Raw genomic sequence first — 55,113 nt, 5'->3', positions numbered from 1 at the left:
GGTGATACGCGAGATGTCGTTGCGCAGGAGATCGACGATCATGCGGTTTTCAGCCTGGGTCTTTTCGTCAGCGCGCATCGCCGCGATGATCTCGGCGTCTTCAGCCGCAGAGACGCCGCGCTTGGCCGTACCCTTCATCGGGTGCGTCTCGATCCAGCCGTCGGCATCGACGCGGAAGAAGAGTTCCGGCGAACGCGACAGGAGGACCGGCCCGTCGAGCGCGACGAGCGCGCCATATTTCACCGGCTGGCGGTCGATCAGAGACCAGAAGGCGGCGCGCGGATCACCGGACCAGCGGGCGCGGATCGGCATCGTCAGATTGGCCTGGTAGCAGTCGCCCTTTCGCAGATGCTGGTGCAGACGATCGAAGCGCTCGCGGTAGGTGTCGAAGTTCCAGCCGGCGCGCGGCTCGGCGAGGAAGGGTTCGTTCTCGGTCCTGCGCTGCGGCTCGGCGAGGGGATGGTCTTCCGCGGGCGCATCGAAGATGCCGAAGGACATCAGCGGCGTCTCGCGGCCCTCCTCGGCGAACCTTGCGAGTTTCTGCTCGAAGAGGTGACCGGCCTCGTAGGCCATGAAGCCGGCGAGCCACTTGCCCGCCTTGTGGGCGCGCTCGAGCTCGGCAAGACCACGGGTAAATTCGGCTTTCGTACGGGCGGTGACGATGCGCGAAGGCTCAGCGAAAACCGTGGTGCGGTTTTCGCTGTCGTCCCGGAACAGCACATAGGGTGCGGTGTCGCTCATAAAGTCGTCTTGTCGATCGCGCCGTGATCCGGACCTGTGTCCGGATCAGGCCTTATCAAGCGCCTCGAGTTCGTCGATGAGCCCTTCGATCATCGACAGTCCCTGTGCCCAGAACGACGGATCGGTGGCATCGAGGCCGAAGGGCGCGAGCAACTCGGAATGGTGCTTGGTGCCGCCGGCCTTCAACAGTTCGAAGTACTTCTCCTGGAAGCCTTTTTCGGCGTTCTGGTAGACGGCGTAGAGCGAGTTCACCAGGCAGTCGCCGAAGGCATAGGCGTAGACGTAGAAAGGCGAATGGATGAAGTGGGGAATATAGGCCCAGTAGGTCTCGTAGCCTTCGGAGATGCGGATCGCCGGTCCGAAGCTCTCGTTCTGCACCGACAGCCACAGCTTGCCGATGTCGTCAGCCGTCAGTTCGCCTTCCTTGCGGGCGGTGTGGACCTTGCGCTCGAACTCATAGAAGGCGATCTGGCGCACGACCGTGTTGATCATGTCCTCCACCTTCTGGGAAAGCATGGCCTTGCGCTCGCGTTTGTCCTTCGTCTGGTCGAGCAGGGCGCGGAAGGTCAGCATCTCGCCGAACACGGAAGCGGTTTCGGCCAGGGTCAACGGAGTAGACGCCATCAGCGCGCCCTGTCCGCCGGCCAGCACCTGGTGCACGCCGTGGCCGAGTTCGTGTGCAAGCGTCATCACGTCGCGCGGCTTGCCCATGTAATTGACGAGCACATAGGGGTGCGCAGATGGTACCGTCGGATGGGCGAAGGCGCCCGGTGCCTTGCCCGGCCGCACCGGCGCGTCGATCCAGCTCTCGTCGAAGAAGCGGCGGGCGATCGCGGCCATTTCCGGATCGAAGGCGTTGTATGCAGAGAGCACCGTGTCCTTGGCCTCGTTCCAGGAAATCAGCGCGTTCGGCGTTTCCGGCAACGGCGCATTGCGATCCCAGAAATCCATCTCCTGCATGCCGAGCCACCTTGCCTTCATCGTGTAGTAGCGATGCGACAGGCGCGGATAGGCGGATTTGACGGCTTCGGCCAGCGCATCGACGACTTCGCGCTCGACGCGGTTCGCCAGATGGCGGCTGTCGGCGATGTCCTGAAAACCGCGCCAGCGGTCGGAGATTTCCTTGTCTTTGGCCAGCGTGTTGGTGATCAGCGTGAAGGTGCGGATATTGGCCTTGAAGGTTTCGGCAAGCGCCATCGCCGCCTTCTTGCGGACCTCTGTCGCCGGATCCTGCAACAGGTTCAGGGCGACTTCCAGCGGCAGCGCTTCGCCATCGACGCTGAAGGTGAGGCTCGCCATCGTCTCGTCGAACAGCCGGTTGAAGGCGGCAGCACCCGTCATCGATTTTTCCAGGAAAAGCTGCTCCAGCTTGTCGTCGAGCTGATAGGGCTTGTCCATGCGCAGGTCGGTCAGCCAGGGCTTGTAGTGCGCGGCAAGCGCATCGTTTTCGAGCGCCTTGTCGAGGATCGCGTCATCGATCCGATTGAGCTCCAGCGAGAAGAACAGCAGATGCGCCGACATGTCGGTGAGCTTCGACTGCACGTCGCCGTAGAGCTTGCCGTTCTCGGGCTTGGACGTGTCCGAGAAGTAGGTGAGACCGGCAAAGGAAGCGATACGGCCCATGACATCTTCGAGCGCTTCGAACTCCCGGACGGCGGCGCCGATGCCGTCGTCACCATGCTTCGTCGCGGCCTCGGCCAGCTTGCCCTTCCACTTGGTTTCGAAGGCGGTCGCGTCGGTCTCGGCCTTCTTCAGGTCGTTGCGAAAGGCATCCGAAGTGGCCGACGTATAGAGATCTTCGAGCCGCCAGGAGGGCAGGTCGCCGAGATCCGCGGTAGCGGCATGGGACTGCCCGGCGGCTGCGCGGACAGCGGATTGCTCGGGAGCGAAGGGGCGGAAGGTCATCGTCGGATTTCTCTCGTTCGTGACAGGAAGAAGGCAAGCGATATGGGTTCCATTGCTATCGCCGGCAATGGATAAAATGCAAGCATTTCTCAAAACATGATGTTCAGCCCTTTATGGCACAGATGCCTGACGTCATTTGGCACATGAGGTTGGCCAAATAGTACCGCGTGTCCAAAGCAGGAGGCTTCCGTGACATCACATATTCTGGTCATCGATGACGATCCGGTGCAGCGCCGTTTGCTGACGAACATGATCGAGCGTCTCGGCCATGTGGCGCATCTCGCCGACAATGGCCGCAGCGGTCTGGAACTGCTGGAGCGCAAGGGCGGCATGATCAATGTCATCCTGCTCGACCTGTTGATGCCGGAGATGAACGGGCACGGCTTCCTTGAAGCGCTCGCCGAGCGCGGCGTCGATATGCCTGTCATCGTACAGACCGGCCAGGGCGGCATCGAAACCGTGGTTCACGCGATGCAGGCGGGCGCCTTCGACTTCCTGGTGAAGCCCGTCTCTCCGGAGCGGCTGTCGGTCGCGATCAGCAATGCGCTGAAGATGGCGAGCCGCGACGGCAAGGTCAAAACCTCGCGCCGTCCGCGCGGCGGCGCCGTCGGCTTCGAAGACATCGTTTCGGCAAGCCCGGCGATGATCCGGGTGATCGACCTGGCGCGCCGTGCCGCCCAGTCCAACATTCCGATCGTGCTCGAAGGCGAGTCCGGCGTCGGCAAGGAAATGGTGGCCCGCGCCATCCAGTCGGCGAGCGACCGTGTCGGCAAACCCTTCGTCACCGTTAATTGTGGCGCGATCCCGCACAACCTGGTCGAGAGCATTCTCTTCGGCCACGAAAAGGGCGCCTTTACCGGCGCGACGGAAAAACACACCGGCAAGTTCGTCGATGCCGACGGCGGTACCCTGTTCCTCGACGAGATCGGCGACCTGCCCCTCGAAGTCCAGGTCAAGCTCCTGCGTGCCGTGCAGCAGGGCGAGATCGAGACGATCGGCGCGCGCCATCCGCAGAGGGTCAATGTGCGGTTGATCTCGGCGACCAACAAGGACCTGATCAACGAAGTGCGCGAGGGGCGGTTCCGCGAGGACCTCTATTACCGTCTCAACGTCTTCCCGATCACCATCCCGGCGCTGCGTCGGCGCAAGGAAGACATCCCAGTTCTGGTGCGTTCCTTCGTCGAGCGTTTTGCCGCCGAGCAGCGCCTGCACACACCGCTCACCATTTCGAGCGGCGCCTTGGCGCTGCTGACCGCCTACGACTGGCCGGGCAACATCCGACAACTCGAAAACGCGATCTTCCGGGCCGTGGTTCTTGCCGAAGGCAACGAACTGACGGTGAAGGATTTCCCGCAGATTGCCACCCAGATCCCGGGCTACGTCGTTTCCGACCGCTCCGGTTTCTCCTGGGGCGAAGCCGGTCCGGAACGGGAAAGCGGGCCTGCGGAACAGGTGCCGAATGTCTATCCGGACTTCGCGAGTGCGGCGAAGTCGATGGAAGGCGATGCCGGGCACGACCCGCGCATGGAGAACGCGATCGCCAGCGTCGACGAGGGCGGGGACGTGCGCAAGCTCGCCGAAGTGGAAGAGGAACTGATTCGTTTTGCGCTGAAATTCTACCGCGGACAGATGAGCCAGGTGGCTCGCAAGCTCGGCATCGGCCGGTCTACTCTCTACCGCAAGCTGAAGGATTATGGCATCGATCCCGAGAACCCATTGAGGGAGGCGGCATAAAATCGACGCATTCACAATTCATTAGCCCTGCTATTCAGTCACCGCCGTTTAGACCTTGTTAGTGAAGTGTTCACTATATTATAAGGGGCGGTGACGACTGTGGCATATTTGCCATGCTGTCACCTTATTTGACAGTCATCTGAGACAGCGAAGCACGGTTGTCCGTCGGACGGGGATTGAATGCCAAATTTGTTCGGTTTTAAGAAGCCGCTCGGCTCCTTAGCGAGAGTCTGCGCGGCCTTTACCCGTAAGGTGCCGCAGGTTCTCACATCCGTTGCTATTGCGGCTTCCCTCGTGACTCCAGGTTTCGCGCCTCCCGTAGAGGCCGCGGGCCAGACCCGGACACTGAAACTCTATTTCATTCATACCCAGGAAAAGGCGCAGATCACCTTCAAGCGCAATGGCCGTTACGACACCAAGGGCCTGCAGGAGATCAACCGATTCCTTCGCGACTGGCGTCGCAACGAACCGACCAAGATGGACCCGCGCCTGCTCGACCTCGTCTGGGAAGTCTACCAGAAGAGCGGTTCGCGCGATTACATCCACGTCGTCTCGGCCTATCGTTCGCCGGCAACCAACGGCATGCTGCGTTCGCGCTCGAAAGGCGTCGCCAAGAAGAGCCAGCACATGCTCGGCAAGGCGATGGACTTCTACCTTCCCGACGTGAAGCTGAAGACGCTGCGCGAAATCGGCGTGAAGTTCCAGGTGGGTGGTGTCGGCTATTACCCGACTTCGGGCTCGCCTTTCGTTCACATGGATGTTGGCGGCGTTCGCGCCTGGCCGCGCATGAGCCGCGCCGAACTCGCGCGCCTCTTCCCTGATGGCAAGACCATGCATCTGCCGTCCGACGGCAAGCCGCTTCCGGGCTATGACCAGGCGGTCGCCGACTACAAACGTCGCGTCGGTGCCTCGGCGATCGAGGTGGCCGGTGGCGGCGCAACCGGTCCTGGCGATAGCGCAAGCGGCAAGCGTCGTGGCAACCTGTTCGCCATGCTCTTTGGCGGTGGCGGCGACGAGGATGAAGAACCCTCGGCGATCGCGGCCGGTCCGGGCACTGACGATGAAGGCGGCGCTGCGCCGGCCAAGGTACAGACGGCTTCCGCTCCTGCTGCCCAGGAAGCGCTGCCAGGTGTTGCCGGCTCGGTTGCTGCCGAACCGACAGCTGCTGCCACTGCAACAGCCGAACAGAACATCAACGCGCCGGTCCCGGCCGTTCGTCCTGCCTTCAAGGATGCGCCTGCCGATGGCGGCGTAGCCGTTGCGCTGGTGGCGCCGCAGAAGAACGCGGCCCAGGACGCGCTTGCTGCTGCCCTGCCGCAGACCTCGGAAATGCCGAGCGAATTCGCCGACCTCGGCTCGATGAAGGTGCCGGTGCCGCAGATGCTTGACCGTCGCGACATGAATACGCTTGTCGCTTCGGCCGATCCTTCCGCGGATGTGCAGGCGCTTGGTTTCGTGCCGGTTCCGGCCATGCGACCTGCGGGTGACGCGGCCCTTGCCGCCGTTGCCGATGCTCAGGTCGTGGTTCCATCCTTCGCGGAGCGCCCGGCCGTTGCGTCCGCAGAGCCGCCGCGCGACGTTTCCGCCGAGGCTGCGACCCGTGTGGCGCTTGCTGCTCCGACGCCGGCCCAGCGCGAGCCGGTATCGCAACAGCCGATCGAAATGGCGGCCTATGCGCCGCAGTCGAACACCAACACCCGTGCGGCCGTCTTCGACAACGCCTTCGACACGCAGGCCGAAGCGCCGGCAAAAGGCGGTCGACCGAAGAAGAACGACGCCGACGCAGCGACCCGCTCGTCGGTCCGCACCGAGCCGAAGCTGACCCAGAAGATCATTTCCGAATGGGCGCTGACAACGGGTCGTGTGGCGACGCTCTCCAAGCCGGTCAAGGCGCCGCGCTTCGTCAGCAAGTCGCTCCGCACCGCACCGACCACGGTCTATGCTGTCGGCTTCTCGAACGGCGCTGGCACGGTGGACACGGCCCGCTTCAGTGGCAATGCTGTCAACTTCATGGAAGTGAAGAAGTTCAGCACGAACTGAGCGTCAATCAAACAACAGACACGAAAAAGCCCGCCGATCCGGCGGGCTTTTTGATTCTGCATCGTGCTTTCGGGTGCGTCGTCTCTGGTCGGGTCGGGGGCGGTTGCTCCCCATTGCTGTCCGGACGAAGGCCGCCTGTCGGCCGCCCTGCAAGCCTGCTTATTCTTGGTCGGCTGCCGGCACCATGCCAAGCGCCTGGAGGTAGGTGTCGAGGATCGCTTCCTGTTCCATGCGCTCGTCGTGGTCCTGCTTGCGGATCGAGATGACCTTGCGCAGGATCTTGGTGTCGAAGCCCATGGACTTGGCTTCGCCGTAGACGTCCTTGATGTCGTCCGCGATGGTCTTCTTTTCTTCTTCCAGGCGTTCGATCCGCTCGATGAAAGCGCGAAGCTGATCGCGTGCGACGCCGTGAGCATCCGACATGGTCTTCTCCTTGATACGGGGAATTGAATTTCGTGGGTGCCGTGACGTGCCGAAAACAGCCGCCAAGGTCAAGGGTCAATGCGCAACAACGCGGTCAATTCCGTGGCAAGCGCCGGCGAAACGCCCTTATTCCTTCGGCCTGTTGATCTCGAAGGCTGCCTTCTGCTCGGTGGTCGCTTCCCTTTGATGGAGTTCGCGCCATTCCTCATAGGGCATGCCGTAGATGATCTCGCGCGATTCATCCTTGGCGAGAGCAACGCCCGCCTCTTCGGCGGCTTCGCGGTACCAGTTGGAAAGACAATTGCGGCAGAAGCCGGCGAGGTTCATCAGGTCGATGTTCTGGACATCGGTGCGTTCGCGCAGATGGGTGACGAGACGGCGAAAGGCGGCCGCCTCGAATGCGGTCTGCTGCTCCGGGGTCAGTTCGGTCATGGACGTTGATCCTCTTCAGTTACTGCGTACTTCCGGACCCAAGCTCTAATAGGCGCCGGTGCGGGAGGCGTGGCGCTCGTAGCGATGCAATTCGGGCATGGCGTTGAGACCCGCAAGGATTGGCGCCAGCCGCTCGGCCCAGCCAGCAACGCCGGTCTCGTCGGCGATCAGGTCCTGGCGCACCTCGATCAGAGCGTGGGGAATACCCGGCATCATGCAGTGCCGGAACATGGTATCCCCGCGCAGTGCGCCGTCATAGGGTTCGTTGTTGCCGACGACGATATCGCCGGATGCCTCGAGTTTTTCGATCAGAGGCAGGACGGCACGCGGATCGTTGTCCCAGAGGACGGCGGCGTGCCAGGGGCGGGCCACACCCTTCCAGGCCGGTGTGTAGGAGTGGATCGAAATGACCAGCGGTGCCGCGCCATGCGCCTCGGCGCTTCGGGCGATCGTCTCGGAAACGGCGCGATGATAGGGGCGGTGGAACCGGTTCAGCCGGTTCTCCCATTCCTCTGCGCTGATCGGGTGGTTGCCGGGCACGATCGCGCCGTCGGAGATCTTCATGACCAGCGTCGGGTCGTCCTCGCCGCGATTGGGATCGATCAGCAGGCGGGAGAAGCAACCGAGCACGGCCGGCGCATCGAGCATTCGCGACAGCTGCCGCACCAGTGCCTCTACGCCGATGTCATAGGCGATATGTCGCTCGAACGCCGAGGCGGGCAGGCCGAGACTGCCGTATTCCGGCGGCAACCGGTTCATCGCGTGGTCGGCAAGCAGAACGAGCCCGGTTGCAGGCTTGGCTTCGATAATCTCATAGGGAGAATAGTGTTGCATGCCGGTCCAGTCTGTTGTCTAGCCTCGTCCTCGCTGATCGCACGCGCGCGCGTCAATCGCAAGAAACACGCAACTGTTTAGCGCAATTCGAAAGCAATTTGCCGATTGTAATCGATTAGAGTTACGTTGACTTTCGGGGCTGGCCGTCGCAAGAAAGTGCCACGCAAATCAAAACGGAGTTCCATCGGAAACCGTGTCCAGAAATCCTTTTTCCAAAGCGAAGCCGGGGCTGACGACACTAGGAGGTATCCTCCTGTTTTTCCTGGCAACCTCAAGCTCATTTCTCTTTGCCGATGAAGCGCGCGCCGATTTTCGCGTCTGCAACGGCACGCAAAATCTCGTCGGCGTGGCGATCGGTTACCGGGCCAAGGAAGGCTGGGTAACGGAGGGCTGGTGGCAGGTTCCGGCCACCACCTGCGCGACCCTGATCGAGGGCGAGCTTCAGTCACGATACTACTATCTCTACGCGGAAGATGCGGCCCGCGGCGGCCGCTGGACCGGTGACGTCAACATGTGCGTCGCCGAGAACGAGTTCAAGATTGCGGGCGTTCAGGACTGCTTCGCCCGCGGCTTCCAGCGCATGGGATTCAAGGAATACGACACGGGGCGGCAAGGGAGCTGGATGGTTCAGCTCTCCGAAACGCCCGGCACGCAGGAAAGCCAGAATTGATGAAGCGGAACAGAAAAGTCAAAATCCTCGCCACGCTCGGACCGGCGTCTTCCGATGAGCAGATGATCCAGAAGCTGCACGAGGCCGGGGCTGATCTGTTCCGTATCAACATGAGCCATGCGAGCCACGACGTGATGCGCACGCTGGTTCAGCGCATACGTGCGGTTGAAGCCCGCTGCGGCCGACCGATCGGCATTCTCGGCGACCTGCAGGGACCGAAGCTGCGCGTCGGCAAGTTTGCCGAAGGCAAGGTCGACCTGAAGGTGGGCCAGACCTTCACGCTCGACAACAGGGACGAGCCTGGCGACAGCACCCGCGTCTTCCTGCCGCATCCCGAGATCCTCGAAGCAGTCAAACCCGGCCATCGCCTGCTGATCGACGACGGCAAGCTACACCTCAAGGCTGAAAAGACCGACGGCAAGAGCATCGTCACGACGGTTGTCGCCGGCACCAGGATTTCCGACCGCAAGGGCGTCAGCTTGCCCGACACGCTGCTCGCCGTCGGCGTTCTGACCGACAAGGACCGCGCCGACCTCGACGCAGTTCTCGCCACCGGCGAGTTCGATTGGGTGGCGCTCTCCTTCGTGCAGCGACCGGAGGATCTGGCCGAGGTCCGCAAGATCGCCCGCGGCCGCGTCGGCCTGATGTCGAAGATCGAGAAGCCGCAGGCGCTCGACCGGATCGACGAGATCATCGAGCTTTCGGACGCGCTGATGGTCGCGCGTGGCGACCTCGGTGTCGAAATGCCGCTGGAATCGGTGCCGGGCCTGCAGAAGCAGCTGACGCGCGCATGTCGCCGCGCCGGCAAGCCGGTGGTGGTTGCCACGCAGATGCTAGAATCGATGATCTCCGCACCCGTTCCGACGCGCGCCGAAGTCTCCGACGTCGCGACGGCCGTCTTCGAAGGCGCCGATGCCGTCATGCTTTCGGCAGAATCGGCCTCGGGCGAGTATCCGGTGGAAGCCGTGTCGACCATGGCGTCGATCGCCAGCAACGTCGAGCGCGACCCGCACTATTCCAGCATCATCTACGCACAGCGCACGCCGCCGGAGGCAACCGGTGCCGACGCGATTTCGCTTGCTGCCCACCAGATCGCCGAGACCCTCCGTCTTGCCGCGATCGTCTGCTACACCTCGTCCGGCACCACCGGTCTTCGCGCCGCCCGCGAACGGCCGCAGGTTCCGATCATCGCCCTCTCGCCGATCGTCCAGACCGCACGCCGCCTCTCGGTCGTCTGGGGGCTGCATTGCGTCGTCACCGAGGATGCGACGGACCTCGACGATATGGTCAACCGCGCCTGCCGCATCGTTGCGGCCGAAGGCTTCGGCAAGCCCGGCGAGCGCGTCATCATCTCTGCCGGCGTGCCCCTGGGTACGCCGGGCGCCACCAACATGCTGCGCATCGCCTACATCGGCTCCGACGGCATGAGCGGCGTCTGATGCAGCCTTGGCAAAGTGCGAAGCGGATCAGACTTGACCGATGGCTTCGGACGACGTGATCAGGCGGGCTTCGGCCCGCCTTTTTATTTGCTCCAGATCGGTCGGCTGACCCGCCATCTTTTCGAGCGCAGCCACGACGACATCCGTGACCACATAGTCAGGCTTGTGGCCGAGATTGCCGATCCACAGCAGTTCAGCGCCGGGGATATCGCGCGCCAGCCCGCGGGAATGGATGTCAGCCAGCACGATGCCATCGCTGTCGCCGGTGATGATCACGGTCTGTGCGGTAATCTCGCGGTAGCGCGGCGCGGTCGCGGTCAGATAGGCATGGAGATTGGCTATGTCGCGCGCATTGTTGCGGAAGGTCGCGGGACGCAGCACCAGATGCGGGCCGGTCTTGTCGATGTAGTCGGCGGGTCGCGGATTGGGTGAAAAGATCGAGTGCGTGCCGCCTTCGATGCGCCGCTGTCCGAGGGGCGTTGCCAGCGTATGGGCGAAGAGCCAGCCGACGAGGGGCAGTGCCGTGAGGCGGTAATACCAGTCGATGCCGCCGGGCCAGGGATGCGTCGCTGGCGCCAGCAGGATGAGGCCGGCCGTCTTCTCCGGATGATGCAGGGCGAAGCTCGCGGCGATGGCGCCGCCGAAGGAATGGCCGACGATGACGGCGCGACGGATGCCGCGCTTTTCCATCAGCTTTGCGATCGCCGCCGCCTGGCCGTCCGGAAGGTCGTTTTCCGCACCGCCTCGCTCGGAGTAGCCGTGACCCGGACGATCGACGAACAGCATCTCGGCGCGGCAATCAAGGGCTGGGGCGAAGGCGTGCAACTGATCGAGCAGGTTGCCGCTGGCGCCATGGATGAAGACGACGGGCAGGAGATCGGCCTGCTCGCCTGCCGGCAGGTGCACGCTGTTCATGCGATAACCGCCGATGTCGATCAGTTCGCCGGCATTCGGAAACCGCCGGGTGAAGGCTCGCGCGTGCCAGAGGCTGTAGGCAATGCCGACGAGCGCTAGTCCAATGAACAGGAAAGTGGCTGGTACCATTGTCTCGATCTGTCTTCCGGCGTCCGTAGGCCCGTCAAGGCGTCTGCGTTAGAGAGGCTTCAGGGGCAGGGGAGCCCATCGACTGCCATCGTGGCCAGATGGCGTCAACGGCGCGCTGGCGGGCAAGCACGAACTCAGGCAGCGCGGTATCCCGGTCGCCCTTGTTGTAGCGGGTGTCCGTGCGGCCGACAACGAGGATCGGAGGGGCGCCGAATTGATCGGCGGTGATGTCGACAATGTAATCGCCGCATTCGACCCAGGCATGGCTTTGCCAGCTGCCATCGTGGAAGAAGCCGAATGGACCGATGTCAGGCCCGGAAGGCGCGCTCCGCGGCGTTCCAGAGACCCAATGGGCATCGAGGCCTTGGGCATTCAAGACACGTATCAGGAACAGACTTGAGCGGCCGCAGGTCCATTGCGCGGCGATCGCAGGAAGATCGCCGCCCCAGGCTCGATGCCAATCCAGCCAGATGGGTTCGATGAAACGGCGCGCCGCCGTCGCTATTTCAAGGAGCGCGGTCTCATCGGCGGGGAAGGGTATCGACGGCCTCTGCAATCGACTGTGCCGCGTTTGCTCAGGTCTTGCTGCCAGCGAGCTTCTCGGCGAGCTCGCCTAGCTGCTCCTGCGCCTTACGATCGGCGGGGTAGATGTCCAGGAACTGCTCCCAGGCCCGCATGGCGAGCTCGTCCTTGCCGGAGGCGCCAAGGATCGCTGCCATGCCGGCAAGCGCGCCGAAATGACGAGGCTCGATCGTCAGCACGCGGTTGATGTCCGACATCGATTTCCGGTAGTTGCCCATCGCGTAATGCAATGTCGCGCGACGGTTCCAGCCTTCGACATAGTTGGGCGCAAGGGTGATCACCTGGTCGAGGATGTCGAGCGCCGCCGCCTGCTTGTTGTCGGTGATGGCCTTGTCGGCCCACTGCATCAGGAGATTCACGGTGGCGCTGCCGGAATCCTGCCATTCCACACGAATCTGGTTGGCGAGCTCACGCGCCTTGTCGGCGTCGCGTTCCTTCTTGAGGTCCGCGAACAGGCCGTCCAGTCGTTGCTTGGGTGTGGTGAGGCTGGCGGATTCCGTCTGGGCCGATGCTTCCGCCGCGAAGGAGAAACTGCCAGCTCCGATGGAGGTGGCGAGCAGGGCGGAACACGCCAGAATCAGGGGTACAAAAACTCGCATGGCGAGCATGTTAGCTCGCCATGGATCAACTTCATAATCAATTTTGGGACATCGCCGAAGCGATGTCTGCCACCCGGCTTAGATCAGCCCTGACGAGCCTTGAAGCGCGGGTTCGACTTGTTGATGATGTAGATGCGGCCCTTGCGACGAACCAGACGGTTTTCGCGGTGACGGGTCTTCAGCGACTTGAGCGAATTCTTGATCTTCATTTTCCTGATCCGCAGGTTTCGGGGAACGAAAATTCGCCCGGTATCTTCTAACAATCAAAAGCGCGCCGTTCAGCGCGCTCCTTTAAGGTGGGATGGCACATACCGTGTCCCCCCTAAGGTGTCAACCACAAGACGCCCCATTTTGGCGTCTTGCCCCGCATTTCTGCGGTCTTCAGCCGCGGACGAGCCGCGTGACGTGGCCCATTTTGCGGCCGGCCCGCGCTTCGGTCTTGCCATAGAGGTGGACCAGAACATCGTCCTTGGCAAGCCATGCCGGGACATCGTTGAGGTCGTCGCCGATCAGGTTCTGCATGACGCAGTCGGAATGGCGGCGGGGATTGCCGAGCGGCAATCCCGAAACGGCACGAATATGCTGCTCGAACTGCGAGACTACGCAGGCCGCCTCCGTCCAATGGCCGGAGTTGTGCACGCGCGGCGCCATCTCGTTGGCAATCAGGCTGCCGTCGGCAAGTACGAAGAATTCGACGCCGACGACGCCGACATAACCGAGCGCGTCGAGGATCGCCTTGGCGGCCTTCCGCGCGGCCTCCGCCGTTGCGGCACTGACGGCAGCAGGCACCGTCGAGGTGTGGAGGATGCCGTTGCGATGTACGTTCTCGGCCGGATCGAAGCAGGCGACCGCCCCGTCGGTGGAGCGGGCTGCGATGATCGAGACCTCCCGTTCGAAGGGCACAAAGCTCTCCAGGATCAGGGGCACGCCGCCCAGCTCCGCGAAGGCACCGGCAGGACTATCGGCTGCAGAGCGGAACACGCGCTGTCCCTTGCCGTCATAGCCAAGGCGACGGGTCTTGAGCACGCCCGATCCGCCGAAATCGGCGAGTGCTGCTTCGAGATCGGCCTGGCTGTCGACGGAGTGAAAGCGCGCCGTCGCAATGCCGCAGTCATTGATGAAGCGTTTTTCGACGAGGCGGTCCTGTGCGACTTCCAGCGCTTGCGGAGGCGGGAAGACAGGTCGTTTCGCGGCGAGCCGTTCGGCGGCCGCGACCGGCACATTCTCGAATTCGTAGGTGATAATGTCGCTGACGGTCGCGAGCTGGCTGAGCGCGGCTTCGTCGTCATAGGCAGCAATGATCTGGTCGTTGGCGACCTGTGCCGCCGGACAATCGACCTGCGGTTCGAGGATGACGGTGCGGAAGTTCAATCGGGCAGCTGCCATCGCCAGCATGCGGCCGAGCTGGCCGCCGCCGATAATGCCGATGGTGGTCATGCCTCGTCCACCGGGTATTCGGCGACCGAAATCGTCTGCTGTTCGCGCCAGTCGTCGAGCCTGTCGGCGAGGTCGTCGTCGCTGAGCGCCAGCACGGCTGCAGCAAGCAACGCGGCATTGACGGCGCCGGCGCGGCCGATCGCGAGCGTCCCGACGGGGATGCCGGCGGGCATCTGGACGATCGAGAGCAGGCTGTCCTGGCCGGACAGCGCCTTCGACTGCACCGGTACGCCGAAGACCGGCAGCGGCGTCATCGAGGCGCACATGCCCGGCAAATGCGCAGCGCCCCCGGCGCCGGCGATGATTACCTTGAAGCCCTCGTCGCGGGCGCCCTTGGCGAAGTTGACGAGCCGATCGGGCGTACGATGGGCGGAAACGATGCGAGCCTCATAGGCAATGTCGAGCGCGTCGAGCGTATCGGCGGCGTTCTTCATCGTCTCCCAGTCCGACTGGCTTCCCATGATGATGGCGACGGGTGGGGTCGTGGTGTCGATCACGTCTGTCCTGTTCCGCGTTCAGGCGATGATGTCGGGGATGATCTGGTCTTCGATCTTGCTGATCTTGTCCTTGATCGCCAGCTTCTTCTTTTTCATGCGCTGGATTCTCAGCGCGTCGCAGCCCGTCTCGATCATAGCGTTGATGGCAGCGTCGTAGTCTTCATGTTCCTGCCTCAGCCGCGCGGCGGTCAGTCTGAGTTCGGCCTGGTCCTGGTCCGGCATGCAAAGCGATCCCCATCAGCCCGGTTGCGAAGTCCTCCTCGAACCGGAATTCCATGCGTCGCTCTATCACATCTTGGGCGGTAACGGGAAGTTATCCGTCGTCATCATTTCGCCTTCGACAAATGAAAAATGGCATGGCACAGTAGTAAGGTTACAAACCATGGAACATCCGGCATTCGCGTGCCGGGTGCAAGCAAAAGGAAGGGACTGCCAAATGACTGTTGAGGCTCATCTTGCAACGCTTGAGAAAAAACATGGCGTCCTGGAGCAGGAGCTCCATGCGGCATTGAATCAGCCTTCGGTGGAAGACGAGCTGATTACCGACATCAAGCGGAGGAAGCTGCGCATCAAGGACGAAATCGAAAGGCTTCGTTCCTCGACTCACTGATTATCAACGGTATTTCCCAGGACTATCGGGAGGCGCCATCTCCCCTCTGAGTAGGCGCAACAAGGTTTAGAACCAATCCCCCACGACGGAAGATACGAAATGCTGGACCGGGCTTGACGCCCGGTCTGTTTCTTTCGGGCGCAGCGATCGCGCCGCCGGGCTCAGGACCAGAACTGGTCGAGCCACAGATTGAGACGGTCGAATCCCGGCCGGTTGATCGCGTAGATCCGCCGGGTGCCACTCGCCGATACCGAGACCAGATTGCAATCCAGCAAGGCCTTCAGGTGCTGCGATACGGCCGGGCGGCTGATCGGTAGCCCCTCCGCCAGTTCGTTCACGGTTTTCGGCGCGCGCCGCAGTTCCTCCAGCAGGTGGCGCCGGTTCGGGTCCGCAATGGCATCGAAAGGGTCCGCGATCGTCATGGGCGGACGTTAGGCGAAATTTTGCAAAGCAGCAAGAAATTTGTGCGATGCGGAATGCTGATTTTGCTTTGCAATATTTCCGTAATACTTGGGTCCGCGGCTCAGCCGCCTGCGACCATGCTGTTGATACCGTCCCAAAGCAGTTTGGAGCCCGCGATGAAGGCCATGGTATACATGAAGGGGTAGAAGATCTGCGGCTTCATGCGGCGAACGATCCAGGCGCCGCACATGGTTGCGACGATGGCGAGCGGAAAGAGCGTCGCCGAGATTTTCAGGTTGCTCAGATCCAGTTGCCCCAGCGCGAAATAGGGGATGAGCTTCACCGCATTCAGGATCGCGAAGAAGCGCACGATGGTGCCGGTATATTCGCGCGGATCGAGCTGCAACGGCAGCGCGTAGATCTGGAAAGGCGGCCCCCCGGCATGGGCGACGAAGCTGCCATAACCGGCAAAGGAACCCCAGAGTGCTGCCGGACCGGCCCGCTGCCTCTTCGGCGCAATGGTGATGCCAAGGCGCATGCGCCAGACATTATAGACGTATCGGAGTACGAAGAGCACGGTGATCAGGCCGATGATCAGGCGAAGGAGGTCCCGCGAGACGTAGGCCGAGGTCGCCCAGCCGATGAAGATGCCGGCGATGGCGCCGGGCAACAGCATGAAGAGGGTGGTGCGATCGCCGTGCTTGCGCCACATCCAAAGCGAGACGAGATCCATCGCGATCAGGATCGGGAGGAGGAGGGCGGCCGCCTGGACGGGTGACACCGCCATCGACAGGATCGGAACGCCCATCAGCGATAGCGCTTCCCCCATGCCACCCTTGCTGAGGCCAACGAGCAGAACTGCCGGAATGGCGATAAGATAGAAGTCGAGATCAGGAAGCATGGGTGGCGGTTGATCCTTTTGCAGTCTCCGTCTATCGGTTTTCCCAAATGAAATCGAGCGCTGGTTTCGCCACCCTGGCGGATGCAGCCGGAAATGGATGTCTTGATATGACGACAGAACGTTGCCGCCTGGTGCTGATCGCGCCCGACATGCCCGATGCGGCGGAACGCGCAAAGGTGCTCGCCGATGCACTGAAGGGCGGCGACGTCGCCTCCGTGATCGTGCCGCAATACGCACTTGACGATACCGAGTTCCAGAAGCACGCCGAGCGTCTGGTGCCGGTCATCCAGGAGGCCGGTGCCGCCGCGCTCATCGAGGGCGACTCCCGCGTGGCCGGGCGCGCCAAGGCCGACGGACTGCACGTTGCCGGCAATGCGGAAGCGCTTGGTGAGGCGGTCGAGAAGCACACGCCGAAGCTGATTGTCGGCGGGGGCAACGCAGCCGACCGTCACCACGCGCTGGAAATCGGCGAAGTGCGCCCGGACTACGTGTTCTTCGGCAAGACCGATGGCGATATCAAGCCGGAGGCGCATCCGAAGAACCTGGCGCTGGCCGAATGGTGGGCGTCGATGATCGAGATTCCCTGCATCGTCATGGGCGGTACGGACCCGCAATCGGCGCTGGCGGTGGCGGAGACCGGTGCTGAGTTCGTGGCGCTTCGCCTTGCCGTCTTCGGCGAACCCGGCCAGGCGCCTTCCGTCGTTGCTGCGGTCAACGCACTTCTTGACGAAAAAGCGCCACGGTTTGAAGATTAAGACGTTTCGATGTTGAGCCGTCTGCCTTCCAGATTAAGTCGAGGTCTTTCCCTTGTTGCCATGGCCGTTGCCCTGGCACTGCCGGCGCATGCGCAGGAGCAGAAGGGTGGTGGCGAGGACGCCGGCGTCGAGAAGCGCGGCCGCATCACGCCATTCAACGGGGCGGCGATGCCGGAGGGCGCGACGCCGACCGACCAGAAAGATGACAAGTCCGCTGTCGGCCCCAACAAAAAGCCGGCCGATGGCTCTGTCCCATCGTCCGGCGTCAATGTTTTCGATCGCATGGGCGCCGAATTGCCGGCACTACCAGCGGAAAAGCCCTTCACCGGCAAGGTTGACGACGCCTATGGCGCGTTCCAGCGCGGCTACTACCTGACCGCGATGGATCTGGCGCTGCCGCGGGCGCAGCTTGGCGACCCGGCGGCGCAGACGCTGATCGCCGAGATCCTGCAGCAGGGACTGGGTGTCGTGCGCGATCCCAAGCAGGCTGCCTTCTGGTACGGCCAAGCCGCGGAAAAAGGCGATCCCGCCGCGATGTTCAAATACGCGCTGATCCTGATGGAGGGCCGTTACGCCAAGCGCGACCGGAAGAAATCCGAAGAGTTGATGAAGAAGGCGGCCGATCTCGGCAATGGCTCGGCGCAATTCAACTACGGCCAGACGCTCGTCGCCGACAATCCCGGACCCAAGGGGTTGAAACTGGCGATGCCCTATTATGAAAAGTCGGCCGAACAGGGCATCGCGGATGCGCAATATGCGCTGTCGCAGATCCTGGTCAATGTCGATGGCATCGAGGAAAGCAAGCGGACGCGGGCGCGCGAGTGGCTGATCCGCGCGGCGCGAGCGGGCTACGACACCGCTCAACTCGACATCGCGATCTGGATGATCGAGGGCATTGCCGGCGACCGTAATCTGGAAGATGGCTTCGGCTGGATGCGGCGGGCAGCCGAGGGCGGCAACGTGGTTGCGCAGAACCGGCTTTCGCATCTCTACGTCAACGCCATCGGCACCAGACCCAATCCGGTCGAGGCGGCGAAATGGTATGTGCTTTCGCGTCGGGCCGGCCTCAAGGACGACGCGCTCGAAGACTTCTATCTCGGTCTCAATGAAGAGCAGCAGAAGCAGGCACTCAGCGCCGCCAACAAGTATCGCCGGAGCTGAACGGCTCCGGTCGCGGTCGAATCTTTGGCGGTCGTTCGGCGGAAATGCTATTTCGCTTGAATTTGCGGGCCATTTGTGGTTCTGAGGCCGCGGTTTTGCTCGCGGTGCCGCGACAGTTGGCGGCGACGGCGAGCGGAGTGAGAATTCACTCGGTTTTTTGACGACGGAGCTCAATCTGCGGCTTGCCCTGCGTCCTTGGATCGGTTCCGATCGAGGAAATTCGCAGTAGGGCCGGCAATGCGGCCGTGTTCCGTCAAGCAGGTTCAACGTCCGATCGTTGCTTTCGATCGGCCTTCGTTTTCAAGGGATCGCCAGATGGCCCGTTCAGCACTTCTCAATGTCATGGTTCAGGCCGCCTTCAAGGCTGGCAAGTCGTTGGCCCGCGATTTCGGCGAAGTCCAGAACCTGCAGGTCTCGCTCAAGGGACCGGGCGACTATGTTTCGCAGGCCGACCGCAAGGCCGAAAAGCTCATCCGCGAGGAACTCCTGAAGGCCCGTCCGACCTACGGCTTCCTTGGCGAGGAAGGCGAAGAGATCGTCGGTACCGACGGCGCGCATCGCTGGATCGTTGACCCGCTCGACGGCACCACCAACTTCCTGCACGGTATCCCGCACTTCGCCGTTTCGATCGCGCTCGAGCGTCAGGGCGAGATCGTCGGCGCGGTCATCTTCAACCCGGCGACCGATGAACTCTACACCGCCGAGCGCGGTGGTGGCGCCTTCCTCAACGACCGCCGCCTGCGCGTCGCCTCGCGCAAGCATCTTTCCGATGCCGTGATCGCCACCGGCACGCCGCATCTCGGTCGCGGCAACCACGGCAAGTACCTGATCGAACTGCGCCACGTGATGGGCGAAGTGGCCGGTATCCGCCGCATGGGTGCCGCGTCGCTGGATCTCGCCTATGTGGCCGCCGGCCGTTACGACGGCTACTGGGAACGCGACCTCGCCGCCTGGGACATCGCAGCCGGCGTGCTTCTCATCCGGGAAGCCGGCGGCTGGGCGCACGATATCAACGGCGGCGCCAAGCCAGTCGACGACGGTTCGGTCGTCTGCGGCAACGAGTATATCGTCAAGGCGCTGAACGACGTCGTGCACCGCCCGGTGCCGACGAAGTAACCAGCGATCCTATTCCTATGCTCGGCCTCCGGCGCTCACCCCGTCGGAGGTTTTGTTTTTCCGCTTGATCTGGAATGGGGCAACACGACAGTGCCACATGCCTGTGCCTATCTACGCGCGTCGCGGCCGTCGCCTCACTTTGGGAACGGCTTAATTTCATCCTTGAATCGATTTCGGTTTCGGGAATTATGCAGTAGTCTCCGGGCCGGCGCTGCGCCGTTCCGACAAGTGAAAACCGGGAGATACTTATACCCATGACGAAACTGCATCTGTCCGGATGGAACGGTCGGGAAGGCATGGAAGAAGGCTATAATCCGCACAAGCTTTCGAGCCCCATGCACTATTTCTGGACCATGGTGGTCTTCCTGATCATCGTCGGTTTCGTGGGCGCAATCCTCTTTCGGCAGGCACACAACGCCTTTCTGGCCAACCCCGGCCTTAACGGCTTGATCCTCGGGGTGCTGCTGATCGGCATCCTGCTCGTCTTCACCCACGTGCTGGGCTTGCGTCCCGAAGTGCGCTGGTTCAACTCCTTTCGCGCCGCCGGCAGTGCCGACAAGGTGGGCCGCGATCCGGTGCTGCTGGCGCCGATGCGGGCGCTGATCGGTGCCCGTCAGACGGCGATCTCGACGACGGCGCTGCGCTCCATTCTGGATTCGATCGCGACCCGCCTCGATGAATCCCGCGACATCTCGCGCTACCTGACCGGTCTTCTCGTGTTTCTCGGTCTGCTCGGCACCTTCTGGGGGCTCTTGGGCACCATCGGTTCGATCAACACGGTCATCCAGTCGCTGGATGCCGGTTCGGGAACCACCGAAGACATTCTGGCGACCTTGAAGAGCGGCCTGTCGGCGCCGCTGACCGGCATGGGTACGGCGTTCTCGACATCGCTGTTCGGCCTTTCCGGTTCGCTGATCCTCGGCTTCCTCGACCTGCAGGCTGGCCGCGCCCAGAACCGTTTCTATACCGAGCTTGAAAACTGGCTTTCTTCTGTGACCGATGTCGGCTCCGAGCTGACTTCGGCGCTCGATGCGCCTTCGGGCGCGCCGGTCGAGGAGCTGAAAAAGCTCACGGATCAGCTGGTCCGCCTCAACCAGGAGGGCGGTTCGAGCCAGCGCACGACCGCCGCCATGGCAAGCCTTGCAGAGGGTATCCAAGGCCTGGTGAAAAACATGCGCGGCGAGCAGCAGATGCTCCGGGACTGGATCGAAGCACAGCAGGAAGAGGCCAAGGCGATGCGCAGGACGCTCGACAAATTGTCGTCGCGCATCGGCCACGAGCGGATCGCCGTGACGGGCGAGAGGTCGTCATTGCCGGCCAAGCTCGGACAGTTGGACGAGACCGGAGGAGAGTAATCCATGGCGCTCGCCCGCAAAGGCCGCACGCAGCGCACGATCGATTACTGGCCAGGCTTCGTCGACGCGCTGTCGACGCTCCTGCTTTCGATCATGTTCCTGCTCACCGTCTTCGTTCTTGGACAGTTTCTGCTGAGCCGCGAAATCAGCGGCAAGGACGAAGTGCTGACCCGGCTGAACAGCCAGATCAACGAGCTCACGCAGCTCCTGGCGCTCGAAAAGAGCGGCAAGCAGGATCTCGAGGATTCGCTCGCCAACCTCCAGGCTTCCCTGTCCCAGTCGGAAGGCGAGCGCTCGCGGCTGCAGGCGCTGCTCGACCAGGGCGCCGGCAGCACCGATGTCGCCAACCAGAAGATCGGGCGCCTCGGCTCGGAGCTTGAGAACGAGCGTGAGATCAGCGCCCGGGCGATGAGCCAGATCGAGCTCCTGAACCAGCAGATCGCCGCGCTGCGCAACCAGATCGCCGCCATCGAGGTGGCGCTTCAGGCCTCGGAGGCGAAGGACCAGGCGTCGCAGACGAAGATCGCCGACCTTGGCCGCCGCCTGAACGTCGCGCTTGCCCAGCGCGTGCAGGAGCTCAACCGCTACCGCTCCGATTTCTTCGGACGCTTGAGGGAAATCCTCTCCGACCGCGAAAACATCCGCATCGTCGGCGACCGCTTCGTGTTCCAGTCGGAAGTGCTGTTCCCGTCCGGTGGCAGCGAACTCAATCCCGAGGGCCAGGCGGAGATGGCGAAGCTCGCCTCGGCGCTGCTTGATCTCGCCAAGGAAATCCCTGCGGAGATCAACTGGGTGCTGCGCGTCGACGGCCATACCGACAATGTCCAGCTTTCCGGGACCGGCCACTATGCCGACAACTGGGAACTTTCCTCGGCGCGTGCCACCTCGGTGGTCAAGTTCCTGATCTCGAGGGGGGTTCCTGCCGATCGCCTGGTCGCGGCCGGCTTCGGCGAGTATCAGCCGATTGCGCCGGGCGAGACCCCGGAGGCTCGAGGCCAGAACCGCCGCATCGAGCTCAAGCTGACCGAAAAATAGGCCGCGGTCGCGAAACGCACCGCGGCCAACGCCCGACCCTTGAATTGACTTTGACGTACGCGTAACAGTGGCTGCCGCCATTCGTTTGACGGCGCTGTATGGGGTGCAGGGGAGGGCATTTCATGGATTGCGATGTATTGGTCATCGGCGCGGGCCTTGCCGGCCTGGTTGCCGCTTCGGAAGTGGCCGCCCTTGGCCGCAAAGTCATCGTTCTCGATCAGGAAGGCGAACAAAACCTTGGCGGTCAGGCTTTCTGGTCGCTGGGTGGTCTGTTCTTCGTCGATAGCCCCGAGCAGCGGCGCATGGGCATTCGTGACACGCGCGAGCTTGCCTGGCAGGACTGGCTGGGATCTTCGCAGTTCGACCGTCCGGAAGACCACTGGCCGCGGCTTTGGGCGGAAGCCTATCTCGACTTTGCCGCAGGCGAAAAACGCCGCTGGCTGCATTCCCTCGGCATGCGCTGGTTTCCGGTCGTCGGCTGGGCCGAGCGCGGTGGCGGCCTTGCCCATGGTCACGGCAATTCGGTGCCGCGCTTCCACGTCACCTGGGGCACCGGGCCAGCGGTACTCGATCCGTTCGTGCGGCTGACGCGGGAGGCGGAAAGCCGCGGTCTGGTGCGCTTCCGATTCCGCCACCGGGTCGATGAACTCGTCATCACGGATGGAAAGGTAACGGGCGCCCGCGGTGCCTTGCTGAAGGAGGACCCGGTCGGGCGGGGCGAGCGCAGTTCACGCGACGTCTCCGGCGATTTCGAGATATCGGGGGGCGCGGTCGTCGTCACCTCGGGCGGTATCGGCGGCAACCATGATCTCGTTCGCCGCAATTGGCCGCGCAAGCGGCTCGGCCAGCCGCCGGCAACCATGGTCTCGGGCGTGCCGCATCACGTCGACGGACGCATGCTGGAGATCACCAGCCGGGCGCGCGGCTCGGTCATCAACTCGGACCGCATGTGGCACTACACCGAGGGGCTCAGGAACTTCGATCCGATCTGGCCGGATCATGGCATCCGCATCCTGCCCGGCCCATCGTCCTTCTGGTGCGACGCCGACGGCAACCGTTTTTCCGCACCAGCGATGCCGGGCTTCGATACGCTCGGCACGTTGCAGGCGATCCGCGACAGCGGTCACGACTACAGCTGGTTCATCCTGACGCGGGCGATCATCAAGAAGGAATTCGCGCTTTCCGGTTCGGAACAGAACCCGGATCTGACCGGCAAGAGCATCTCTCTGCTCCTGAAGCGGCTCGGCAAGAACCCGCCAGGGCCGGTCCAGGCGTTCATGGACAAGGGTGAGGATTTCATCGTCCGGGACCGGCTCGAGGACCTGGTGCCGGCGATGAATGCACTGACGGGCGAGAACCGGCTGTCACTCGACCATCTTCGCCAGCAGATCGAGGCGCGCGATCGCGAGATCACCAACCCGTTCTCCAAGGACGCGCAGGTCACCGCGATCCGCGGCGCCCGCGCCTATCGCGGCGACCGGCTGCTGCGTACTGCCAAACCGCACCGGCTGCTCGATCCCAAGGCCGGGCCGCTGATTGCCGTTCGCCTGCATATCCTGACCCGCAAGACGCTCGGCGGCCTGCAGACCAACCTCTCGGGCCAGGTGCTCGAACAATCGGGTGAGCCGGTGCTAGGCCTCTATGCCGCCGGCGAAGTCGCCGGTTTCGGCGGCGGCGGCATGCATGGCTACAATGCGCTCGAAGGCACGTTTCTCGGCGGTTGCATCTTCTCCGGCCGGGTGGCGGGGCGGGGCGCTGCTGGGGTGTGATCGCTTCCCGCCGCTCGCTCTTGGGCTGCCCCTCACTCTAGCCCTCTAGCCCTCTCCCCGCGGGCGGGGAGAGGGTGGGGACAGCCGGATGAGGGGCGGTTCTCACCGCCCCGTGCCGATCAATCCATCTGCACGTTGGCGTCGCGCACGACCGGCGTCCATTTCGCTAGTTCCGCCGTCACATGCGCACCGAGCTCTTCCGGCGTCGAGCCGACGATCTTGGCGCTGAATTCCTTCATGCGTTCGATGACGGCGGGATCCTTCAGGGCCTTGTTTGCCGCCTCGTTGAGGCGGGCGACCACCGGTTGTGGCGTGTTCGCCGGGGCGAAGAGCGCGTTCCAGGTATAGGTCTCATAGCCCGGGATGCCGGATTCAGCGACCGTCGGAACATCGGGGAAGGAGGGCGCGCGTTCCGCCGTGGTGACGGCAAGTGCCCTGAGCGTTCCGGCCTTGATGTGGCCGGAGGACGAGGGGAGATTGTCGAACATGATCGGCACCTGGTTGCCGATGACGTCGTTCAACGCCGGACCGGCGCCCTTGTAGGGGATGTGCTGCATGCTGACGCCGGCCATTTTCTTGAAAAGCTCGCCGGAGAGGTGCAGCGGCGTGCCGTTGCCGGAGGAGGCATAGCTGTATTCGTCCGGCTTGGCTTTCAAGAGCGCCAGCAGTTCCTCGACGTTCTTGGCGGGAAGCTCCGGATTGACGACGAGCACGTTGGGCACGATGACCAGCAGCGAGATCGGAGCGAAGTCCTTCTCCGGATCGTAGGGCTTGGTCTTGAGGATCAGCGGGTTGAGCGCGTGGGTGGCGACGGTTCCCATCAGGATCGTGTAGCCGTCCGCATCGGCGCGCGCGACATTGGCCGCGCCGAGATTGCCGCCGGCGCCGGCGACGTTCTGGACGATCACCTGCTCGCCGAGGTCTTCCGACATTTTCTGCGCGACGATGCGGGCGACCACGTCGGTCGAGCCGCCGGCGGCGAAGGGAACGACCAGGGTTATCGGTCGGTCCGGGAAGCCCTGGGCGAGGGCCGGGGTGCTAAAGGGCAGCGCCGATAGCGCCATCAGGCCCAGCGTCAGCGTTGCGCGCCGGGTCAGTTGCGAAAATGCCATGCGAATTTCCTCCCGATCATATCTGCGAACCGCAGAGAACGGCCCTTGGCAGGCCGGCCCCATAACAATAGGGCTCGCTTCTCAGCCGGCAACTGCCAGATGTGAAATCGGGAAGCCGGACCCGCTCAGTTTTTCGTGGCGACGAACAGGGCCTCGGCGCCGTGGTCGAACTGCAGCCGTGCGAGTTTGGCGTAGAGGCCACCCTGGCGGATGAGGGAGACGTGCGTTCCTTCCTCGACGATCCGGCCATGATCCATGACAAGGATGCGGTCCGCCTTCAGCACGGTCGCAAGCCGGTGGGCGATAATGATCGTCGTGCGCTCGCGCAGCAGGCCATCGAGGGCTTTCTGCACCAGCGTCTCGCTTTCGGCGTCGAGCGCCGAGGTGGCCTCGTCGAGAAGCAGGATCGGTGCGTTCTTGAGGATCGCGCGGGCAATGGCGATGCGCTGGCGCTGGCCGCCGGATAGCGTGATGCCGCGTTCGCCGACTGATGTGTCGTAGCCGTTGTCGAGGCGGTTGATGAACTCGTCTGCCTGTGCTGCGACGGCGGCAGCGCGCACCGCCTCACGGGTCGCGCCAGGCACGCCGAAGGCGATGTTGTCATGGACTGAGGAGGCGAAGATGGTGACATCCTGCGGCACGATCGCCAGCCGGTCGCGCAGCTCCTTCGGATCGACCGTGCGGACGTCGAGCCCGTCGACGGTTACCGCGCCCTTGGCGGGATCGTAGAAGCGGAGGAGTAGGGAGAAGACCGTGCTCTTGCCGGCGCCGGAAGGGCCGACGATGGCGACAGTCTCGCCGGGCTTGATCGCAAAGCTGAGGCCGTTCAGGCTCTTGTAATCGGGCCGCGCCGGATAGGCGAAATAGACGTCCTCGAAGGCGATGGCGCCGGCGGCCGGTACGGGCATGGCGACGGGGTTTGTCGGCGCCTGGATCTCTGGGATCTCCGTCAGAAGTTCGTTGAGCCGCTCGGCGGCCCCGGCGGCCTGCGAGAGCTCGCCCCAGACTTCGGAGAGCGAGCCGAGGCTGCCTGCGGCAAAGACCGAGTAGAGCAGGAACTGGCTGAGGGTGCCGGCGGAAAGATTGCCCGACAGCACATCATGCGCGCCGAACCACAGCACTGCGACGACGCTGCCGAAGACCATGGTGATGGCGAAGGCGGTGAGCACCGAGCGTGCCTTGATCGCGGCGCGCGCAGCGCCATAGGCGTCCTCGACGGCGGCTCCGAAATGGTTGTTGGCGAGTGCCTCGCCGTTGAAAGCCTGCACGGTGCGGGATGCGGCGATTGCCTCGCCGGCATAGGCGGACGCCTTGGCGAGCGTGTCCTGCGCCTCGCGCGAGCGGCGGCGGACGGAACGGCCGAAACCGACAAGCGGGAAGACGATGATCGGGATCGCGATCAGCACCAGGCTCGAGAGCTTCGGGCTGGTATAGACCATCATGCCGATGGCGCCGAGACACAGGATCAGGTTGCGCAGCGCCACCGAGGCGGTGGCGCCGACTGCCGACTTGACCTGGGTCGTATCGGCCGTCAGCCGCGAGACGATCTCACCGGACTGGTTGACGTCGAAGAAGGAGGCGGAAAGCCGGGTGACGCGATCGAAGACGTTGCGCCTGAGGTCGGCAACGATGCGCTCACCGAGCGTGATGACGAAGTAGTAGCGCGCCGCACTTGCCAGCGCGAGCACGATGGCGAGCATCATCAACATGGAGAAGTAGGTGTTGATGAAACCGGAATCGGGACTGGAGAAGCCATTGTCGACCATGCGCCTGACGGCGAGCGGCAGCGCCAGCGTCGTGACCGCGGCGAGGATCAGCGAAATGCCTGCGCCGACGACCAGATGGCGGTAGCGGGCGAGATAAGGTAGGAGCGTGGCCAGCGGGCGGATGGATTTACGCGCTGGCGCCTGGATTTCTCGTTCGGACACTTGACCCCTTTCGCCAACCACGGAGGAAAGGCATTGCCCATGAGTCTTCCGCGCGGCACTTGTTATCCCGCAGACCTTGATGTATAGGCACGGCATCGAATTGGGAAGCCGTGGCCCTTCAGCCGGTCCGCGGCTTCATTTACGTGTTCGGTCTCGAAGTCGCAATGCCTTGCGACAATTGGACCCTGGAACTCTAGGAAGATCGTTATGAAGGCAGATATCCATCCCGATTACCACGTCATCAAGGTAGTCATGACCGACGGCACCGAATACGAAACCCGCTCGACCTGGGGTTCTGAAGGCGCCACCATGAACCTGGAAATCGACCCGAAGTCGCACCCGGCCTGGACGGGCGGCAACCAGCAGCTCATGGACCGCGGCGGTCGCGTCTCCAAGTTCAAGAAGCGCTTCGAAGGCCTCGGCCTCTAATCGAACGCCTCTCGGCATTCTTAAAGCCCGGCCATCGTGCCGGGCTTTTTGTTGGCCATGCGGGGTGGCGGCGCCTGAGTATCACTCGGGAAGCCCGGCCTTGCGAAAGCCGTCGACGAAATGTGCACGCGTGGCGTCGTCTCGGAGCGGCTCGGTCGCGGCCCAGTGGCGGATCGTGAAGCCCGGGTTGGCGACGAGAAACAGGTCCGCTTCCGTACGCGCCTCGTCGAGGCGTCCGAGTTGGGCGAGGCTTGCCGCCAGGAACCGGCGTGAGCTCGTGCGATAGGTCTCGTCCCTGCGCAGCGTCTCGACAGCGGCTTCGTAGTCGCCGGCCGCATATTGCGCCTGGCCGAGCGTCAGGTAGTACCAGCTTACCGGAAACGGGTTCAGCCGGAATGCCTTGCGGATATGCGCGATGCCCTCTTCGACCCGCCCGGCGAGAACGTCGATGTCGGACAACGCCGCCCAGGTGTCGGCCTCGTTCGGGTCGAGTTCGATCGCCTTGGCGAATTCCGCCTCCGCCTCGGTAAAGCTGCGCTCATAGGCAAGCAGGTAGGCCAGGATCCAGCGGCTGCCGGCATCGTTTGGATCGATCGTGACCGCTTTGCGCGCGAGCTCCAGGGCAAGGCTGCGGGCGGCTTCCGTCGGGCCGCCGGAATGCACCCGTCCCATCCAGTGGTTCATCGCCAGCCAGCGGTAGGCCTCCGCATAATCGGGGTCGAGCGAAACCGCGCGCGTCAGCATCAGGTGCGCTTCCTGGGCGGCCTGCGGCGTATCATCCATCAACCTGCGGGCGCGCACGCAGAGATCGTAGGCCTCGATGTTGCTGGGCCGTTTGCGTGGCAGAGGCGGTGGGCGCAATTGTCCGAGCAACGCTTCCACGATCTTGGCCGTAACCTCGTCCTGAACGGCGAAGATGTCTTCCAGGCTGCGATCGAAGCGCTCCGCCCAGAGATGCTCGCCGCTCAGCGCGTCGACCAGTTGGGCATTGATGCGCACGCGTCCCGCTGCGCGCCTGGCACTGCCTTCCAGCAGGTAGCGCACGCCAAGGTCATCCGCGATCGCGCGTACATCCACCGCCTTGCCCTTGTAGACGAAGGATGAGTTGCGCGCGATGACGAACAGGCCGGCGATTCTGGACAGGTCGGTAATCAGGTCCTCGGTGAGCCCATCCGTGAAGGGCTCCTGCTCGGGATCGTTGCTGACGTTGACGAAGGGCAGAACGGCGACCGACGGCTTGTCCGGCAGGGGGAGGCGCCGCTTTGCCGCACCGAGCGTCCTCGTACTCCCGGTGAAGCGATAGCCGACGCGCGGAATCGTCGAGATCCACTCGCGACCATCGGCGGCGGGGCCAAGCAGCTTTCTGAGCTGCGCGATCTGGACGGTGAGATTGCCTTCCTCGACGGCCGTTTCCGGCCAGGCCGCATCCATCAGTTCGGCTTTGCTGAGGATTTCGCCAGACCGCCCGACGAGCGCGGCAAGCAGCCTCAGTCCGCGATAGCCGATGGCAACAGGATCATCGTCCCGGAGGAGCGTTCCCGCACCCGGATCAAGCACGAAGGGACCAAAGGCGAAGCGCGTTTCCTGCATGGGGCGCATCTATAGTTCGTTTGGACGTTTTTGAGAACTTTTTGGAAGCGCTTAATTACGCCCCGGTTCGTGTCCTGCAGAATTCGTCGGTCTTTCGGGCCGATTATGGAGGCTGCCATGAACCACATTCCCATTCCGGTATCCCGGCATCGAGCGGCACGCGTGCGCGAAGAAAACCCGATGCCTTTGCGTGCCGGTCTTGCAACGCTCAGAGGCGTTATCGCGACCTGGGACTGGAGGGTTCGCTTTCGCCGGGACCTCGAACACGTCTCGAGGAGCGACCCGCATTTGATCGACGATATCGGCCTCACAAGGCGGCAGGTCGAGATCGAAATCGCCAAACGTTTCTGGCAGGCATGAGGCGTGTGTCGGAATGATATCGGACCAACAGTCTTCGCCTGTCGCGCCGCCGCGTCGTCATCTACGCGAGACGACCGTGCCGCGCGAACAACCAATCCTTTGGGCGGCGATCGCTGGCACCATCGCAACGGTCACGGTGTTCGCGGTCGCCCAGGGGCTGACCTATCCGCTGCTCAGCTTCATTCTGGAGCGGCAGGGAACGACACCGGGACTGATCGGCCTGTCGGCGGCGATGACGCCGCTGGGTTTCATCCTTTCCGCTCCCCTCATTCCGGGGCTGGTTCGGCGCTTCGGCGCGGCGTGGCTTGCTATTCTTTGCTCGTTGTTCGCCGCACTCACCCTGATCGCGATCGCCTGGACGCAGGACCTCTGGGCCTGGATGCCGCTGCGTTTCCTGCTCGGCTTCTTTGCCAATCCGCTTTCCGTGATCAGCGAAACCTGGCTGATCACGATCACGCCTCCGTCGCGCCGGGGCCGCATCATGGGGCTCTATTCTTCGATCGTTTCGGGCGGTTTCGCCATCGGTCCGCTGTCGCTCGGCCTCGTCGGCACGGAGGGCTGGCCGCCCTTCCTGATCGGCATCGTGGCCTTCCTTCTCTGCGGCATGATCTTGCTCGCAGTCGTGCCGCGCCTGCCTGATATGCCGCAGGATGGCGAGGCAACGTCCGTCGGTGGTTTCCTGGCGCTGGCGCCTCTCCTTCTGTTTGCGGTTTTCACCGCTGCCGCTTTCGAACAGATCCTGCTTTCGATGTTTGCCACCTATGGCGCCACGCTCGGAAGTGCCGAGGAGCGGATCGCCTCTCTCATTACCTGTTTCATCGCCGGCAATGCGCTGCTGCAGATATTTCTCGGGCGCATGGCCGAGCAGATCGGCTCGATGCGGACGATGTTGTTCTGTGTGCTGGTCTCGCTGGCCGGGTGCCTGCTGCTGCCATGGGTCTTCAATTCCTGGCTCGTCTGGCCACTCGTCTTCCTCTGGGGCGGGGTCTCATTCGGTATCTACACGATGTCGCTGATCCAGCTCGGCGAGCGCTTCACCGGCCAGGCGCTGATCGCCGGCAATGCGGCCTTCGCGGTTGCGTGGGGTCTCGGCGGCATCGTCGGGTCGCCCGCGACGGGACTAGCCATGCAGTGGCTCGGCCATCGGGGACTGCCGCTGGCTCTTGGCTTCCTTAGTTGCGTGCTGGCGCTGTTTCTGCTGGCGAAGATGCGGCGCGTACGTTCGTGACACAAGCGACGCGAAACAAAAAACCCGGCGATGGCCGGGTTCTGTTTTCCGCATGTTGAAGCGAAGGGCTATCAGTTGGTGCCGAAGGCCGTCTGTAGCAGCTTGATCTGCGCCTTGACGCCGTTCTGGTTGTCCGGAACGATGGCCGCAGCCTCGTTCGGGCGGTAGATCTCGCGGTCGAGCAGGGCGACGCGGTTCTGTAGGCGAAGCGAGCGCTCGATGAGATCGCGGAAGGATTCCGGCAGTTCGGCCCAGCCGGGAGCGGACTTGTCGACGTTGAAGCTGTCGAGGCGCACCTTGCTCTTTTCCGACATCACCTGGTCGCGGCTCATCTCACCGTTGTTGACGGCGCGCTGTAGGAGCAGCCACGAGGCCATCTGCATCAGGCGGGTGGTAAGCCGCATGGACTCGGCTGCATAGAGGACCGATGCCATGCGCGGCAGAACTTTCGAGGCGGTGCGGCCGGGACCATCGAGATAGGTCGCCGTTTCCTCGACCAGACCCATGCCTTCCGAATAGAGCGTCTTGAATTGTGCCGAGGACGCTGCGTGTCCTGCGAAACTGACCGTATTCAATCCTCTCTCGGACATGACCTGTTTTCCCTGGTTCAAACGCATCACGACAGTCAGGTAGTGGACGGTTATAGGAAATAAATCCTTGCCCGTTTCTATGCTCGAAGAATGATCCGATAGCGCATTTCGCGCAAGGGTATTCTTAAGAAAGGGTTAATCTCCACAGTTCTTTAGCGAAAGCTATGCCAAAACAAAAAAAGAGCCGCGAAAAGCGGCTCTCAAGGTAAAACAGGGAGAAAAATCAGACCCATTCGCCAGTCGGAGAAATTGTCTGAAACCGGAAAGCTCCGGATGCCCTGACAATCGCAGATAATGCTTAATTTGCCGTTAAACGCGCCTCGTTTTGCTGCGCTGCGGCCGCTCCCGCAAGGTCTCAGCGAAACAGGCTTTCGGCGGCTGAGCGGCTCGCGGATTTGCGCGTCCGCTCGGCTTCGAGCCGGGCGATTTCTTCCGTCAACCGGGCGATGCGCTGGGTAAGTTCATCGACTGAAAGCAGTGAAAGATCGCTGCCGATTTCGTGCACCAGCTTCTTTTGTGGTCGGTCGTCGTCAAACAGGCTCATCCGTCTGATCCTCCCATTTCTGGTTGTTGTCCGGTTCGCTACGCGCCTCCTCGAACGGGGCAGCGCGCGGCGAAAGCTGCAGGCTTTCCGGTGTCGTCGGCGCGCCGGCATTGACCGGCGAGAAGGCGTCGCGGTCGGAGACCGGCACGGGCGCGCGCATCCGGCTGCGGATGATGGCATAGGCTGTGATCAAAATGTGGGCGCAGGCGGTAATCATGAACAAACCGTACGGACCGGTTGCCGTCATGACCGGACCGCCGATCGTCGGGCCGATGATCGTGCCGATGCCATAGAGCAGCAGCAGGCCACCGGAGACCTTCACGAAGTCTTCGGCGGTTGCGAAGTCGTTGGCGTGGGAAACGGCGATCGGATAGAGCGCGTTGGCGGCGGCGCCATAGATTGCGATCAGCGTCAGCACGATCCAGACCTGGCTCGGCTCGATCAGGAAGATGAGCAGGCCGGCGACGGCGCCGACACCGGCAAGGGCGGCCAGGACATAGCGACGGTCGATGCGGTCGGAGAGGCGGCCTGCCGGAAGCTGCATCACCGCGCCCGCGAAGATCGCCACGCTCATCATTGCCGCAACCGTGCTGTCGGAAAGCCCGGCCTGCCGGCCGAAAACGGCGCCAAGCGTGCCGAAGGCGCCGTTGGCGATGCCGACGAGCAGGATGCCGAGGAAGGAAACCGGCGAGTTGCGATAGAGGCCGCGCAGGTCGAGGCTGACCTTCTTCAGCGGCTGCGGCGAGGCGGCCTTGGACATCAAGGTCGGCAGCATGGCGACACAATAGAGGATGCCGCAGATCATGAAGAAGATGCTGGTCGAGGTGTCGCCAAAGGGGATCATCATCTGGCCGCCGACGACGCCGAAAAGCGTGATGGCGATATAGAGCGAGAAGATGACGCCGCGGCTCTCATTGGTGGCGCGCTCGTTCAGCCAGCTTTCGATGATCATCGACGTGCCGGCGGTGGCAAAGCCGGTGAGCGCGCGCAGGATCAGCCACCAGGTCGGATCGATCATGATGCCGGTCAACAGCGCGACGATGGCGATGAGAGCAGCAAAGACGCTGAAGGCGCGCACATGGCCGATGCGCTTGACGACATTCGGGGCGAAGAAACACCCGAGGACGAAGCCGGCCGCCCAGGACGTACCGATCAGACCGAGGATGGTGGTCGGGTATCCCTCAGCAGTACCGCGAACGGGAAGAAGCAGTCCCTGAAGACCATTGCCCAGAAAGAGAAACAAGGTGCCGAGCAGGAGGGCGGCGACCGGGAGCAGGTTATTTCTCATCATCCATCCGAAATTCGTTCTGCCGTCAGCAAGTTAGGGCGGTGCCTTGTGAATTGCCAGCCGGTTTCTCTCTACAGCGCTTTGATTACAGTGCCTTGATTTGCCGCTTGTTTCCCTCGACCGGAGACGATTGAAGGAAACAAGCGGTCGCCGGTCATTGCAAATCGTCCGCGAAAACACTAGCCCTTTTTGCCAAGCGCAGCGTATCGCTAGTCCTTGGGGGAAACGGTGCTCCGTGCGACGAAGAGTGCCGGCGTTGCGAATGCTTTGCCGGTTGAGGCAGCCTCCCGGAAGACGAGGGCAATATGCAGAAGGCGCTCGCCCTTATCCTGCTCCTGGCAATGGTGATCCAGCTTCTGTGGCCGCTCGGTATCCCGGGTCTGCGCCGCCGCCGCGACTTTTGGAAGATCGCGGTTTTCGCCATCGTCATGATGATGGTGACCGTGCTGATCCGGCCTTGACCGGGCCATCTTGCCTCTAAGTACCCGTTTCCTTGGAAACTCCGGAGCCGATCGCCCGATGCTATTGGGTTGTACGTATATTCGCTACAACTACAAAAGGGCGCAGGACAGATGGGGAATAACGCGCTAGATTACCTCCTTCACTCGGGAAGTGAATTCGAGGGTTTCTTGGAACGCCGTCTCGCTGCCATTCTCGCTGCCGATGTCGTGGGATACAGCCGCCTGATCGGCGCTGACGAGACCGGCACGCTCGCCGCAATGAAGCGACACAAGAACGAACTCGTCGATCCGAAGATCCACCGCCACAAGGGCCGCATCGTCAAGCTGACCGGCGACGGGATTCTCGTCGAGTTTGCGAGCGTCGTGAATGCGGTGGCCTGTGCCGTCGATATTCAGCGCGGCATGCTGATCCGCAATGAAAGCGTGCCGCAGCTAAAGCGCATCGAGTTGCGCATCGGCGTGCATCTCGGCGATATCATCGTCGAGGATGGAGATATCTTCGGCGACGGCGTCAATGTCGCCGCCCGTCTCGAAGGGCTGGCGGAGCCATCCGGCGTTGCCGTTTCCGCCACGGTGCGCGACCACGTCGGTACGCGCCTGGATATCGGCTTCATCGACAAGGGTGAGCACACGCTGAAGAACATTGCCGCCTGCGTGCATGTCTATTCGGTGGCGCTCGGTGCGCCGACGAAAGTTGCGGCGGCGCCAAGCGGGGTCGGCCCAATCGTGCTCGATGACGGCTACGGGCTCTCGGTCGGCGTGCTTCCGTTCACCAACATGAGCCATGATCCCGAGCAGGAATATTTCTCCGACGGCATCACCGAAGACATCATCACGGATCTGTCGAAGATCTCGAAGCTGCATGTCGTCGCCCGCAACACCGTGTTCACCTACAAGGGGCGGTCGGTGAAGGTGAAGCAGGTGGCCCAGGAATTGGGCGTCCGCTACATCCTCGAGGGCAGCGTGCGCAAGGCGGGTTCGCGGGTGCGCATCACCGGCCAACTGATCGATGCCCTGACCGGTACCCACCTCTGGGCCGACCGCTACGACCGCGACCTGACCGATATCTTCGCCATTCAGGACGAGATCACCCACGCCATCGTCGATCAACTCAAGATCAAGCTTTTGCCGGCCGAGCGGCAAGCAATCGAGAACGACCCGACCACGAGCGTGGAGGCCTATACCTACTACCTGCGCGGCCGGCAGTTCTCGCATGCCTGGACCCGGTCCTATTTGCTCTTGGCCCGGCGTATGTTCCTGAAGGCGGTGGAACTCGACCCCGACTTTGCCCGCGCCTATGCCGGCATCGCCGATTGCGAGTCGGCGCTGCGCGACTGGCACGAGGACGAATTCCCGCTGCAAAGCATCCTTTCCACCACCGCGAGAGCCCTGGCGCTCGATCCGAACCTGGCGGAAGCCCATGCGTCCCGCGGGCTGGTGCTGCATCAGGACGGTCAGGGGGACGAGGCGGTCGCCGAATTCGAGCGGGCGTTGACGCTCGATGCCGGCCTCTATGAGGCGAATTTCCACTATGCCCGTTTCCTGTTCATGCAGGGTGCCTTCGAAACGGCGATCCAGTTCTTCAAGCGCGCGGCAGACATCCGCCCGGACGACTATCTGTCGCCGATCCATCTCATGAGCGCCTACAAGTCGCTCGGCCGTGACGTCGAACGTGCGCAATGGGCAAGGATCGGGATATCTCGGGCGGAGCGGGCGCTGGAGCTCAATCCGGAAAACTCCGGCCCCGCGCATCGCGGCGCGCTGGCGCTCGCTCATATGGGCGAAGCCCATCGCGCCCGGGAATGGGCGGCGCGGGCTCTGGCAATCGATCCCGACGACGTGGTCGCGCGGTACAATACGGCCTGCGTCTATTCCATTCTCGGCGATATCGATGCGGCGCTCGACCTGCTCGAAACCTTGCTGCCACAGAGTTCGTGCTACCAGCTGCTCTGGTTCAAGCAGGATTCCGACCTCGACGCGGTTCGCCACCATGCCCGCTTCCAGGCGATGGTCGAGGCGATCGCGAAATGCGAGGCGGGGTTGCGCTAACCGCCGGAGGGTGCCGGCGGTTGCTTTCAGTGGTGGGTTGCCTGACGGGATTCCGCCGGCGCAGTGCTGCGGCCACCCGTCAACCACCAGATTGCCGCGCCGGTGACAAAGAGCATGGCCGTCGCCACGATCACGACTGCGGTAAAGGCCTGCTCGAAGGCGAGCCGGGCGCGGGTGACCAGTTCGCCAGCCACATCCGCCGGCAGTTTCTCGGCGAGAAGCAGAGCTTCGTCGAGGCTGTCGCGGGCCATCGGCGAAATGGCTGCACCCTCCGGCAGCACGAGGAAGGTGGTGTAGACGACCGACATGACGGTGCCGAGCACGGCGATGCCGATCGCGCCGCCGAGCTCGAAGGAGACCTCCTCGATCGATGCCGCCATGCCGGCCCGCTCCGGCGGGGCGTTGAACATGATGGCGCTGGAGGCCGCAGTCATCGAGGCGCCGATGCCGAGGCCGAGGACGACGAGGGTGACGATTTGGGTCAGCGCGCCGGCCTCATGGGCCAGCAGGTATCCGCCGAGACCGAGGCCTGAGAGGATGAGGCCGGAGCGCAGCACCACTTCCGCGCCGAGACGCGGCAGGAGGGTGCCGGTCAGCGGACCGGCGACGAAGGCCGCGAGCGGGATCGGCAGAATGAAGAGGCCGGCCTGAAGCGGCGAAAGACCATCCACGAGCTGCAACTGCTGGCTCAGGACCAGCTCGATGCCGACGATGGAGGCGGACGCGACCAGCGCGGCAGCGACGCCGGAGGAAAACGCCGCATTGCGGAAGAGGCTGAAATCGATCAGCGGATGCGGGCTCCGGCGCTGGCGGTACACGAAAAGAAAGAGCGCGACGGCTCCGATCACGGCGGCGGCAAGGCCAGCTTCCAGCGATGGTTCGCGCTTGCTCGTTTCCTTGACGGCATAGGCGAGACCGACGAGACCGACCATGATCTGGAACGAACCGAGCGCGTCCCACGGATGTTTCGGATTGCCTGATGTGTTCGGCAGCACGACGATGCCGAGCAGCAGCGCGACGGCCACGATCGGCACGTTGATCAGGAAGACCGAGCCCCACCAGAAATATTCGAGCAGGAAGCCGCCGAGAACCGGGCCGATGGCGGCGCCACCGGAGGCGATCGCGGCCCAGACGCCGATCGCCAGCGCCCGCTCGCGCTCGTCGGTGAAGGTAAGGCGGATGATCGACAGCGTTGCCGGCATCATCAGCGCGGCGCCGACCGCAAGCAGCACACGGCCGCCGATCAGGATCGCAGGGGTGGGGGCGTAGGCGGCAATCAGCGAAGCGACGCCGAAGACCGCGAGACCAACGATGAAGGGCTTCTTGTGCCCGAGCCGATCGCCGAGCGTGCCGAGGCCGGGCAGAAGGCCGGCGACGACGAGGGCGTAGGCGTTGACGATCCAGAGCTTTTCGGATGCGCTCGCGCCGAGGTCATGGGTCAGACGGGGAAGGGCAGTATAGAGCACCGTCATATCGACGACGATCAAAAGGAGTGCGCTCGATACGATGGCCAGAACGAGCCAGCGATTTTGCGGATGCATAGTACACCTCAATTGGCCACCCACAGGGAATTGGGAGCTAGGTCTTGTTAAGGTCAGGGTCATTATTTAAATACGTACGTATGGATTTGAAATAGGAAGTCAAGATGGGACGACGTCGAACAATCGATCGTGACAAGGTTCTGGATGCGGCGGAGGCGATCGTGAACGCCGTCGGCGCTGCCGGCCTAACGATCGATGCCGTCGCCAAGGCGGCCGGTATCACCAAAGGTGGCGTGCAATATTGCTTTGGCAACAAGGACGGTCTGATCGACGCGATGATGGAGCGTTGGTTCAACGAGTTCGACACCGCGGTTGCAGCCGAGGGCGGCGACGACCCCGATCCGGTGAAGGCGATGCGGGCCCATGCGTCAGTCACCGCCCACATGAATACGGCCGACAACGCCCGGACATCAGGCATGATGGCCGCACTCCTGCAGCGCGAAGAACATATGGCGAAGAACCGCGCCTGGTATCGCGCTCGCCTTGACGGCATCGACCTGTCGACGGAGGAGGGGCGCCGGGCGCGGCTTGCCTTCCTTGCGACCGAGGGCGTCTTCCTGCTGCGCGGTTTCGGCTTCGTCGAGATGGACGACGCCGAATGGCAGGATATGTTCGCCGATATCCTGAAGCTGCTGCCCGAGCCCGGTAAGCCCGGCTGACGCCTCCGCGTTACAGGTCGATCAGCCCGCGCATCGCGCTGACGCAATTGCCGGAAAGGCTGACCTGACGAACGATGCCGCCTTGTTTACGGACAGAAGCGCCGATGAGGCTGCGGCGGCCCATCTCAACGCCCTGCTCGATCGTAATTTCGACATCGATATCCTGGTCCGGCAGCAGCGAGACGAGATAGGCCGAAAGGGCGGCCGAGGCGCTGCCGGTGGCGGGATCTTCGTTGACATTGTCAAGCGGTGCGAACATGCGCGCCCGGATCTGCCAGGGCGTTTGCAGCGATCGTGCATAGAGGAACAGGCTGAAGCTGTCTTCCTCGGGCTTGTAGCGCGCATTCGCTGCATGGAAGGCCGTCACATTCGGCCGTGCCGTCGAAAGTGTCGCGATATCACTGATTTCCGCGACCGCGAAGGGCAGGCCGACGGAAAGCCGGATTGGCCCATGGGTGCGCGTGCTGATGGCTTCCGATGTGAGCGATGCGCAGGCTGCGATCGTCTCGGCGTCAACTTCCGGACCAGCCGTCAAGCCGCGCGGCACGACAATGCGGGCGCCGATGACCTCGCCCTTCTCCCGCGACACAGTCGCCTCGACGAGGCCCGCTTTTTCCTCGAAGCGCAGGATATCGCCGGGTACACGGCCGAAGATTTCCTTCTGTCGGCCGAGCACGAAGGCGGTGCCGACATTCGGGTGACCTGCAAAGGGAATCTCCATCGTCGGCGTGAAGATCCGGACCTCGGCCGTGTTGGCGGGGTCGCGCGGCGGCAGCACGAAGGTGACCTCCGAATAGCCGAACTCGGTCGCGATCGCCTGCATCTGCTGGTCGCTCAGGCCCCGGGCATCCGGGATGACCGCGAGCTGGTTGCCGGCGAAACGCTCAGTGGTAAAGACGTCGACAGTGACGTAGGCGATGGATTGCGGCGAGGCGGCGGAGGTCATGGCACCGGCTTTCTCTGGGGTTGGCTGTGAAGCCAAGACTTAAGCCAGCGTTCGCACGGGTCAAAGGCGCCAACTTGTTCCGGTGACAAGTTCCATCCGGCACGGGTACCCGGTTCTCGGCTGGTCCAGCTGTCCAGGCGCTCCGCGATATTGACGACGCATTCCTGCTGCGGATGAAGCCGAAGCAAAGAGGGGCCGACTTGCGGCCCCTCGGTTCTCATCTCTCGACCATGCCTTATGCGGCCTTTTCGAGATCCTTCTTCCAGGTGCCCTTGGCCGCAAGACTGCACATTTCGGCGCGATGCGAGAAGGCGCGCTGGCCATCGCCGATGTTGTCGGCCTTGCCGTGCCAGGCGTTGAGCGCCTCCTGCTGCAGGGCGCGGCCATAGGAGAAAGTGAGCTTCCACGGCAGGTCGTGATGGGCGTTCATTGCCGAAAGATGGGCTGTCGCCTCTTCGGTCGATTGACCGCCGGAAAGGAAAGCGATGCCAGGCACGGCCGAAGGCACCGTGCGTTTCAGCACCCTTATCGTGCGCTCGGCCACCTCGGCGACGGAAGCCTTGCGAGCCTTCTTGCCGTCGATGACCATGCTCGGTTTCAGGATCATACCTTCGAGCTTGACGCGCATGGCGGCCAGTTCCTCGAAGGTGGTGCGCAGCGTCCACTCCGTCACTTCCTCCGCGCGGTCGATCGAATGGTCGCCTGGCGCTCCATCCATCAGGACTTCCGGCTCGACGATCGGCACGATGCCGGCGTCCTGGCAAAGGGCGGCATAGCGCGCAAGCGCATGGGCGTTGGCGCGAACGGCGGCCGGGCTCGGCAGGGTATCGGAGACGGCGATCACGCCACGCCATTTGGCAAATCGCGCGCCGGCTTCGTAGTATTTCGCCAGCCGCTGCGCGAGGCCATCGAGGCCTTCGGTGATCGTCTCTGCCGGGAAATTGGTCATCGGCTTGGCGCCGGCGTCGACTTTGATGCCGGGGATAGAGCCAGCGGCCCGGATGATTTCGACCAGCGGCGTGCCGTCGACGGCATGCTGAAACAGGGTTTCCTCATAGAGGATGACACCGGAGATGTACTTGCGCATCGCCTTGTCGGCGCGCAGCAGCATCTCGCGGTAATCGCGCCTGGAGGTCTCGGTGGATTCGAGGCCGATCGTATCGAAACGCTTCTTGATCGTGGCCGTAGACTCGTCGGCGGCGAGCAGCCCCCGGCCGTTGGCGACCATGGCAATTGCGATGTCTTCCAGTCTTTCGCTCATGTTTTTCTCCCTAGACAGCGCTGATCACCAGGGACCAGGCAGGTACTGAAACAAACAGTTTCGGACCGACGGCGCACAGGGCAGCCGCCACGCTCCAAACGAGGGCGCGAGTAACAGGCGAAATTGTCCAGGAAAATGGCGAGAAAAGCGACTAAAACGATTTAAAATTTTTTAATCGATTGAACAATCAAGATTTTTTCTTGGTTGATCGGCGCGCGGCGGTTGTGTCCGCGCGCCGATCGGATGCGTTACTTCTGCTTGAGGATGTCAACGCCCGGGAGCGGCTTGCCTTCCATCCATTCGAGGAACGCGCCGCCGGCGGTCGAGACGTAGCTGAAATCGTCGGCGACCTCGGCATGGTTCAGCGCCGCGACTGTATCACCACCGCCGGCAACCGAGACCAGCGAACCCTGGCGGGTGCGGGCTGCGGCGTGCTTGGCGACGGCGACCGTCGCCTTGTCGAAGGGGGCGATTTCGAAGGCGCCGAGCGGGCCGTTCCAGACGAGCGTTTCGGCCTTGGAGATCCAGTCGTTGACGGCAGCGATCGATTTCGGACCGACGTCGAGAACCATGGCATCGGCGGGAATGGCGTTGATATCGACCACTTCGTTGTCGGCGCCGGCCTTGAACTCGCGGGCGATGACGCCGTCTTCCGGCAGCACGATGGCGCAACCGGCCTTGTCGGCGGCAGCAATGATCGCGTTGGCGGTGTCGGCGAGGTCATGCTCGCAGAGCGACTTGCCGACATTGACGCCCTTGGCGGCGATGAAGGTGTTGGCCATGCCGCCGCCGATGACGAGCGCGTCGACCTTGGTCACCAGGTTTTGCAGCAGATCGATCTTGGTCGAGACCTTGGCGCCGCCGACGATCGCGACGACCGGACGGTTCGGCTGGCCGAGGCCCTTTTCGAGCGCTTCGAGTTCGGCCTGCATGGTGCGGCCGGCGTAGGCCGGCAGGTGATGGGCAAGACCTTCGGTCGAGGCATGGGCGCGGTGGGCGGCGGAGAAGGCATCGTTGACGTAGATGTCGCCGTTGGCGGCGAGCGCCTTGACGAATTCAGCTTCGTTCTTTTCCTCGCCCTTGTGGAAACGGGTGTTTTCTAAGAGCAGCACGTCACCGTCGCCCATTTCGGCAATGGCGTTCTTCGCCTTGTCGCCGATGCAGTCGGCGCCGAAGTGGACGCGCTGGTCGAGCACGTCCTCGACGGCAGTCGCGATCGTCTTCAGCGACATGTCGGCGACCGGTTCACCTTTCGGGCGGCCGAAATGAGCGAGCAGGATGACCTTGGCGCCCTTTTCGGACAGTTCGCGGATGGTCGGCGCCACACGCTCGATGCGGGTCGCGTCCGTCACCACGCCGTCCTTGACCGGCACGTTGAGATCGACGCGCACCAGCACACGCTTGCCGGCGATGTCGGTCAGATCGTCGAGGGTCTTGAAAGTCATCAGATAGTCTCCGGTGATAGTCTTTGGAAAAGGGTGGGATAGTCGATGACGAGGCCGTCCTCGTCCACGGGCAGGTCCGCTGAAAAGCTGCGATCCTCGGCCTCGTAGCGGTAGAGCCTGAAATCATCGAGGCAGGTGTAGTGCTGGCCGTCGACGACGGGCTCGAACGTGTCGAACGGCACGTAGAGCATCTTGAGCTTGGCGGTTCCGGACTTGCGATCGAGGCCAAGGCGCCGGATCGGAAGCGTGTTGGTGAAGGGCGTGCCGGCGAGGTCGATATCGATGCAGCCGTCGAATTCGGGGAGGGGAGCGCCTCGCGCCGTCATCCATTGGCCCGGGACGTCCGAGCGCAGATGAAGGCTCCGGCCGTCCGTCGTGTCGACCATGAGCTTGCGAACGTGCCAAGTGTCGTCGCAATCGATCCGGTAGCGCACGCCATAGGCCGTGCCGCCGCGGTTGCCGATGAGAACGCCGACGGCGCGGATGACCGCGCCGTCGGTTGTTTCGGTTTGCGTCAGCGTCAGGTGTTCGAGCCCTTCCCCTTCCAGCGGACGCCAGCGGACCGTCTTTGGAGAAAGGGCGCGAAACATCTGACTTAGATGAGCTTGGCGAAGGCGACGGCCGTGTCGGCCATGCGGTTCGAGAAGCCCCACTCGTTGTCGTACCAGGTGAGGATACGCACGAAGTTGCCTTCGACGACCTTTGTCTGGTCGATCGCGAAGATCGAGGAGTGGCTGTCGTGGTTGAAGTCGCGCGAAACGAGCGGCTCTTCCGTGTAGCCGAGAACGCCCTTCAGCGCGCCGTTCGACGCAGCCTTGATGGCGTTGGTGATTTCCTCGACCGAAGTGTTGCGCTTGGCGACGAACTTGAAGTCGACGACCGAGACGTTCGGGGTCGGAACGCGGATCGACGTGCCGTCGAGCTTGCCCTTCAGTTCCGGCAGAACCAGGCCAACGGCCTTGGCAGCACCGGTCGAGGTCGGGATCATCGACAGAGCGGCAGCGCGGGCGCGGTAGAGGTCCTTGTGCATCTGGTCGAGCGACGGCTGGTCGTTCGTGTAGGAGTGGATCGTGGTCATGAAGCCGTGGTTGATGCCGATGGCATCGTTCAGGACCTTGACGACCGGAACCAGGCAGTTCGTGGTGCACGATGCGTTGGAGATGACCAGGTGGTCCTTGGTCAGCTGGTCATGGTTGACGCCGTAGACGACCGTCAGGTCAGCGCCGTCGGCCGGAGCCGAAACGATGACGCGCTTGGCGCCGGCGGTCAGGTGCGCTGCAGCCTTGTCGCGGGCGGTGAAGATGCCCGTGCACTCCATCGCGATGTCGACGCCGAGTTCCTTGTGCGGCAGCGTTGCCGGATCCTTGATCGCCGTGACCTTGATCGGCTTGCCGCCGTTGATGGTGATCGTGTCGCCTTCGACCTTGACCTCGGCGGGGAAACGACCGTGGATCGAGTCATAGCGCAGCAGGTGGGCGTTGGTTTCAACGGGGCCGAGATCGTTGATGGCAACGACTTCGATGTCGGTGCGGCCGGATTCGACGATCGCGCGGAGCACGTTGCGGCCGATGCGGCCAAAACCGTTGATGGCGACTTTTACTGTCATATCGGGTCTCTCCCTGTCTGGATGACGTAGTACGAAAACATCGGGGCGCGCCTTTCGGCGCGCCCCGCAACTTGATCAGGAAAGCTTGGCTTCCGCAGCGGCGACCACCGCCTCGGGCGTGATGCCGAAGTGCTTGTAAAGGTCCTTGTAGGGACCGGAGGCACCGAAGGACGACATGCCGATGAAGGTGCCGTCGCTGCCGATGAAGTGATCCCAGCCCTGGCGGATGCCGGCTTCGACGGCGATCTTGACCGGCGAGTTGCCGATGATCGCCTGCTGGTAGTCTTCGCTCTGTTCGGCAAAGAGCTCGAAGCAGGGAACGGAGACGACGCGCGTCGAGATGCCCTTGGCGGTCAGTGCCTGGCAGGCCTTGACGGCGATTTCGATTTCCGAGCCGGTAGCGAAGATCGTCACCTTGGCGTCGGCGGCCGAGATCAGGTCGTAGGCGCCGCGGGCGCAGAGGTTTTCTTCCTCATACTCGGTGCGAACGGCCATCAGGTTCTGGCGGGTGAGCGCAATGCCGGACGGGCGGTTGTGGCTTTCAAGCGCCAGCTGCCAGCATTCGGCCGTTTCCGTGGCGTCGGCCGGGCGGAACATCAAGAGGTTCGGAATGGCGCGAAGTGCTGCCATGTGCTCGACCGGCTGGTGGGTCGGGCCGTCTTCGCCGAGGCCGATGGAATCGTGCGTCAGCACGTGGATGACGCGGATGCCCATCAGCGCGGCCAGGCGGATCGACGGACGGCAATAGTCCGAGAAGATCAGGAAGCCGCCGGAATAGGGGATGACGCCGCCATGCAGCGCCATGCCGTTCATGGCAGCGGCCATGCCGTGCTCGCGCACACCCCAGTGGATGTAGCGGCCGGAGAAATCGTCAGGCGTGATCGACTTGGTCTGGCTCGTCTTGGTGTTGTTCGAGCCGGTCAGGTCGGCCGAGCCGCCGATGGTTTCGGCGAGAACGCCGTTGATGACTTCGAGCGCGTCTTCGGAAGCCTTGCGGGTTGCCGGCGACGGCTTGGTTTCAGCAAGCTTCTTCTTGTAGTCGTCGATGGCGGAGGACAGACGGCCTTCGAGCTCGCCGGAGAAGCGGCGAACGAACTGGGCCTTCTTCTCGGCATCGCTCTTTTCGAGGCGCTCTTCCCATTCCTTGCGCGTCTTGGTCGAGCGCAGGCCGGCCAGACGCCAGGCGTCGAGCACGTCGGAGGGAACGACGAAGGCTTCGGCTTCCCAGCCGAGCGCCTTGCGGGTGGCGGCGATTTCCTCGGCGCCGAGCGGCGAGCCGTGAACCTTGTGGGTGCCGGCCTTGTTCGGTGCACCAAAGCCGATCGTCGTCTTGCAGGCGATCATCGTCGGCTTGTCGGATTTCTGGGCCTCATCGATCGCTGCGGCGATCGCTTCCGGATCGTGGCCATCGACGGCGATGGTGTTCCAGTGGCAGGCGCGGAAGCGGGCGTGCTGGTCGGTCGAATCGGCGATCGAGATCGGGCCGTCGATCGAGATGTTGTTGTCGTCCCAGAAGACGATCAGCTTGTTGAGCTTCAGGTGGCCGGCGAGCGAAATCGCTTCCTGGCTGATGCCTTCCATAAGGCAGCCGTCACCGGCGAGCACATAGGTATAGTGCTCCATCAGGTCGGAACCGAATTCGTCGCGCAGCTTGCGTTCGGCGATCGCCATGCCGACGGAATTGGCAAGGCCCTGGCCGAGCGGACCGGTGGTCGTCTCGATGCCGGCGGCGTGGCCGTATTCCGGGTGGCCGGCGGTGCGGGCGCCGAGCTGGCGGAAGTTCTTGATCTCGTCGATGGTGATGTCTTCGTAGCCGGTCAAATAGAGCAGCGAATAGAGCAGCATCGAGCCATGGCCGGCCGACAGCACGAAGCGGTCGCGGTTCGGCCAGGAGGGGTTCTTGGGGTCAAAACTCAGATAGCGCGTGAAGAGGACTGTCGCTATGTCGGCTGCACCCATGGGCAGGCCTGGGTGGCCGGAATTTGCCTTCTCGACGGCATCCATGGAGAGGAATCGGATCGCATTTGCCATCCGGTCGTGTTTTTCGCGAGAGATCATGACTGTTCCGTTTTGCGTTCGGTGGTCAGGGAACGGTCTCTATCCTCCAAAGACCGCGCAAGAAGCGGCTGACACATAGCAGGTGCGCCGTGCGAGTCAATAAATACGGGCCTTCCGCGGCCATTTGACGGCAGGTCGTTCCAGTCCTTGTCTCGCAATGCAACAGAGCTTTCGCACTGCCGTTGAAGAAAGCCGGCTACGCAATCCATCCACAGCTTCCGTTGTTGTTTGCGGAGCTTGGCATTGTTGAGACTTACGTAATAGGTTTAAAAAAGATCGAGCCGAAGCGGCGGACGGGATTCGGGCGATTCGGCCTCACGGGCGAGGTATTCGGAACACATGCCGGCAAAGACTGTCAAAGCGGCGATCGATGAACTGCGGAACGCAGTGCAATCCCTGGAGAATGCGATCGACGGTCGGTTTGACAGGGAACGGGATTTCGGCGAGTTCGAGAGTGAGGTGCGGCGTGTCAACACCGATCGCTCGCGGCTCGCACAGGAACTCGACCAGTCGCAGTTCCGGGCAAATCGGCTCGAGGAGGTCAACCGCGAGGTTTCCCGTCGCCTCGTGACGGCGATGGAAACCATTCGGGCGGTGCTCGACCGCTAGGAATAAGCGACATGGCGCAGGTCACAGTATCGATCGACGGCAAGGCCTACCGGATGGCCTGCGAGGAAGGGCAGGAAGGTCACCTGACCGAGCTTGCCACGAAATTCGATCAATATGTCGGACATCTCAAGAGCCAGTTTGGCGAGATCGGCGATCTGCGCCTCACCGTCATGGCCGGCATCATGGTCATGGACGAGCTCAGCGAGGTCAACCGCCGGCTGAAGAGCCTCGAGGCCGAGGTCGGCAATCTGACTGATGGTCGCGATGCCGCACTTTCCGACCAGATGAAGAGCGAGGAGGCGCTGGCCTCTGCGCTCAGCGAAGTCACCGCGCAGATCCACAGTATTGCCGCCAAGCTGAACGGCCGCACCACGACACCGGCAAGCTAAAGGTTTCGGTGGCGAGCCTCTGGCGCGAAGCACCGAGACACTTTATATATCGACTGCGGTCTGCGCTTCCCGACAGGAACCACAATCCCCGGGGCCATACTCGATCTCAAGGGAGCCGTCCCTGTCCGGGCTCGTGGGTCTGGACACATGGCGCCCACCTACTTTGTAGGTACCCGGGATCGTAAACTATCCATCGGTTGTGTGGATCGCACCTTCTCCCCCTTCAGGCGACCGTTCAATCTCCGGCAAAGGCCCGGCGAATGGCGTCGGCCATGGCCTCGACGATCCGGTCCTTGCCGTTCCCCGCTTTCGATACCCGCAACACGACGTTGGAGTGGTCGATCACTTCATAGCCGTCATCGGCCGTCAGTTCGCGGCACCCGGCCGGAATGCTGCTGCGGGCGAGCGGCGCAATGGCAAGACCTGATACCACCGCTGCCATCAAGCCGCCGCTGGTGCGGCTGACATAGGCCACGCGGCTTTCCAGGCGGCATTTCCTGAGATTGCGCTGGGCGAGGTCGTCGCACCAGCCGCCTTCCAGATAGGTGTAGGTGGCGATCGGCAGCGGTCGCCGCTCGTCGGTGCGGTGCTGCTCGGAGGTCACCCAGACGGTCGGGTCCATCATCAGCACTTCGTTCTTCGTTCGCCCGCCGGGTTCAAAGACGACAGCGAGGTCGAGCTCGCCGGCTTCCAGTGCCGCGATGTTGGTCATCGAAGCGCCCTGCTGAACGGTCACTTCGACGCCGGGGTGGATGGCGGCGAAGGTTCCGAGCGCTTTCGGCAGGGTAGAGTTGATGTATTCCTCGGGTATGCCGATCCGGACCGCGCCGTCGAGAGCGGGCTGGCGCATCGCGGTGGCCGTGTCGTCGAGCAGCGTGACGATGCGTCTGGCATTGTCGAGCAGCCGCAATCCCTGCGGCGTCAGCACGACGCCACGCGAGTGGCGCTCGAATAGCGCGTCGCCGAGCATGTCCTCGAGCTTCTTGATCTGCATGCTGACGGCGGATTGCGTGCGCCCGACAATATTGGCGGCGCGTGTGACATTGCCGGTGTCGACGACCGCAAGAAAGGTTCTGAGCAATTCGCTGTCGAGGGGGAGGGGCATGGTTGTATCCATCAGAAATTCTGATAGCAGCCATGCTCGCAATTCGTTTGTCAGATGTCAACGCGAGGACGAAGATTGCCTGGTCCGATCATCTTGCGCAGGGTCATTCCCTATGAGCGTGCTTGCCCTCTTCGCGTTTTCCGAAGCCTCCATCGCGCTCCGGCGTCGAGCGATGCAATGGTCTTGCGACGTCCTGTTTGCCGAGGCGCCGGTGGACGTGCCATCAGGCAAGCCGGCGCTCCTGCGCGATGCGGGGATCTATCATGAGGCAGCCGACATGATGCAGCGGGAAAAGCTGGCGATCGCCTACCGGTCGCACTGGCTGTTGTGAGCGATTCTGCCGGCAGATACGGGACTAGAGCGCCGTGCGTTCAGATGAACGCACAAAGACGCTCTAGCACCTTGATTCTAGAGCATCTTTCCGCCTCCAGTGATTCCACTTGAGAGCGGGATGCTCTAGGAGATGAGGTCCAGCCTGGCGGCGCGAAACACCGCTTCGGCGAGATTGCCCGCCTGCAACTTACGCATGGCATCCGTTAGCGCCCGATCGATCCGATCGAGCGGAATGTCGGTCTCGCGCATCATGTCCTGGCGCGTGCGGCCGCGTGCGGCGAGCGTCAGGCAACGCAGTTCCAACGGGTCGAGTTCGTTCATCTGGTCCTTCATGGACGTCGGCTTTTCCACTGCTGCCTGCAGGAGCGCGTCCATACATCGAACACGGGCATTAGTTCCTGCTAATTGTTTGAAATCGTGTCCTTATTTGCACGCGGCTCATGTTTCGCGAAAGCGGAACCATTGCCCATGATGAATGGAAAGCTAATGCTGTGCCGAACCGGGAAGGGGGTGGCATGGTTGTCGCAAACTGCTGCAAATGCGGCGATGCCGGTGGGTGGGCGAAAGATGCCACTGCGTAAACAGGCTGGTGGTCGGCCCGGGAATCGGCGAGAGATGGGGAACTTGTGCCATTTCGGGAAGTGATTTTTCTCCGGCGACGATGGCGGGCGGCGGGTTGGCAGGAGAGGATGCGATGTCACCGAGGGATTTGAAGGCAGCACTGCGCAAGGAGAGGCTGGCATTGCGCGATGCAATGTCGGCGGAGATGCGGATCGAAGCGAGCCTGACCATGGCCGATCACGCTGGCGACGTCATCGCGCTCGATCCCGGACACATCGTCTCCGGCTTCTGGCCGATCCGCTCCGAGGTCGACATCCGGCCGCTGATGGCGCGGCTGAAGCAGCGTGGTGCCAGGCTCTGCCTTCCCGTGATCATGGACAAGCAGACGATCATCTTCCGCGAACTGCTCGATGGTATTGACGTCATCGCCACCGGATTCGGCACGACAGGTCCGGGACCGGACGCACCGGAACTCGATCCGGATATCATGCTCGTACCGCTTTCCGCGTTCGATTCGACCGGCCACCGGATCGGCTATGGCGCCGGCTATTATGACCGCGCCATCGACCGGCTGCGCAACAAGGGCCACCTGCCAAAGCTGATCGGCATCGCCTTCGACTGCCAGGAGGTGACCTTCGTGCCGGCCGAACCGCACGATGTGGCGCTCGACGCCGTGCTCACCGAGAGCGGGTTTCGGCATTTCTGAGTTCATTTCGCCGAGACGATGGAGCGGGCTAAGGCCTTGAGATCGCAAAGGTCGGTGCGGCAGGTCGTTGCACGGTTTTCGCTGATTTCATCTAAGGCGTTTCCTGCGCGGTCGGGATCGTGTAGACGCTCTATTTCTTTGTTTTACGCAGTTCCGGACGCCACAACCGCTGACGCGCTTCCGCCGGGCTGCCCTGGTGGGATTTGAGCGAGCATGAGGCTTCTGTTTCTGGGAGATATGGTGGGCAAGACGGGCCGTACGGCGGTCTGGGAGCGGCTTCCAGGGCTGGTTGGTGACCTCAAGCTCGATTTCGTCATCGTCAACGGCGAGAATGCCGCCGGCGGTTTCGGCATCACCGAAGACATCTTTCTCGAGACGATCAATGCCGGCGCCGATGTGGTGACGACCGGCAATCATGTCTGGGACCAGAAGGAAGCGGTCGTCTTTTGCGAACGGCACGACCAATTCCTGCGCCCTGCCAACTATCCGGCCGGCACACCTGGCCGCGGCTCCAACCTGTTTTTCGCGCGCAACGGCGCCCGCGTGCTGGTCGCCAACGTCATGGGCCGCGTCTTCATGCATCCAGAGCTCGACGATCCCTTCAAGACGGCGGAAGCCATCCTCGACGCCTGCCCGCTCGGCGAGCAGGCGGATGCAATCGTCTTCGACTTCCACGCGGAAGCCACCAGCGAGAAGCAGTGCTTCGGCCATTTTGTCGACGGAAGGGCGAGCCTCGTCGTCGGAACGCATACGCACGTGCCGACGGCCGACCACCAGATCCTCAATGGCGGCACGGCCTATATGAGCGACGCCGGCATGTGCGGCGACTACGATTCCTCGCTCGGCATGGACAAGGAAGAGCCGCTCAACCGGTTCATTTCGAAGATGCCGAAGGGGCGTTTCGAGGCCGCCTCCGGTCCCGCGACCATCTGCGGGCTTGGCGTCGAGATCTCCGACCGCACCGGGCTTGCTGAAAAGATCGCGCCGCTGCGCCTCGGCCCGCGGCTGGCCGAGACGATCCCGGATTTCTGGTCCTAAAGAACGAAGCCGGCAGCACCGCCTGCTTGTCGAACGCGCTTCCGGTTGAAGCGCGTGCTGCCACGTATCGCCTTCCGGGAATTGATTTTTTTCAAGGTGACAACCCCATCAAATGATGGCAGGTTATCGCGAAATCACGCCGGGCCGGGGCGTGATGTATTCGAGTGTTTTCCAGTAATGAATACCGTCCGCAGTCCTGAATTGCGGGCTTGTGCTGCTGTCACCGGACAATCGGGAGCAGGCGCTCTCTGCCCGGCGATCTCGATCCAACAGCGTTCGCCGGCCCAGAGCGGAGACCGCTGTATCATTTAATTGCTTGTGTGACTTTGCCTCTTGGGTCGCTGCCGATCCGAGTATTTGTGCGGAGCGGGAGAGTGATGCGGCGATTTTCCGCTCATGTCCTGCTCTGAAGTATTCAAAGCGATTGCGGTGGTTGGTCGGTCGGGCTGCCCATCGTCATCCAAAGTGCATTCGGAGGGCATGCATGTTGTCTAAGTGGCATTTGCCGATGATCGTCGGCGCTTCTCTTTCCCTTCTTTCCGCTGTTGGTGCCCAAGCACAGGACGCGCAATTGCCTGTCGTGACCGTCGCCAAGCCGGTCGTGCGTGACGTGATCGACAGCGACGAGTTCATCGGCCGCTTCGAGCCGGTCGACGAGGTGCAGGTTCGCGCCCGCATCGGCGGCTATCTCGACGAGGTCAATTTCACCGACGGCGCCCTGGTGAAGAAGGGCGACAAACTTTTCGTCATCGACCAGCGTCCCTACCGCACGGCCCTCTCCCAGGCCGAGTCGACCCTGGAATCGGCGCGCTCAACGCTGGAATTCGCCGAGTCCCAGTTCAAGCGGACGCAATCCCTGACGGGCACCGGCACGCTGTCGATCTCAACGCTCGACGATCATCGTCGTGCGCTGCTTTCGGCGCAGGCGCTGGTGCGCGGTTCGGAAGCGGCGGTCGAGCGCGCCAAGCTCGACCTTGACTACACGACCATCACCGCGCCGCTCAGCGGCCGCGTCGACCGGCGCCTGCTGTCGACGGGCAATCTGGTTCAGGCGGACCAGACCGTGCTGACGACGATCGTCTCGCTCGATCCGATCGACTTCTATTTCGACGTCGATGAACGGCGGCTGTTGTCCTATGCGCGGGTCGCGCGCGAACGTGGCAGTGCGTTGCAGGAAGGTGGCGGTGCACTCGAAGTACTGGTCACCATTGCCGATTCCAACGAGGAGCCGTTCAAAGGCAAGCTGGACTTCGCCGAAAACCGTGTCGATCCGCAAAGCGGCACGATGCGCGTGCGCGCCCGTCTTGAAAACCCGAAGCTGGTGCTGCAGCCCGGCCTCTTCGGCCGTGTGCAGATCGAGGGCTCGAACACCTACAAGGCCGTGCTCATTCCGGATGAGGCGATCGGCGCCGACCAGAACGAGCGGATCGTCTATGAAGTAACAGCCGATGGATCGGTGGTGACCAAGCCCGTGCGGCTCGGACCGAAACTGCATGGCTATCGCGTCATCCGCAGCGGCATGACCGGCGACGAGACCATCGTCGTCAACGGCCTGATGCGCGCGCGTCCCGGCACCAAGGTGAAGCCCGAGGTGATCCAGTTGCCGCCCGAGGGCCAGGTGGCGGGGACGGCACAATGAGGTTCGCACACTTTTTCGTCGACCGACCGATCTTTGCATCGGTGCTATCGATCGTTCTCCTGATCGTCGGCGGCATCGCCTATTTCCAGCTTCCGGTGGCGCAGTACCCGGAAATCGCCCCGCCGACCATTGTCGTGCGGGCGGCCTATCCCGGCGCCGACGCCAATACGGTCGCCAACACCGTGGCGACGCCGCTCGAACAGGAGATCAACGGCGTCGAGAACATGCTCTACATGTCCTCCTATTCGACCGCTGACGGCTCGATGGCGCTGACGATTACCTTCAAGCTCGGCACCGATCTCGACCAGGCACAGGTGCTGGTGCAGAACCGCGTGTCGATCGCCGAACCGCGCCTGCCGGAAGAGGTCCGACGCATCGGCATCACCACGGCCAAGAGCTCGCCCGACCTGATGATGGTCGTGCATCTGCTCTCGCCGACCGAACGTTATGACCAGCTCTACGTCTCGAACTATGCCCGCACGCGCATCCGCGATCTGTTGGTGCGGCTCGACGGCGTCGGCGACGTCATCCTGTTCGGCGAGCGCGAATATGCGCTGCGCGTCTGGCTCGATCCCGAGAAGCTCTCGGCCTACGGTATGACGGCGGGTGACGTGGTGCAGGCGTTGCGCGAGCAGAACGTGCAGGTCTCCGGCGGTTCGATCGGCGGTCCGCCGGCGCCGGGCGACAGCGCCTTCCAGTATACCGTCACCACCGACGGCCGCTTCAGCGATGCACGCCAGTTTCGCTACGTCATCGTCAAGGCGACGGAAACCGGTCGCCTCGTGCAGTTGCAGGATGTCGCCCGGGTCGAGCTCGGTGCCCGCGAATACGTCAACAACAGCTATCTCGACGGCAGCCCGGCGGTGGCGCTCGGCATCTTCTCGCGGCCGGGCACCAATGCGCTCGACGCTGCCGAGCAGATCCAGAAGGTGATGACCGACGTCGCGCGTGATTTCCCGGAAGGGCTCGAATACCGGATCGTCTACAATCCGACCGAGTTCATTTCGGAATCGATCAACGAGGTCTACAAGACGATCGGCGAAGCGGCGTTGCTCGTTGCCATCGTCGTTCTCGTCTTCCTGCAGTCCTGGCGCACGGCGATCATCCCGATCGTCGCCATCCCCGTGTCGCTGGTCGGCACCTTCGCCTTCCTCTACGCCTTCGGCTTCTCGCTGAACATGCTGACGCTGTTCGGCCTGGTGCTGGCGATCGGTATCGTCGTTGACGATGCGATCGTGGTGGTGGAGAACGTCGAGCGAAACCTCGCGCGTGGCATGACCCCGCGCGAAGCCTCGCATGTGACCATGGACGAAGTGGGTGCCGCTGTTATCGCGATCTCGCTGGTGTTGACCGCCGTCTTCGTGCCCACGGCCTTCATCCCCGGCATCGCCGGCCAGTTCTATCTGCAGTTCGCCGTGACGATCTCGGTGGCGACGGTCATTTCCGCCTTCAACTCGCTGACGCTGTCGCCGGCTCTGGCGGCGATCCTCTTGAAGCCGCACGAAAACGGCCATCACGAGAGCCGCAACCCGCTGACGCGCTTCGGCCGGGCACTGGCAAACGGCTTCAACAACGGTTTCGACCGAATGGCCGAAGGCTATGCCTGGATCGTGCGCAAGCTGGTGTCGACCAAGACGGCGGTGGCCGCGGCGCTCCTCGTCTTTGTGGGCCTGCTCGGGGCCACATGGTACATGGCGCAGATCGTGCCGAGCGGCTTCGTGCCGACCATGGACCAGGGTTACGCGATCGTCGTCATCCAGCTTCCCGACGGTGCCTCGCTCGACCGCACCGACGCGGTGGTCAAGCGGGCGTCGAAGATCATCCAGGACATCCCTGGAGTGAAGAGCGCCGTCGCCTTTGCCGGCTTCAACGGTGCGACCTTCACCAACGCGTCCAACTCGGGCGTGGTCTTCGCCCCCTTCGAGAGTTTCGAAGAGCGGTTGAAGCACGGCCAGAGTGCCAACCAGATCATCGGCCAGCTCTATGGCAGCCTGCAGAGCATCCAGGAAGCCTTCATCATTGCCGTACCGCCGCCGTCGGTGCGCGGCATCGGCAACTCCGGCGGCTTCAAGATGCAGATCATGGATCGGCAGGGCGCCGACATGCGGCGCGCGCTGGGGCTTGCCTATCAGATGATGGGCACAGCCAACCAGACGGAAGGGCTGACCGGGGTCTTCACCACCTTCTCAGCCTCCAGCCCGCAATACTTCCTGGCGATCGACCGCGACAAGGCGCGCACGCTCAACGTGCCGATCCCCAACATCTTCGAGGCGCTGTCGATCAACCTCGGCACCTCCTACGTCAACGACTTCAACGCCTTCGGCCGTGTTTACCAGGTGCGGGCGCAGGCCGATCAGCAGTACCGTATCGAGCGCGACGATATTCTGGCGCTGAAGGTTCGCTCCGCGACCGGTGCGCTGGTGCCGATGGGCACGCTCGTCGAGATCCGCGACACCGCCGGTCCGACGCTCGTGCAGCGTTACAACATGTACGTATCGGTTCCGGTGCAGGGCAACCCTGCGCCGGGCGTCTCGACCGGCACCGCCCTCGACAAGATGGAGGCGCTCGCCGCCCAGCTCCTGCCGCAGGGCACGACCTTCGAGTGGACGGAACTCGCTTTCCAGGAGCGCCAGACCGGCAATACCGCGGTGTTCATTTTCGCGCTGTCGGTGGTCTTCGTGTTCCTGGCGCTGGCGGCCCAGTACGAAAGCTGGGTGCTGCCGCTGGCGATCATCCTGATCGTGCCGCTCGGCGTGCTTTCAGCGCTTGTCGGCGTGTCCATCCGCGGCCTCGACAACAACGTGCTGACGCAGATCGGGTTGATCGTTCTGATCGGCCTTGCGGCCAAGAACGCGATCCTGATCGTCGAGTTCGCGCGGCAAGGGGAGGACGAGGGCAAGACCCCGATCGAGGCGGCGGTGGAGGCGAGCCAACTGCGCCTCAGGCCGATCCTGATGACGGCCTTCGCCTTCATCCTCGGCGTGGTGCCGCTGATGATCGCGACCGGCCCGGGTGCCGAAATGCGCCAGTCGCTCGGCACCGCGGTGTTTTCGGGCATGCTCGGGGTTACTTTCCTCGGCCTGTTTCTGACGCCGGTCTTCTACGTCGCGCTCAGGTCGTTCCGGCGGCGTAAGCCGGCGACGATGACCGAACCGGCGCCCCATCCCGCCGAATAGTCCGCACGGCCCCAAATGTCACAGCGCCCCGGCAGAAATGCCGGGGCGTTTGCAGTCGAACGGCATGTTGCCGTTTGCCAGGATTGCGCGGTGACGCAAACGTGAGCAGGGCCGGCCGTTTGTAACTGGACGCAGCCGGGCGCTTGAACAATTCTCTCCCTGCCCGTGACGCCGTGGTTCGGCCGAGCGAAGGCAAAGGCTTCCATTCGCTGTTCAACAACCGCCTGGCGCGTGCCCTCCAGCTCGGGGCCATGTGGTCAAAGTGGGAGAGGTGAAGGCTGATGCTCCGGTACTTTGTCTACACGTTCGTCGCCATCTGGCTGATCCATGCGTTCTGGCCGTCGGTCGCGCACGCGCAAGAGCAGCCCCGCCACGCCAGCCAATGCCAGGCGATTGCCGAGGCGATACCGCAGGCGACCTTTGCCAGCTTCACGCCGGCGGCAGCTACCAAGGGGCAGACGAGGACGGGCGAGGTCACCATCACCTATCTCGGCCACTCCACCTTCCTGATCGAGACGCCGGGCGGGGTGTCGATCGCGACGGACTACAATGGCTGGTTCGCGCCATCGAGCCCGCCGACGGTCGCGACGATGAACAAGGCGCATTCGAGCCACTATACGCTGGCGCCGGACCCGGCGATCAAGAATGTGCTGCATGGCTGGGGCGACACCGGCGGACCTGCACGGCACGATCTCGTGGTCGGCGACACCTATATCCGTAACGTCACGACGGATATCCGTGCGGGTGGCGCGATGGAGCACGATGGCAACTCGATCTTCATCTTCGAGGTAGCGGACCTTTGCCTTGGTCACCTCGGCCATCTCCATCACGAGCTCGACGACAGCCATTACCGCCAGATCGGCCGGCTCGATGTGCTCATGGTGCCTGTCGATGGCGGCCTGACCATGGGTGCCCAAAGCATGAGCCGGGTGGCCAGCCGGCTGCGCGCCTCGCTGATCTTGCCGATGCACCGCCGCGGTC

Annotated in this window: 54 protein-coding genes and 1 other RNA gene (2 of these 55 only partly in view); 26 read left to right on the top strand and 29 right to left on the bottom strand. The window is 63.0% G+C overall.

From position 1 onward, the window contains the following. Together V7S54_RS16845 and V7S54_RS16840 are read right to left on the bottom strand one after the other, a co-directional pair. A protein-coding gene (locus V7S54_RS16845) for an aminodeoxychorismate synthase component I (RefSeq protein ID WP_065375230.1) crosses the window boundary here: on the bottom strand, positions 1–741 show its 5' portion. Its footprint begins 459 nt before the window's first position; the window shows 741 of its 1,200 coding nt (coding positions 1–741); it begins with the start codon at positions 739–741; the stop codon falls past the left edge of the window. A gap of 45 nt (positions 742–786) precedes the next feature. Next, positions 787–2,646, bottom strand: a complete 1,860-nt coding sequence (locus V7S54_RS16840; RefSeq protein ID WP_065375231.1) for a M3 family oligoendopeptidase — start codon at positions 2,644–2,646, stop codon at positions 787–789. 189 nt (positions 2,647–2,835) lie between these two features. On the opposite strand from V7S54_RS16840, the gene V7S54_RS16835 reads away from it, so the two are divergent. Continuing rightward, a complete protein-coding gene (locus V7S54_RS16835; RefSeq protein ID WP_065375232.1) occupies positions 2,836–4,380 on the top strand; it encodes a sigma-54-dependent transcriptional regulator in 1,545 nt (514 codons plus the stop codon). Positions 4,381–4,560: 180 nt separating this feature from the next. Continuing rightward, the gene (locus tag V7S54_RS16830; protein WP_065375233.1) at positions 4,561–6,420 is read left to right on the top strand and encodes a DUF882 domain-containing protein; all 1,860 of its coding nucleotides are present in this window, start codon (positions 4,561–4,563) and stop codon (positions 6,418–6,420) included. A 159-nt stretch (positions 6,421–6,579) separates the two neighbouring features. Here V7S54_RS16830 and V7S54_RS16825 read toward each other — a convergent pair whose 3' ends face one another. The 3 genes from V7S54_RS16825 to V7S54_RS16815 all read right to left on the bottom strand — a co-directional run bounded on the left by V7S54_RS16825 (position 6,580) and on the right by V7S54_RS16815 (position 8,109). After that, positions 6,580–6,843 (bottom strand): DUF2312 domain-containing protein, encoded by a 264-nt coding sequence (locus tag V7S54_RS16825; protein WP_065375234.1) that lies wholly within the window; start codon positions 6,841–6,843, stop codon positions 6,580–6,582. Positions 6,844–6,969: 126 nt separating this feature from the next. Then, positions 6,970–7,275 (bottom strand): DUF1244 domain-containing protein, encoded by a 306-nt coding sequence (locus tag V7S54_RS16820; protein WP_065375235.1) that lies wholly within the window; start codon positions 7,273–7,275, stop codon positions 6,970–6,972. Between the two features lie 45 nt (positions 7,276–7,320). Further along, entirely contained in the window at positions 7,321–8,109 is a 789-nt protein-coding gene (locus V7S54_RS16815) for an N-formylglutamate amidohydrolase (RefSeq protein ID WP_065375236.1), read from the bottom strand. Positions 8,110–8,302: 193 nt separating this feature from the next. Between V7S54_RS16815 and V7S54_RS16810 the strand changes: the two genes are divergently transcribed. Further along, a complete protein-coding gene (locus V7S54_RS16810; RefSeq protein ID WP_065375237.1) occupies positions 8,303–8,779 on the top strand; it encodes a DUF1036 domain-containing protein in 477 nt (158 codons plus the stop codon). Beyond that, positions 8,779–10,218, top strand: a complete 1,440-nt coding sequence (pyk, locus tag V7S54_RS16805; RefSeq protein WP_065375238.1) for a pyruvate kinase — start codon at positions 8,779–8,781, stop codon at positions 10,216–10,218. The genes V7S54_RS16810 and pyk overlap by 1 nt, the downstream gene beginning before the upstream one ends. 27 nt (positions 10,219–10,245) lie before the next feature. Here pyk and V7S54_RS16800 read toward each other — a convergent pair whose 3' ends face one another. The 7 genes from V7S54_RS16800 to V7S54_RS16770 form a co-directional block, all read right to left on the bottom strand. Next, positions 10,246–11,262 (bottom strand): alpha/beta fold hydrolase, encoded by a 1,017-nt coding sequence (locus V7S54_RS16800; protein WP_083203711.1) that lies wholly within the window; start codon positions 11,260–11,262, stop codon positions 10,246–10,248. A 34-nt stretch (positions 11,263–11,296) separates the two neighbouring features. Continuing rightward, the gene (locus tag V7S54_RS16795) at positions 11,297–11,638 is read right to left on the bottom strand and encodes a hypothetical protein (RefSeq protein WP_141679455.1); all 342 of its coding nucleotides are present in this window, start codon (positions 11,636–11,638) and stop codon (positions 11,297–11,299) included. 199 nt (positions 11,639–11,837) lie between these two features. Continuing rightward, entirely contained in the window at positions 11,838–12,452 is a 615-nt protein-coding gene (locus V7S54_RS16790) for a hypothetical protein (RefSeq protein WP_065375240.1), read from the bottom strand. A gap of 74 nt (positions 12,453–12,526) precedes the next feature. Next, complete coding sequence (gene ykgO, locus V7S54_RS16785; protein WP_034806120.1) at positions 12,527–12,652, bottom strand: type B 50S ribosomal protein L36; 126 nt, start codon at positions 12,650–12,652, stop codon at positions 12,527–12,529. A gap of 172 nt (positions 12,653–12,824) precedes the next feature. Next, complete coding sequence (locus V7S54_RS16780; protein WP_065375241.1) at positions 12,825–13,880, bottom strand: 5-(carboxyamino)imidazole ribonucleotide synthase; 1,056 nt, start codon at positions 13,878–13,880, stop codon at positions 12,825–12,827. Then, positions 13,877–14,341, bottom strand: coding sequence for a 5-(carboxyamino)imidazole ribonucleotide mutase (gene purE / locus V7S54_RS16775; RefSeq protein ID WP_065375341.1), 465 nt, complete (start codon positions 14,339–14,341; stop codon positions 13,877–13,879). Before purE ends, V7S54_RS16780 begins: the two co-directional genes overlap by 4 nt. 54 nt (positions 14,342–14,395) lie before the next feature. Then, a complete protein-coding gene (locus tag V7S54_RS16770) occupies positions 14,396–14,599 on the bottom strand; it encodes a YdcH family protein (protein ID WP_057254651.1) in 204 nt (67 codons plus the stop codon). Between the two features lie 214 nt (positions 14,600–14,813). Between V7S54_RS16770 and V7S54_RS16765 the strand changes: the two genes are divergently transcribed. Further along, a complete protein-coding gene (locus tag V7S54_RS16765) occupies positions 14,814–14,987 on the top strand; it encodes a YdcH family protein (RefSeq protein WP_065375242.1) in 174 nt (57 codons plus the stop codon). A 161-nt stretch (positions 14,988–15,148) separates the two neighbouring features. Here the strand turns inward: V7S54_RS16765 and V7S54_RS16760 are convergent, their stop codons facing one another. Together V7S54_RS16760 and V7S54_RS16755 are read right to left on the bottom strand one after the other, a co-directional pair. Next, entirely contained in the window at positions 15,149–15,409 is a 261-nt protein-coding gene (locus V7S54_RS16760; protein WP_034806124.1) for an ArsR/SmtB family transcription factor, read from the bottom strand. A 101-nt stretch (positions 15,410–15,510) separates the two neighbouring features. Further along, a complete protein-coding gene (locus V7S54_RS16755; protein WP_065375243.1) occupies positions 15,511–16,290 on the bottom strand; it encodes a sulfite exporter TauE/SafE family protein in 780 nt (259 codons plus the stop codon). Positions 16,291–16,397: 107 nt separating this feature from the next. Here V7S54_RS16755 and V7S54_RS16750 point away from each other — a divergent pair, with 107 nt between their 5' ends. The 6 genes from V7S54_RS16750 (at position 16,398) to V7S54_RS16725 (ending at position 23,481) form a co-directional block, all read left to right on the top strand. Next, entirely contained in the window at positions 16,398–17,045 is a 648-nt protein-coding gene (locus tag V7S54_RS16750; protein WP_065375342.1) for a thiamine phosphate synthase, read from the top strand. A gap of 60 nt (positions 17,046–17,105) precedes the next feature. Next, on the top strand, positions 17,106–18,206 hold the full coding sequence (locus tag V7S54_RS16745; RefSeq protein WP_442892565.1) for a tetratricopeptide repeat protein: 1,101 nt from the start codon (positions 17,106–17,108) through the stop codon (positions 18,204–18,206). Positions 18,207–18,521: 315 nt separating this feature from the next. Next, entirely contained in the window at positions 18,522–19,322 is an 801-nt protein-coding gene (locus V7S54_RS16740) for an inositol monophosphatase family protein (protein WP_057254656.1), read from the top strand. Positions 19,323–19,576: 254 nt separating this feature from the next. Further along, positions 19,577–20,677, top strand: a complete 1,101-nt coding sequence (locus V7S54_RS16735; protein ID WP_065375245.1) for a flagellar motor protein MotA — start codon at positions 19,577–19,579, stop codon at positions 20,675–20,677. A 3-nt stretch (positions 20,678–20,680) separates the two neighbouring features. Next, positions 20,681–21,712: a peptidoglycan -binding protein gene (locus tag V7S54_RS16730; protein WP_065375246.1), complete on the top strand. Its 1,032-nt coding sequence runs from the start codon at positions 20,681–20,683 to the stop codon at positions 21,710–21,712. A 122-nt stretch (positions 21,713–21,834) separates the two neighbouring features. Further along, positions 21,835–23,481 carry an FAD-binding dehydrogenase gene (locus tag V7S54_RS16725; RefSeq protein WP_065375247.1) on the top strand — a complete coding sequence of 549 codons (1,647 nt, stop codon included), beginning with the start codon at positions 21,835–21,837 and terminating at the stop codon, positions 23,479–23,481. 119 nt (positions 23,482–23,600) lie between these two features. Here V7S54_RS16725 and V7S54_RS16720 read toward each other — a convergent pair whose 3' ends face one another. Both V7S54_RS16720 and V7S54_RS16715 read right to left on the bottom strand, forming a co-directional pair. Next, positions 23,601–24,593, bottom strand: coding sequence for a Bug family tripartite tricarboxylate transporter substrate binding protein (locus tag V7S54_RS16720; protein ID WP_065375248.1), 993 nt, complete (start codon positions 24,591–24,593; stop codon positions 23,601–23,603). 125 nt (positions 24,594–24,718) lie between these two features. Beyond that, entirely contained in the window at positions 24,719–26,521 is a 1,803-nt protein-coding gene (locus V7S54_RS16715; RefSeq protein WP_065375249.1) for an ABC transporter transmembrane domain-containing protein, read from the bottom strand. A gap of 207 nt (positions 26,522–26,728) precedes the next feature. On the opposite strand from V7S54_RS16715, the gene rpmE reads away from it, so the two are divergent. Continuing rightward, positions 26,729–26,950: a 50S ribosomal protein L31 gene (gene rpmE / locus V7S54_RS16710; protein WP_034806140.1), complete on the top strand. Its 222-nt coding sequence runs from the start codon at positions 26,729–26,731 to the stop codon at positions 26,948–26,950. Positions 26,951–27,031: 81 nt separating this feature from the next. On the opposite strand, the gene V7S54_RS16705 is transcribed toward rpmE, so the two are convergent. Continuing rightward, on the bottom strand, positions 27,032–28,549 hold the full coding sequence (locus tag V7S54_RS16705) for a winged helix-turn-helix domain-containing tetratricopeptide repeat protein (protein ID WP_176707580.1): 1,518 nt from the start codon (positions 28,547–28,549) through the stop codon (positions 27,032–27,034). A 108-nt stretch (positions 28,550–28,657) separates the two neighbouring features. Here V7S54_RS16705 and V7S54_RS16700 point away from each other — a divergent pair, with 108 nt between their 5' ends. Further along, positions 28,658–28,900 (top strand): DUF1127 domain-containing protein, encoded by a 243-nt coding sequence (locus V7S54_RS16700; protein ID WP_419178167.1) that lies wholly within the window; start codon positions 28,658–28,660, stop codon positions 28,898–28,900. A gap of 13 nt (positions 28,901–28,913) precedes the next feature. Further along, positions 28,914–30,128 carry an MFS transporter gene (locus V7S54_RS16695; protein WP_065375250.1) on the top strand — a complete coding sequence of 405 codons (1,215 nt, stop codon included), beginning with the start codon at positions 28,914–28,916 and terminating at the stop codon, positions 30,126–30,128. 71 nt (positions 30,129–30,199) lie between these two features. Here V7S54_RS16695 and rcdA read toward each other — a convergent pair whose 3' ends face one another. From rcdA to V7S54_RS16680, 3 genes are all read right to left on the bottom strand, one after another. Further along, positions 30,200–30,718 carry a protease adaptor protein RcdA gene (gene rcdA / locus V7S54_RS16690; protein ID WP_065375251.1) on the bottom strand — a complete coding sequence of 173 codons (519 nt, stop codon included), beginning with the start codon at positions 30,716–30,718 and terminating at the stop codon, positions 30,200–30,202. A gap of 355 nt (positions 30,719–31,073) precedes the next feature. Further along, positions 31,074–31,262 carry a DUF1192 domain-containing protein gene (locus tag V7S54_RS16685; RefSeq protein WP_065375252.1) on the bottom strand — a complete coding sequence of 63 codons (189 nt, stop codon included), beginning with the start codon at positions 31,260–31,262 and terminating at the stop codon, positions 31,074–31,076. Beyond that, positions 31,249–32,550, bottom strand: coding sequence for an MFS transporter (locus tag V7S54_RS16680; protein ID WP_065375345.1), 1,302 nt, complete (start codon positions 32,548–32,550; stop codon positions 31,249–31,251). The genes V7S54_RS16685 and V7S54_RS16680 overlap by 14 nt, the downstream gene beginning before the upstream one ends. A gap of 305 nt (positions 32,551–32,855) precedes the next feature. Here V7S54_RS16680 and V7S54_RS16675 point away from each other — a divergent pair, with 305 nt between their 5' ends. Continuing rightward, positions 32,856–33,011 (top strand): hypothetical protein, encoded by a 156-nt coding sequence (locus V7S54_RS16675; protein WP_093233901.1) that lies wholly within the window; start codon positions 32,856–32,858, stop codon positions 33,009–33,011. Positions 33,012–33,122: 111 nt separating this feature from the next. Beyond that, entirely contained in the window at positions 33,123–35,060 is a 1,938-nt protein-coding gene (locus V7S54_RS16670) for an adenylate/guanylate cyclase domain-containing protein (protein ID WP_141679456.1), read from the top strand. A 26-nt stretch (positions 35,061–35,086) separates the two neighbouring features. Here the strand turns inward: V7S54_RS16670 and V7S54_RS16665 are convergent, their stop codons facing one another. Beyond that, positions 35,087–36,601, bottom strand: coding sequence for an MFS transporter (locus V7S54_RS16665; RefSeq protein WP_065375254.1), 1,515 nt, complete (start codon positions 36,599–36,601; stop codon positions 35,087–35,089). A 104-nt stretch (positions 36,602–36,705) separates the two neighbouring features. Between V7S54_RS16665 and V7S54_RS16660 the strand changes: the two genes are divergently transcribed. Next, complete coding sequence (locus V7S54_RS16660) at positions 36,706–37,260, top strand: TetR/AcrR family transcriptional regulator (RefSeq protein ID WP_065375255.1); 555 nt, start codon at positions 36,706–36,708, stop codon at positions 37,258–37,260. 10 nt (positions 37,261–37,270) lie between these two features. Here V7S54_RS16660 and V7S54_RS16655 read toward each other — a convergent pair whose 3' ends face one another. The 6 genes from V7S54_RS16655 to tkt all read right to left on the bottom strand — a co-directional run bounded on the left by V7S54_RS16655 (position 37,271) and on the right by tkt (position 44,576). Further along, the gene (locus V7S54_RS16655; RefSeq protein ID WP_065375256.1) at positions 37,271–38,206 is read right to left on the bottom strand and encodes a PhzF family phenazine biosynthesis protein; all 936 of its coding nucleotides are present in this window, start codon (positions 38,204–38,206) and stop codon (positions 37,271–37,273) included. A gap of 235 nt (positions 38,207–38,441) precedes the next feature. Then, positions 38,442–39,467, bottom strand: coding sequence for a class I fructose-bisphosphate aldolase (locus tag V7S54_RS16650; RefSeq protein ID WP_065375257.1), 1,026 nt, complete (start codon positions 39,465–39,467; stop codon positions 38,442–38,444). Positions 39,468–39,715: 248 nt separating this feature from the next. Beyond that, positions 39,716–40,912, bottom strand: a complete 1,197-nt coding sequence (locus V7S54_RS16645) for a phosphoglycerate kinase (RefSeq protein WP_065375258.1) — start codon at positions 40,910–40,912, stop codon at positions 39,716–39,718. Continuing rightward, on the bottom strand, positions 40,912–41,502 hold the full coding sequence (locus V7S54_RS16640; protein ID WP_065375259.1) for a putative glycolipid-binding domain-containing protein: 591 nt from the start codon (positions 41,500–41,502) through the stop codon (positions 40,912–40,914). The genes V7S54_RS16645 and V7S54_RS16640 overlap by 1 nt, the downstream gene beginning before the upstream one ends. Positions 41,503–41,507: 5 nt before the next feature. Next, positions 41,508–42,518 carry a type I glyceraldehyde-3-phosphate dehydrogenase gene (gene gap, locus V7S54_RS16635; protein WP_065375260.1) on the bottom strand — a complete coding sequence of 337 codons (1,011 nt, stop codon included), beginning with the start codon at positions 42,516–42,518 and terminating at the stop codon, positions 41,508–41,510. Between the two features lie 75 nt (positions 42,519–42,593). Continuing rightward, positions 42,594–44,576, bottom strand: coding sequence for a transketolase (gene tkt, locus V7S54_RS16630; RefSeq protein WP_065375261.1), 1,983 nt, complete (start codon positions 44,574–44,576; stop codon positions 42,594–42,596). 339 nt (positions 44,577–44,915) lie between these two features. On the opposite strand from tkt, the gene V7S54_RS16625 reads away from it, so the two are divergent. The 3 genes from V7S54_RS16625 (at position 44,916) to ssrS (ending at position 45,786) form a co-directional block, all read left to right on the top strand. Further along, a complete protein-coding gene (locus V7S54_RS16625; protein WP_065375262.1) occupies positions 44,916–45,185 on the top strand; it encodes a DUF4164 domain-containing protein in 270 nt (89 codons plus the stop codon). 11 nt (positions 45,186–45,196) lie between these two features. Further along, positions 45,197–45,574: a cell division protein ZapA gene (locus V7S54_RS16620; protein WP_057254675.1), complete on the top strand. Its 378-nt coding sequence runs from the start codon at positions 45,197–45,199 to the stop codon at positions 45,572–45,574. Between the two features lie 54 nt (positions 45,575–45,628). After that, a non-coding RNA gene (gene ssrS / locus V7S54_RS16615) (6S RNA) lies at positions 45,629–45,786 on the top strand. Positions 45,787–45,809: 23 nt separating this feature from the next. Here the strand turns inward: ssrS and V7S54_RS16610 are convergent. Further along, positions 45,810–46,679, bottom strand: coding sequence for a LysR family transcriptional regulator (locus tag V7S54_RS16610; protein WP_083203713.1), 870 nt, complete (start codon positions 46,677–46,679; stop codon positions 45,810–45,812). Between the two features lie 112 nt (positions 46,680–46,791). Here V7S54_RS16610 and V7S54_RS16605 point away from each other — a divergent pair, with 112 nt between their 5' ends. Further along, on the top strand, positions 46,792–47,010 hold the full coding sequence (locus V7S54_RS16605) for a hypothetical protein (protein ID WP_065375264.1): 219 nt from the start codon (positions 46,792–46,794) through the stop codon (positions 47,008–47,010). Positions 47,011–47,135: 125 nt separating this feature from the next. On the opposite strand, the gene V7S54_RS16600 is transcribed toward V7S54_RS16605, so the two are convergent. Next, entirely contained in the window at positions 47,136–47,345 is a 210-nt protein-coding gene (locus V7S54_RS16600; RefSeq protein WP_065375346.1) for a hypothetical protein, read from the bottom strand. A gap of 361 nt (positions 47,346–47,706) precedes the next feature. Here V7S54_RS16600 and V7S54_RS16595 point away from each other — a divergent pair, with 361 nt between their 5' ends. From V7S54_RS16595 to V7S54_RS16575, 5 genes are all read left to right on the top strand, one after another. After that, the gene (locus V7S54_RS16595) at positions 47,707–48,279 is read left to right on the top strand and encodes a 5-formyltetrahydrofolate cyclo-ligase (protein ID WP_065375265.1); all 573 of its coding nucleotides are present in this window, start codon (positions 47,707–47,709) and stop codon (positions 48,277–48,279) included. A 213-nt stretch (positions 48,280–48,492) separates the two neighbouring features. After that, positions 48,493–49,317 (top strand): TIGR00282 family metallophosphoesterase, encoded by an 825-nt coding sequence (locus V7S54_RS16590; protein ID WP_065375266.1) that lies wholly within the window; start codon positions 48,493–48,495, stop codon positions 49,315–49,317. A gap of 484 nt (positions 49,318–49,801) precedes the next feature. After that, complete coding sequence (locus tag V7S54_RS16585; RefSeq protein ID WP_065375267.1) at positions 49,802–50,956, top strand: efflux RND transporter periplasmic adaptor subunit; 1,155 nt, start codon at positions 49,802–49,804, stop codon at positions 50,954–50,956. Further along, positions 50,953–54,132: an efflux RND transporter permease subunit gene (locus tag V7S54_RS16580; RefSeq protein WP_065375268.1), complete on the top strand. Its 3,180-nt coding sequence runs from the start codon at positions 50,953–50,955 to the stop codon at positions 54,130–54,132. The genes V7S54_RS16585 and V7S54_RS16580 overlap by 4 nt, the downstream gene beginning before the upstream one ends. A gap of 278 nt (positions 54,133–54,410) precedes the next feature. Further along, positions 54,411–55,113, top strand: partial view of an MBL fold metallo-hydrolase gene (locus V7S54_RS16575; RefSeq protein ID WP_083203714.1) — the 5' portion only. The gene runs 131 nt beyond the window's last position; only the first 703 of its 834 coding nucleotides appear in the window; the start codon lies at positions 54,411–54,413; its stop codon lies off the right edge, out of view.

The sequence above is a fragment of the Ensifer sp. CCNWLY38 genome (assembly GCF_037120565.1).
Taxonomy (GTDB): Bacteria; Pseudomonadota; Alphaproteobacteria; order Rhizobiales; family Rhizobiaceae; genus Ensifer; species Ensifer adhaerens_H.
This window is presented reverse-complemented; position numbering and strand designations above follow the sequence as displayed.

Excerpts from the sequence above, each read along its gene's own strand:
- V7S54_RS16620 (WP_057254675.1), top strand. The coding sequence starts at position 45,197 with ATGGCGCAGGTCACAGTATCGATCGACGGCAAGGCCTACCGGATGGCC.
- V7S54_RS16755 (WP_065375243.1), bottom strand. The coding sequence starts at position 16,290 with ATGCTTCCTGATCTCGACTTCTATCTTATCGCCATTCCGGCAGTTCTG.
- V7S54_RS16660 (WP_065375255.1), top strand. The coding sequence starts at position 36,706 with ATGGGACGACGTCGAACAATCGATCGTGACAAGGTTCTGGATGCGGCG.
- V7S54_RS16585 (WP_065375267.1), top strand. The coding sequence starts at position 49,802 with ATGTTGTCTAAGTGGCATTTGCCGATGATCGTCGGCGCTTCTCTTTCC.
- purE (WP_065375341.1), bottom strand. The coding sequence starts at position 14,341 with ATGGGAAGCCAGTCGGACTGGGAGACGATGAAGAACGCCGCCGATACG.
- V7S54_RS16830 (WP_065375233.1), top strand. The coding sequence starts at position 4,561 with ATGCCAAATTTGTTCGGTTTTAAGAAGCCGCTCGGCTCCTTAGCGAGA.
- V7S54_RS16790 (WP_065375240.1), bottom strand. The coding sequence starts at position 12,452 with ATGCTCGCCATGCGAGTTTTTGTACCCCTGATTCTGGCGTGTTCCGCC.
- V7S54_RS16815 (WP_065375236.1), bottom strand. The coding sequence starts at position 8,109 with ATGCAACACTATTCTCCCTATGAGATTATCGAAGCCAAGCCTGCAACC.
- gap (WP_065375260.1), bottom strand. The coding sequence starts at position 42,518 with ATGACAGTAAAAGTCGCCATCAACGGTTTTGGCCGCATCGGCCGCAAC.
- V7S54_RS16675 (WP_093233901.1), top strand. The coding sequence starts at position 32,856 with ATGCAGAAGGCGCTCGCCCTTATCCTGCTCCTGGCAATGGTGATCCAG.
- V7S54_RS16825 (WP_065375234.1), bottom strand. The coding sequence starts at position 6,843 with ATGTCGGATGCTCACGGCGTCGCACGCGATCAGCTTCGCGCTTTCATC.
- V7S54_RS16705 (WP_176707580.1), bottom strand. The coding sequence starts at position 28,549 with ATGCGCCCCATGCAGGAAACGCGCTTCGCCTTTGGTCCCTTCGTGCTT.
- V7S54_RS16735 (WP_065375245.1), top strand. The coding sequence starts at position 19,577 with ATGACGAAACTGCATCTGTCCGGATGGAACGGTCGGGAAGGCATGGAA.
- V7S54_RS16665 (WP_065375254.1), bottom strand. The coding sequence starts at position 36,601 with ATGCATCCGCAAAATCGCTGGCTCGTTCTGGCCATCGTATCGAGCGCA.
- V7S54_RS16750 (WP_065375342.1), top strand. The coding sequence starts at position 16,398 with ATGACGACAGAACGTTGCCGCCTGGTGCTGATCGCGCCCGACATGCCC.
- rpmE (WP_034806140.1), top strand. The coding sequence starts at position 26,729 with ATGAAGGCAGATATCCATCCCGATTACCACGTCATCAAGGTAGTCATG.
- rcdA (WP_065375251.1), bottom strand. The coding sequence starts at position 30,718 with ATGTCCGAGAGAGGATTGAATACGGTCAGTTTCGCAGGACACGCAGCG.
- V7S54_RS16580 (WP_065375268.1), top strand. The coding sequence starts at position 50,953 with ATGAGGTTCGCACACTTTTTCGTCGACCGACCGATCTTTGCATCGGTG.
- V7S54_RS16595 (WP_065375265.1), top strand. The coding sequence starts at position 47,707 with ATGTCACCGAGGGATTTGAAGGCAGCACTGCGCAAGGAGAGGCTGGCA.
- V7S54_RS16800 (WP_083203711.1), bottom strand. The coding sequence starts at position 11,262 with ATGGTACCAGCCACTTTCCTGTTCATTGGACTAGCGCTCGTCGGCATT.
- tkt (WP_065375261.1), bottom strand. The coding sequence starts at position 44,576 with ATGATCTCTCGCGAAAAACACGACCGGATGGCAAATGCGATCCGATTC.
- V7S54_RS16730 (WP_065375246.1), top strand. The coding sequence starts at position 20,681 with ATGGCGCTCGCCCGCAAAGGCCGCACGCAGCGCACGATCGATTACTGG.
- V7S54_RS16680 (WP_065375345.1), bottom strand. The coding sequence starts at position 32,550 with ATGAGAAATAACCTGCTCCCGGTCGCCGCCCTCCTGCTCGGCACCTTG.
- V7S54_RS16725 (WP_065375247.1), top strand. The coding sequence starts at position 21,835 with ATGGATTGCGATGTATTGGTCATCGGCGCGGGCCTTGCCGGCCTGGTT.
- V7S54_RS16640 (WP_065375259.1), bottom strand. The coding sequence starts at position 41,502 with ATGTTTCGCGCCCTTTCTCCAAAGACGGTCCGCTGGCGTCCGCTGGAA.
- V7S54_RS16695 (WP_065375250.1), top strand. The coding sequence starts at position 28,914 with ATGATATCGGACCAACAGTCTTCGCCTGTCGCGCCGCCGCGTCGTCAT.
- V7S54_RS16685 (WP_065375252.1), bottom strand. The coding sequence starts at position 31,262 with ATGAGCCTGTTTGACGACGACCGACCACAAAAGAAGCTGGTGCACGAA.
- ykgO (WP_034806120.1), bottom strand. The coding sequence starts at position 12,652 with ATGAAGATCAAGAATTCGCTCAAGTCGCTGAAGACCCGTCACCGCGAA.
- V7S54_RS16700 (WP_419178167.1), top strand. The coding sequence starts at position 28,658 with ATGAACCACATTCCCATTCCGGTATCCCGGCATCGAGCGGCACGCGTG.
- V7S54_RS16770 (WP_057254651.1), bottom strand. The coding sequence starts at position 14,599 with ATGCCGGACCAGGACCAGGCCGAACTCAGACTGACCGCCGCGCGGCTG.
- V7S54_RS16740 (WP_057254656.1), top strand. The coding sequence starts at position 18,522 with ATGGCCCGTTCAGCACTTCTCAATGTCATGGTTCAGGCCGCCTTCAAG.
- V7S54_RS16670 (WP_141679456.1), top strand. The coding sequence starts at position 33,123 with ATGGGGAATAACGCGCTAGATTACCTCCTTCACTCGGGAAGTGAATTC.
- pyk (WP_065375238.1), top strand. The coding sequence starts at position 8,779 with ATGAAGCGGAACAGAAAAGTCAAAATCCTCGCCACGCTCGGACCGGCG.
- V7S54_RS16745 (WP_442892565.1), top strand. The coding sequence starts at position 17,106 with ATGGCCGTTGCCCTGGCACTGCCGGCGCATGCGCAGGAGCAGAAGGGT.
- V7S54_RS16765 (WP_065375242.1), top strand. The coding sequence starts at position 14,814 with ATGACTGTTGAGGCTCATCTTGCAACGCTTGAGAAAAAACATGGCGTC.
- V7S54_RS16590 (WP_065375266.1), top strand. The coding sequence starts at position 48,493 with ATGAGGCTTCTGTTTCTGGGAGATATGGTGGGCAAGACGGGCCGTACG.
- V7S54_RS16650 (WP_065375257.1), bottom strand. The coding sequence starts at position 39,467 with ATGAGCGAAAGACTGGAAGACATCGCAATTGCCATGGTCGCCAACGGC.
- V7S54_RS16720 (WP_065375248.1), bottom strand. The coding sequence starts at position 24,593 with ATGGCATTTTCGCAACTGACCCGGCGCGCAACGCTGACGCTGGGCCTG.
- V7S54_RS16645 (WP_065375258.1), bottom strand. The coding sequence starts at position 40,912 with ATGACTTTCAAGACCCTCGACGATCTGACCGACATCGCCGGCAAGCGT.
- V7S54_RS16600 (WP_065375346.1), bottom strand. The coding sequence starts at position 47,345 with ATGAAGGACCAGATGAACGAACTCGACCCGTTGGAACTGCGTTGCCTG.
- V7S54_RS16760 (WP_034806124.1), bottom strand. The coding sequence starts at position 15,409 with ATGACGATCGCGGACCCTTTCGATGCCATTGCGGACCCGAACCGGCGC.
- V7S54_RS16820 (WP_065375235.1), bottom strand. The coding sequence starts at position 7,275 with ATGACCGAACTGACCCCGGAGCAGCAGACCGCATTCGAGGCGGCCGCC.
- V7S54_RS16625 (WP_065375262.1), top strand. The coding sequence starts at position 44,916 with ATGCCGGCAAAGACTGTCAAAGCGGCGATCGATGAACTGCGGAACGCA.
- V7S54_RS16610 (WP_083203713.1), bottom strand. The coding sequence starts at position 46,679 with ATGCCCCTCCCCCTCGACAGCGAATTGCTCAGAACCTTTCTTGCGGTC.
- V7S54_RS16605 (WP_065375264.1), top strand. The coding sequence starts at position 46,792 with ATGAGCGTGCTTGCCCTCTTCGCGTTTTCCGAAGCCTCCATCGCGCTC.
- V7S54_RS16780 (WP_065375241.1), bottom strand. The coding sequence starts at position 13,880 with ATGACCACCATCGGCATTATCGGCGGCGGCCAGCTCGGCCGCATGCTG.
- V7S54_RS16655 (WP_065375256.1), bottom strand. The coding sequence starts at position 38,206 with ATGACCTCCGCCGCCTCGCCGCAATCCATCGCCTACGTCACTGTCGAC.
- V7S54_RS16840 (WP_065375231.1), bottom strand. The coding sequence starts at position 2,646 with ATGACCTTCCGCCCCTTCGCTCCCGAGCAATCCGCTGTCCGCGCAGCC.